The organism is Pseudomonas sp. B21_DOA (assembly GCA_030544685.1).
Lineage (GTDB): Bacteria > Pseudomonadota > Gammaproteobacteria > Pseudomonadales > Pseudomonadaceae > Aquipseudomonas > Aquipseudomonas fluorescens_AO.
Window position 1 is genome coordinate 5,698,630 of sequence record CP086683.1, and the last position, 57,671, is coordinate 5,756,300.

General features: G+C 60.5%; 35 protein-coding genes and 13 pseudogenes (2 of these 48 only partly in view). 15 read left to right on the forward strand and 33 right to left on the reverse strand.

Going from position 1 to position 57,671, the window contains the following annotated elements:
• Both LJU32_26375 and LJU32_26380 read left to right on the forward strand, forming a co-directional pair.
• On the forward strand, window positions 1–1,197 hold the end of the coding sequence (locus LJU32_26375) for a hypothetical protein (protein WKV88802.1). Its footprint begins 2,271 nt before the window's first position; the window shows 1,197 of its 3,468 coding nt (coding positions 2,272–3,468); its start codon lies beyond the left edge, outside the window; the stop codon is at window positions 1,195–1,197.
• Window positions 1,194–2,119 (forward strand): annotated as a pseudogene (locus LJU32_26380) (NEL domain-containing protein). The gene LJU32_26375 and the pseudogene LJU32_26380 overlap by 4 nt, the downstream one beginning before the upstream one ends.
• 56 nt (window positions 2,120–2,175) lie before the next feature.
• Here LJU32_26380 and LJU32_26385 read toward each other — a convergent pair.
• The 6 genes and pseudogenes from LJU32_26385 to LJU32_26410 form a co-directional block, all read right to left on the reverse strand.
• Window positions 2,176–3,393 carry a hypothetical protein gene (locus tag LJU32_26385; protein WKV91209.1) on the reverse strand — a complete coding sequence of 406 codons (1,218 nt, stop codon included), beginning with the start codon at window positions 3,391–3,393 and terminating at the stop codon, window positions 2,176–2,178.
• Between the two features lie 44 nt (window positions 3,394–3,437).
• A pseudogene (locus tag LJU32_26390) lies at window positions 3,438–3,931 on the reverse strand (fimbrial protein).
• A 33-nt stretch (window positions 3,932–3,964) separates the two neighbouring features.
• A complete protein-coding gene (locus LJU32_26395) occupies window positions 3,965–4,708 on the reverse strand; it encodes a molecular chaperone (GenBank protein ID WKV88803.1) in 744 nt (247 codons plus the stop codon).
• Between the two features lie 44 nt (window positions 4,709–4,752).
• Window positions 4,753–5,963, reverse strand: a pseudogene (locus LJU32_26400) (hypothetical protein).
• A gap of 4 nt (window positions 5,964–5,967) precedes the next feature.
• Window positions 5,968–8,489: pseudogene (locus tag LJU32_26405) on the reverse strand (CS1-pili formation C-terminal domain-containing protein).
• Window positions 8,490–8,601: 112 nt separating this feature from the next.
• Window positions 8,602–9,093: a CS1 type fimbrial major subunit gene (locus LJU32_26410; GenBank protein WKV88804.1), complete on the reverse strand. Its 492-nt coding sequence runs from the start codon at window positions 9,091–9,093 to the stop codon at window positions 8,602–8,604.
• Between the two features lie 498 nt (window positions 9,094–9,591).
• Here LJU32_26410 and LJU32_26415 point away from each other — a divergent pair.
• Together LJU32_26415 and LJU32_26420 are read left to right on the forward strand one after the other, a co-directional pair.
• Window positions 9,592–10,166: pseudogene (locus LJU32_26415) on the forward strand (PadR family transcriptional regulator).
• Window positions 10,163–10,948 (forward strand): siderophore-interacting protein, encoded by a 786-nt coding sequence (locus LJU32_26420; protein WKV88805.1) that lies wholly within the window; start codon window positions 10,163–10,165, stop codon window positions 10,946–10,948. The pseudogene LJU32_26415 and the gene LJU32_26420 overlap by 4 nt, the downstream one beginning before the upstream one ends.
• Window positions 10,949–11,068: 120 nt before the next feature.
• On the opposite strand, the pseudogene LJU32_26425 reads toward LJU32_26420, so the two are convergent.
• Window positions 11,069–11,706: pseudogene (locus LJU32_26425) on the reverse strand (Pr6Pr family membrane protein).
• Window position 11,707: 1 nt separating this feature from the next.
• Complete coding sequence (locus LJU32_26430; GenBank protein ID WKV91210.1) at window positions 11,708–11,926, reverse strand: VF530 family protein; 219 nt, start codon at window positions 11,924–11,926, stop codon at window positions 11,708–11,710.
• A 311-nt stretch (window positions 11,927–12,237) separates the two neighbouring features.
• On the opposite strand from LJU32_26430, the gene LJU32_26435 reads away from it, so the two are divergent.
• The 6 genes and pseudogenes from LJU32_26435 to cmoB all read left to right on the forward strand — a co-directional run bounded on the left by LJU32_26435 (window position 12,238) and on the right by cmoB (window position 21,790).
• Entirely contained in the window at window positions 12,238–13,599 is a 1,362-nt protein-coding gene (locus tag LJU32_26435; GenBank protein WKV88806.1) for a carbohydrate porin, read from the forward strand.
• A gap of 219 nt (window positions 13,600–13,818) precedes the next feature.
• Window positions 13,819–16,225 (forward strand): annotated as a pseudogene (locus LJU32_26440) (glucose/quinate/shikimate family membrane-bound PQQ-dependent dehydrogenase).
• 669 nt (window positions 16,226–16,894) lie between these two features.
• Window positions 16,895–19,308, forward strand: a pseudogene (gene lon, locus LJU32_26445) (endopeptidase La).
• 187 nt (window positions 19,309–19,495) lie between these two features.
• On the forward strand, window positions 19,496–19,888 hold the full coding sequence (locus LJU32_26450; GenBank protein WKV88807.1) for a protease inhibitor I42 family protein: 393 nt from the start codon (window positions 19,496–19,498) through the stop codon (window positions 19,886–19,888).
• Between the two features lie 207 nt (window positions 19,889–20,095).
• Complete coding sequence (cmoA, locus tag LJU32_26455; GenBank protein WKV88808.1) at window positions 20,096–20,839, forward strand: carboxy-S-adenosyl-L-methionine synthase CmoA; 744 nt, start codon at window positions 20,096–20,098, stop codon at window positions 20,837–20,839.
• A pseudogene (gene cmoB, locus LJU32_26460) lies at window positions 20,826–21,790 on the forward strand (tRNA 5-methoxyuridine(34)/uridine 5-oxyacetic acid(34) synthase CmoB). Before cmoA ends, cmoB begins: the two are co-directional and overlap by 14 nt.
• A 189-nt stretch (window positions 21,791–21,979) precedes the next feature.
• Here the strand turns inward: cmoB and tadA are convergent.
• The 7 genes and pseudogenes from tadA to treP form a co-directional block, all read right to left on the reverse strand.
• Window positions 21,980–22,477, reverse strand: coding sequence for a tRNA adenosine(34) deaminase TadA (tadA, locus tag LJU32_26465; protein WKV88809.1), 498 nt, complete (start codon window positions 22,475–22,477; stop codon window positions 21,980–21,982).
• Window positions 22,477–23,852 (reverse strand): annotated as a pseudogene (locus tag LJU32_26470) (multicopper oxidase family protein). The gene tadA and the pseudogene LJU32_26470 overlap by 1 nt, the downstream one beginning before the upstream one ends.
• Window positions 23,853–23,980: 128 nt before the next feature.
• A pseudogene (locus LJU32_26475) lies at window positions 23,981–24,259 on the reverse strand (PTS transporter subunit EIIB).
• 2 nt (window positions 24,260–24,261) lie between these two features.
• Window positions 24,262–26,789 (reverse strand): annotated as a pseudogene (gene ptsP / locus LJU32_26480) (phosphoenolpyruvate--protein phosphotransferase).
• Between the two features lie 50 nt (window positions 26,790–26,839).
• A complete protein-coding gene (locus LJU32_26485) occupies window positions 26,840–28,063 on the reverse strand; it encodes a carbohydrate porin (protein ID WKV88810.1) in 1,224 nt (407 codons plus the stop codon).
• A gap of 103 nt (window positions 28,064–28,166) precedes the next feature.
• Complete coding sequence (gene treC / locus LJU32_26490) at window positions 28,167–29,813, reverse strand: alpha,alpha-phosphotrehalase (protein WKV88811.1); 1,647 nt, start codon at window positions 29,811–29,813, stop codon at window positions 28,167–28,169.
• 21 nt (window positions 29,814–29,834) lie between these two features.
• Window positions 29,835–31,277, reverse strand: a complete 1,443-nt coding sequence (gene treP / locus LJU32_26495; protein ID WKV88812.1) for a PTS system trehalose-specific EIIBC component — start codon at window positions 31,275–31,277, stop codon at window positions 29,835–29,837.
• Window positions 31,278–31,512: 235 nt separating this feature from the next.
• Between treP and treR the strand changes: the two genes are divergently transcribed.
• The gene (gene treR, locus LJU32_26500; GenBank protein WKV88813.1) at window positions 31,513–32,217 is read left to right on the forward strand and encodes a trehalose operon repressor; all 705 of its coding nucleotides are present in this window, start codon (window positions 31,513–31,515) and stop codon (window positions 32,215–32,217) included.
• An 83-nt stretch (window positions 32,218–32,300) separates the two neighbouring features.
• Window positions 32,301–34,511 (forward strand): TerD family protein, encoded by a 2,211-nt coding sequence (locus LJU32_26505; protein ID WKV91211.1) that lies wholly within the window; start codon window positions 32,301–32,303, stop codon window positions 34,509–34,511.
• A 168-nt stretch (window positions 34,512–34,679) separates the two neighbouring features.
• Here the strand turns inward: LJU32_26505 and guaA are convergent, their stop codons facing one another.
• From guaA to LJU32_26525, 4 genes are all read right to left on the reverse strand, one after another.
• A complete protein-coding gene (gene guaA / locus LJU32_26510) occupies window positions 34,680–36,257 on the reverse strand; it encodes a glutamine-hydrolyzing GMP synthase (GenBank protein WKV88814.1) in 1,578 nt (525 codons plus the stop codon).
• Between the two features lie 80 nt (window positions 36,258–36,337).
• Window positions 36,338–37,807 (reverse strand): IMP dehydrogenase, encoded by a 1,470-nt coding sequence (gene guaB, locus LJU32_26515; GenBank protein WKV88815.1) that lies wholly within the window; start codon window positions 37,805–37,807, stop codon window positions 36,338–36,340.
• A 105-nt stretch (window positions 37,808–37,912) separates the two neighbouring features.
• Window positions 37,913–38,461, reverse strand: a complete 549-nt coding sequence (locus tag LJU32_26520) for a sugar ABC transporter ATPase (GenBank protein WKV88816.1) — start codon at window positions 38,459–38,461, stop codon at window positions 37,913–37,915.
• A 184-nt stretch (window positions 38,462–38,645) separates the two neighbouring features.
• Complete coding sequence (locus LJU32_26525) at window positions 38,646–39,413, reverse strand: sulfite exporter TauE/SafE family protein (protein WKV88817.1); 768 nt, start codon at window positions 39,411–39,413, stop codon at window positions 38,646–38,648.
• A 220-nt stretch (window positions 39,414–39,633) separates the two neighbouring features.
• On the opposite strand from LJU32_26525, the gene xseA reads away from it, so the two are divergent.
• From xseA to leuA, 3 genes are all read left to right on the forward strand, one after another.
• Window positions 39,634–41,013, forward strand: a complete 1,380-nt coding sequence (gene xseA, locus LJU32_26530) for an exodeoxyribonuclease VII large subunit (protein ID WKV88818.1) — start codon at window positions 39,634–39,636, stop codon at window positions 41,011–41,013.
• Between the two features lie 3 nt (window positions 41,014–41,016).
• On the forward strand, window positions 41,017–41,838 hold the full coding sequence (locus LJU32_26535; protein ID WKV88819.1) for a peptidoglycan DD-metalloendopeptidase family protein: 822 nt from the start codon (window positions 41,017–41,019) through the stop codon (window positions 41,836–41,838).
• A gap of 477 nt (window positions 41,839–42,315) precedes the next feature.
• Window positions 42,316–43,995, forward strand: a complete 1,680-nt coding sequence (gene leuA, locus LJU32_26540) for a 2-isopropylmalate synthase (GenBank protein WKV88820.1) — start codon at window positions 42,316–42,318, stop codon at window positions 43,993–43,995.
• A 177-nt stretch (window positions 43,996–44,172) separates the two neighbouring features.
• Here leuA and LJU32_26545 read toward each other — a convergent pair.
• From LJU32_26545 to hscA, 14 genes and pseudogenes are all read right to left on the reverse strand, one after another.
• Window positions 44,173–44,963 (reverse strand): annotated as a pseudogene (locus LJU32_26545) (amidohydrolase).
• On the reverse strand, window positions 44,951–46,099 hold the full coding sequence (locus LJU32_26550; GenBank protein ID WKV88821.1) for a pyridoxal phosphate-dependent aminotransferase: 1,149 nt from the start codon (window positions 46,097–46,099) through the stop codon (window positions 44,951–44,953). Before LJU32_26550 ends, LJU32_26545 begins: the two are co-directional and overlap by 13 nt.
• Before the next feature lie 164 nt (window positions 46,100–46,263).
• Window positions 46,264–47,736: a ribosome biogenesis GTPase Der gene (gene der / locus LJU32_26555; GenBank protein WKV88822.1), complete on the reverse strand. Its 1,473-nt coding sequence runs from the start codon at window positions 47,734–47,736 to the stop codon at window positions 46,264–46,266.
• Window positions 47,737–47,870: 134 nt separating this feature from the next.
• Window positions 47,871–49,022, reverse strand: a complete 1,152-nt coding sequence (bamB, locus tag LJU32_26560; GenBank protein ID WKV88823.1) for an outer membrane protein assembly factor BamB — start codon at window positions 49,020–49,022, stop codon at window positions 47,871–47,873.
• Window positions 49,015–49,656 carry a tetratricopeptide repeat protein gene (locus LJU32_26565; GenBank protein WKV88824.1) on the reverse strand — a complete coding sequence of 214 codons (642 nt, stop codon included), beginning with the start codon at window positions 49,654–49,656 and terminating at the stop codon, window positions 49,015–49,017. The genes bamB and LJU32_26565 overlap by 8 nt, the downstream gene beginning before the upstream one ends.
• 41 nt (window positions 49,657–49,697) lie before the next feature.
• On the reverse strand, window positions 49,698–50,987 hold the full coding sequence (hisS, locus tag LJU32_26570) for a histidine--tRNA ligase (GenBank protein WKV88825.1): 1,290 nt from the start codon (window positions 50,985–50,987) through the stop codon (window positions 49,698–49,700).
• Window positions 50,988–51,009: 22 nt separating this feature from the next.
• On the reverse strand, window positions 51,010–52,119 hold the full coding sequence (gene ispG, locus LJU32_26575; GenBank protein WKV88826.1) for a flavodoxin-dependent (E)-4-hydroxy-3-methylbut-2-enyl-diphosphate synthase: 1,110 nt from the start codon (window positions 52,117–52,119) through the stop codon (window positions 51,010–51,012).
• A gap of 3 nt (window positions 52,120–52,122) precedes the next feature.
• Entirely contained in the window at window positions 52,123–53,142 is a 1,020-nt protein-coding gene (locus LJU32_26580; protein WKV88827.1) for a helix-turn-helix domain-containing protein, read from the reverse strand.
• Window positions 53,142–53,900 (reverse strand): type IV pilus biogenesis/stability protein PilW, encoded by a 759-nt coding sequence (gene pilW, locus LJU32_26585; GenBank protein WKV88828.1) that lies wholly within the window; start codon window positions 53,898–53,900, stop codon window positions 53,142–53,144. The genes LJU32_26580 and pilW overlap by 1 nt, the downstream gene beginning before the upstream one ends.
• 12 nt (window positions 53,901–53,912) lie before the next feature.
• On the reverse strand, window positions 53,913–55,061 hold the full coding sequence (rlmN, locus tag LJU32_26590) for a 23S rRNA (adenine(2503)-C(2))-methyltransferase RlmN (GenBank protein ID WKV88829.1): 1,149 nt from the start codon (window positions 55,059–55,061) through the stop codon (window positions 53,913–53,915).
• 28 nt (window positions 55,062–55,089) lie between these two features.
• The gene (ndk, locus tag LJU32_26595; protein ID WKV88830.1) at window positions 55,090–55,515 is read right to left on the reverse strand and encodes a nucleoside-diphosphate kinase; all 426 of its coding nucleotides are present in this window, start codon (window positions 55,513–55,515) and stop codon (window positions 55,090–55,092) included.
• Between the two features lie 87 nt (window positions 55,516–55,602).
• On the reverse strand, window positions 55,603–55,803 hold the full coding sequence (gene iscX, locus LJU32_26600) for a Fe-S cluster assembly protein IscX (GenBank protein WKV88831.1): 201 nt from the start codon (window positions 55,801–55,803) through the stop codon (window positions 55,603–55,605).
• Window positions 55,804–55,817: 14 nt separating this feature from the next.
• A complete protein-coding gene (fdx, locus tag LJU32_26605) occupies window positions 55,818–56,159 on the reverse strand; it encodes an ISC system 2Fe-2S type ferredoxin (GenBank protein WKV88832.1) in 342 nt (113 codons plus the stop codon).
• Window positions 56,159–57,671 carry the 3' portion of a Fe-S protein assembly chaperone HscA gene (hscA, locus tag LJU32_26610; protein WKV88833.1) on the reverse strand. Its footprint extends 353 nt past the window's final position, so the window shows 1,513 of its 1,866 coding nt (coding positions 354–1,866); its start codon lies off the right edge, out of view; the stop codon is at window positions 56,159–56,161. The genes fdx and hscA overlap by 1 nt, the downstream gene beginning before the upstream one ends.

Below are 57,671 nucleotides of genomic sequence, written 5' to 3' on the forward strand. Positions count from 1 at the left end.
GCCGACCGCCGCACGGCATTGGCCGAACCGCCGATTCAGCGAGCCGTGAGCATCGAAACCGAAACACTGGTGCGCGGCTGGCCCCGCCTTTTTCGGCGCTCGACACCTGAAGAAAGGATCAAGGACCTCTATCCGAAGATGAGCCCCCGGGAAGTCAGCGCATTTGTTGAGGCACTCAAGCGCAAGGGCGAACCGGTCGAGGCCATCGCGAGCCTTGAAAACGACCGAACGCAGTTGCACAACGAATTGCAGCGCTGGCGGGAAAGCTACCCTGCCGGCGTGGATGCCAACGGTGAACCCATTTACGGCGCTTCTGCGGATTTCATGCAAAAAGGCGGGCGGCACATCGAGGAGCGCCTGATCGAATGTTTTGATCGCCAGGGTGAAATCTTCGGCGAACGCAGCGTGCATCCCGACCAGGGTTACACGCTGGATTTATCTTCGACCATCGCCCGCCCGGAACTGGAACGCTGGTGGCAAACGCTGTACCAACGCCCCGGGATGAAAAAGTATTTCGATCGCATCACGGCGTTGAATCTCGACCGGGCGCGCCTGTCGCCGGACCCCAGCGTGCTGCTGAGCCACTTCCCCAACCTGCGCCAACTGAGCGCTCGCCAATGCGATTTGCGCGAACTGCCGTCCGTAACCGGACTGATGGCCAACCTGGAGGAGCTGGATCTGGCCGACAACCGCATCACGCTGAATGCCGAAGCCAACCGGCAATTGGGCCGATTGACCCGACTGCGCACCCTGAACCTCAACGGCAACCCACTGGACCTGCCGCCCGATGTCAGCGCGATGAATCACTTGGCGCGCCTGCACCTGGCCAATTCGCGTATCCAGACCTGGCCCGAAGGTCTGTTCACTGTCGACTCAGTGGCCAAACCACGCCCGCGCAGCCTGATGCTGGATTTGCGTGGCGCGCCCCTCGACACCTTGCCGACGGTCAGAGCCGGGTCTGATCAGGCCTTTGTGCTCAGTCGGGCTCGCTTCGATCAGACACGGCTGAGCAACGAAGACCGGGTGCGCTTAGGCGAGTACCGGACCTCTACCGGCCTGTCTTTTGTACAGGATTATTCCCCGCGGCGGACGACGAACTCAGCTACTGGAGCCGTTTTCCCAAGGACGCCCCCGGTACGGGACCGGGTCCGTCAGGCGCGCTCAGCACCTGGCGCAAGGAGTCCTGGTATGACCTGATCGCAGAGCCCGATTCCGCCGGTTTTTTCAGCGTGATTCGCAAACAGCGCGAGAGTGCCGACTACCGCACCGATGCAGGTCGCCGGCGACTGACCCGGCGGGTCTGGGAAATGGTCGATGCCGTTGCCGTCGATTCGAAGCTGCGCGAAACGTTGTTCAAGCAGATTGTCTCCCCGAAGATTGCGGCGATCTCGGCGCGCAATTGTTCAACTCGCTGGGCATGAAAGTATTGGTATCCAAGGCCTACACAGAGTCGACTTCACCCGCAGTGCTGGAAGACCGTCTCGTGCGTCTGGCGCGCGGTGCGGCACGCCTGAATCGCGTCAGCGATGAAGCGGCGTTCGAGTACAAGACCCAGGAGGCGCTCAATAAGAGCGACCCGAGCATCCCGGCGCCGGATGAAGTTGAAGTCCATCTGGCCTACGAGACCGGTCTGGCTGAGCGCCTGCAACTGCCCTGGCAAACCGACGACATGCTGTACCGCAAGCGCTCGGGGGTGACGCATGAAAAACTCGACGCTGCCTACGCCACGATCACCGAGGGTGAAGCCGGCGATGGCCTGGTCAACGGAATGATCAGCCTGGGGTCGGATAATTTCTGGGAAAACCATTTGCTGAAAACGTACCCGGAGCAATACGCAGAAAATAATCGGCTATATGATCGCCAGGGCGAGCAACTCGATGAGCTCAAGGACGCTAAGGCCGAGTGGGCCAATCCGACCGCACGGACGAACATGCACGCACTGACTCGCCGCATCCAGACCCTGGCAGAAGCACTGGGCATCCCTGCCGACGGCGACCTGTTCGACGACGCACCGCTGAGCGAGGAACGCTATCTGGAGTTGTATGACGGCATCGCGTACAAACGCCGCGAACTGTCCCGGCGCCTGACGCGTGAGGCGATGGTCAAAGCCGGCCTGTGATTGTTTTCTGACGCGATTCGGCCAGCGCCGCTCGAGGTCTGGCCGATGGTTGTGGCCTAGTGCACTTCGGAATCCCAGATCACCGTGATGTTGCCCTTGTAGGGTTTGTCACCGGCGTTATCGATGAGCCAGTTGGTGTATTGCTCCGCCACTTCGAAGTGCAACGTGCCCGGTTTGCGGTCAACGTAAATGCCAGGCTGAAAGGGTGCGGTCGCCGTGCGGCCCAACGGCACGTTACGCACCGGGCGTCCGGCGCTGTCGGTCAATCCGTGGGGCAGGCTGACGCTGACGTCGACCGCGCCGGCATAGCCCGTCTCGCGGTTCATGATGGCGCAGCCATCGCCGAATCCAAGATCATGCTCGCACTCGAGTTTCATGGTGAATTTCGACGAAGCCGAGATGTTGAATGTCTGGTCGCGATACAGCCGCGTCGGCCGCCGTCCGCTCTCCAGCCAGCCCTGCCAGCCACCTCGAGGTTCCAGCAAGACATGGTTGCCGCCGGGCGGGATATCGACTTTGAGGGTGTGTTGCACGTCGAGGACAAAATCCAGAGTGATGCTGCCGTCGTCGGGCCTCATCATTGATCCCAGCTGGAAATCGCCGGTAGGCCCGACGGTGTAGGCGATTGATCCGGTATACAGCCCGCTCGACATACCCAACGGATTGGGCGTTCTCAGCTCATAGGCAAAATCGAGTTTTTCGAAATACATCGCGGGAATGCGGAACGCGGCAGTCTTGGTACAGGAAGCCAGCACCGGCGTATGCCAGAAAAAACGGTAGCTCGTGTCGCTATATCCTGCCAGACCACTTCCGCCGCAGGGTGCCGGGGCATACAGCCAGCCGGTTTGGGAGGTCCAGAGCCGGTCATGCGCCTGCGCGGCGTTGGCGATACCGGTCAGATCCTGCACTCTATGACTCAGGACGAATCTTGAGCCAATGCCAGTAATACGCACCTCGACGATTTCCGTTTCCTGTGTGTCCTCATTGGTCACCGTCAACCGGCGCCAGTCAGCGGGCGCTCGCAGCGAAACATCATCACCGGACACAAGCGCACGATCTGAATCGTGACGCACAGGCAATTCGATGCTGAACATATTATTGGCTGCGCACTTGTCCGGAAAGGAGACACAGTAGCCTCCGTTGGGCGTCTGATTGATAAACAGATTTTTACCCGGCTGCGACGGATCCGGTTGAAACATCGCACGAATCTCCTGATTGACCGCATGCGCTTGAGTCATGCCCAACGCCATCAGTACGCCTACCGCGCTGATCATTTTCTTCAAAGGCTGAGCGGCCCGCCCGTTCGTAGTCATGATTGTCATCCCGCACTCGGTGTGCCGGCGTTGAACATCAGCAACACGTTGCCGTAGTAGTCACCGGGTCGATAGCCTCCGGCCGGTTCGATCGGTTCGATCTTCAGCGCAACACGTTTGCCGGCGGCGGCTTCTTCCCGGGACACCACTTGTCGCGCGATGGCATGTGAACTCAGCTCGACGCCGTTGAAGGTCACGCGCAGTTCGATGATCTCTCCCGGCCGGCCGTTTTCCAGATAAGGATCGAGCAGCAAACGGGCCTCGATCGCACTGCTGTCATGGCGCACATCGAAGTTTTTCTCCACGTTACCCAGCGTTGACGTGGGGTAATCCCAATTCAGGCGCTGGGGCCGGTGAATCCAGTCCGGCTCCGCCGGGATGACGTAAAGGGTCGGCTGGGGATGGTCAGCGACACTTCGAAAGTGTGCTCCTCCCGCGCGCCCCAGGCCTCGGTGCCGGCAACTGCCAGCAGCACGAGGGCGATGCATTGCTTGATCATGTCGGGTACCCGATGCGTCAGTGGTAAAGCGTGTCAGCGGCTGGCGACTTTCAGGGCTTTTCTGTCGGCGCCCTCGATCAGGAAAAAGCGGTATTCGCGGCCTTTCTCCTTGTCGAAGGCGAACGTCTTGCCGGCCAGCACATGGTGTTTGGTGGTCGCGCCGCAGTCGCTTTCCTTGCTCAGCGAACAGCTCTTGAATTCGTCGATGATGAGCACCGTGTTGCCGTTGTTGCGCAATTCATAGCGCGTATCGGTTTCATTGATCGCCGTGTCGAAACGCGCATTTTTCGGGCGCACGAAGAAGATCGTGCCGAACCCGGTCATCACGTTGACCCCCGCCGAGAGCGATTTTTTGTAGTCATCGCGTTCTTCATTGCTGACGACGAAATTGTCCTCCTGCTCCGGCACGACCGGCACGAACCGCACGCGGAAATAGCGCTCGCGATCCCGTTCGCCCATGTACAGCAGGCGCGTGCCCTGCATGCCTTGCGCCGGTACGATCAGCCGCGCCGGGCTGGCCATCAGGCCATTGCGCGAGGCACCGTCGGCGGCATTGACCACGGCAATTTCCTTTGACGTTCCATCCGCCTCGTAGACGATCTCCAGCACGTTGACCTTGACGAACGCCGTGGCGTCACCGCTGTTGAATACCCGTTTGAGGTAGGTACTTTTATCGGCATCCAGGTAGTCGTATACCGTGCCCACATTGATCTGTGGCCCGGCCTGCGCCGTCAGGCAAAACACGCTGAGCAGGCTCAGCAGCAATCCTCGGTTCATCGTTTTCAACTCCACGAATTTGGCAAATGTCCTGACTGCAGCGCTCATACGTCCGAATCCCAGATGATGGTCACATTGCCGCGCAACCTGCCGCTGGCACCGGGTCCGAGCAGGAAGTCGATCGCAGAAGGTGTCATGTCGAAATGCAAGGTGCCGGGCTTGCGATCGACGTACAGGCCTGGCTGGAACGGGCCGGTCCAGCGGTTGAATTGCAACGAATGGCGGTTGACCGACCCGCCCGGGCCGGTGATGCCGGACGGCAGGCTTATGGAAACCAGAACTTCAGTGCTGTTGCCCTCCGGATTGCCCAGCTTGCAGACGTTTCCTCCATAGGAATGGCACAGCAACATGACCTTGAAGCGCGACGACGCCGAGATATAGAACAACTGATCGCGAAAGATCCGCGTCGGCTTGCGCCCGCTTTCCACCCACCGCGCCCAACCGCCCTCGGGTTCAAGGGTGACGTTGTTGCCGCCCGGTGGCAGGTCGACCTTGAGGGTGTGCTGGACGTCGAGGACGAAGTCCAGGGTCAGGCTGCTGTCGTCCGGTCGCATCAACGGCCCGAAATCGAAATCACCCGCCGATCCGATGGTGTAAGTCATGGAGCCGGTATATAGCCCCGAAGACATACCCAATGGATTGGGGGTACGAAGCTCGTAGGCAAAATCGAGCGTATCGTACTCAATGGAAGGGATGTCGAACGCCGCGTATTTCGTGCATGGCGCCTCGACTGGTGTTTTCCAGAAAAAACGATAATGCTCGGGTCCGTACGGCGCATTGCCGCTGAACTGGCAAGGGGCGGTGCATAGACCCAACTCATGTTTGACCAAAGTCTTCGGTGACCTTCAAGTTCGTCGCTCACCCCCGCCAGAACGTAAGCCGGATGGCTGAGGACATACTTGGTCCCGACCCCTGTGATGCGCACTTCAACGATTTCCGATTCCTGAGTATCCGCGTTGATAACTGTCAGTTGGCGCCAGTTGGCCGGTGCCTTCAGCGCAAGGCCATCACCGGGGCGCATACTTCTGGCCGATACGAAACGAGCCGGCAGCTGGATACTGAACATATTGGCTGGCACGCACTGGTCCGGATAACTCGCGCAGTAACCACTGATGGGCGTCTGGTTGAGGAACACGTTCTTGCTCGGCTGAGATGGGTCCGGGCGAAACACCGCACGGATCTCCTGATTGACCGCATGCGCCGCAAACGCCGCTAGCATCAGCGCGAGAGCGCAGCCACCTGTGATGATCTTCATGGCTTCAACCCGCCTTCTGTTCGGTGGTAGTGACATCGGCCAGCGTGTCCGGCGTGCAACGCAGATCACCGATCATCAACACGTTGTTTTCGCTGCGATGGTCGGCCTCGTTGAGGCGGAACTGACACAGCAACTGATTGCCCTGACGTACTTCCAGGGTCGGTGAGCCGGCGTTCATTTCCATCGAGAAGAACCCGTCGACTTCGGTCACGCCACGGCTGGCGTGGTTGATCACGTGATGGCCCTTGAGCGGCTGGCCGCGACCGTCAACCAGACGGCCGAGCACGGTCAGGGTTTTCATCACGCGGATCTGGCGGTACTCAACGCCACCCTTGTTCAAGTGATAACGGGTGCGCGCCGGCTCAATGGTGGCGGCCGGCACGGCGTTGCCTTCGAAATCGAAACTCACCGAGCTGTTCTGATACGCCGTGATCGGAATGAAATTGCGCCCCGGCTTCAACGCAGCACCGCCGCCGCTGTAGTCGTCGGCGCGCAGGACGATGTCCTCGATGTCTGACTCGACGTCGACAATCATCCCGGCACCGCGCACTTCGCTCTGGCTGGTCAGGAGCATTTTCTCGCCGCCGACCACCAGCGTGCTGTCGAGGTTGAGCCCGCCCGTGAAGTTGCCGTTGTAGGAGGAACGCTGGACAAACGCGTCGCCGCTGAGCGCATCGGTGCGGAAATTGGTCAGGCTGGACATGCCCAGGCCGTACGTGTCGGTGAGCGCCGTCACCGAGACGCTTTGCAGCACGTGGTCCTTGAAGTCCCTGCGCCAGCCGAGCGAGGCATTGTTGTCGCGTTTGCCGTCACGGGCGGTGCGCGAGCCAATGCTGCCGGTGAGCTGCTGGCCAGGTGCGCCAAGGGCCAGGTTGATGCTCAGATCAACACCGCGATTGCGCGCATCGCCGCTGCTGAAACTGCCCGGCCGATCAAACAGCGACAGCCGCCAACTGGCATCGCTGCCCAACAGCACGGTGCGCTGGGTCCAGCCCAGATCCACGCCCATGCCTTCGACATTGCCTTCGCTGTGCGACAGCCGCGCGTTCACCGAACTCTTGCTGCTCAGGCGATGGTTGAGTGCCAGCGAGGAGTTACTGGTCTGCCCGACAAACACGTTGCGCGGCCGAATGCGCGTGCCATCGGGCAACGTGTCGTAGGTATTGGTGGTGTCGAGCCAACTGCGGTTGTGGCTGACCACGATACTGCCGGCGCCGTAGTTATAGAGGCTCTGCAGATCGAGACCGGTGCCGTAATCCTCAGTCTTGTAGACGTTGGCGTACAACGTGATGTGATTGGCCAGCGTCCAGTCGATGGAGGTGCCGTACTGCAGTTTTTCGCGGATCTGCCGCGCCGAGGCACCGACAATCACCCGTGGGTGCAGCAGGTAGTTCACCGACGCGCCGGCGGTGGGACTGCCGCTCGATTGCGTGTCCCAGTTGCTCAGCAGCTTGCTCTCCTCGCCGGCGAATACGTTGTAGCGCCAGCGCTCGTCGAGGTTGCGCCAGTTGTTGGGCTTGTACACCAGCTCCTGAGTCGTCGAAGTGATCTGGCCGTCTTCGATCAGGCGCACTTCCACCTCATAGATACCGCCGGGTAGCGGGCGGGTATCGAGGGTCTGCAGGCCGGCCGGTACCGATTGCGTATTGATCAACAAACCGTCGCGCCAGATCTCCACCGAACCCTGCCGGTTGGCGGTGACGTAGATGGGGTAAACGCTGGGCATCGGACTGTTGATTGCCAGGCTGTCGGAGCTGCCGTACATGACGCCGACCGCCGTATCGGGGCTGGTGCCGAACGTACGCGGCTGGCGCGTCAGTCCTTCGGAATTGGGGTGAAATAGCCCAGGCGAAAGAAACTGCCTTGCAGTTCGCGCTGGGTGTGCAGTTCATGTACCGCGTGATAAAGCTTGTCGTCGGGGCCGCCGAGCCGGGCCATTTGCAGATTGAGCGTCTGGCTCCAGTTGCCGAGGCTGGCGCTGGCCTCCAGACCGAAGCGTCCGCCGAGGTCCTGGTCCTGACCACCGTTGAGGTTGAGCTGATTGCGCACCATCAGGCCGCTACTGCCACCGCTCGGTTGCTCGTAATAACGTTTGGCCTCGACATCGCGTTCGGCATCTTGCGTGGCGATCGAAACCAATGAGTTTTCCAGGTTGTAATGCACCGCCAGAAAACCATCCGGGCAAGATCCCGTGCATGCGCCCAGAGGCACGCCGGGCTTGAGAAAGCTCGCCCATTTTTCCCGTTCCGCAGGACCGAAGCGGTTTTCGCTGGTGTCGGTGAATTCGAGGAGTGTGAGGCGATCATCGCGCGACAGCACCACCATGGCCTCGCCGAGCGGCTGTTGGTCGACCTCGACCCGCACCGCCAGCGGCACATCAAAGAAATGCTCCTCGAAATCCGCCGGCAAGCCTTTGGCCTGGGCCAGCAGACTGCGTGGCGTCGTACCGGCGGCGCTGGCGGCCATGGCTGTGCTGGCACACAACAACAGCGCAAGCGCAGCCGCGATGGGTGTCATCGGGAACATGAACTTGTACTCTGATTGACTGACAATGAAAGTCCGTCGGGGCCTACATGACTGTCTGCCCCGGCGGTTGACGCCACTCGTGAAAAGCGAGCGTATTGAGCTGATCAGTTGATCAGTTGCCGCCAATCGGTGGCACGGCGTCAAAGATCATTGCCACGGAACCGGTGTAGTCACCCGGCTGGAAGTTGCTGCCCTTGGCGGAGATTTTCAGCGGTGCGCGATAGTTGACGTCGGACTCGGCTTCACCGACGACCATTTGCGGAGTGGTGGTCAGTTCCTTGTTGTTGAGCATCACTTGCAGGTCGATCGAAGTGCTGCCAGCGACCAGTTTTGGCAGACTTTCCAGGCTGGCGTGTACCGAACCGTTGTTGTTGCGCACATCGAAGAAACCGTTGACTTCGGCCATCTTGCCGGTCGTCGGCTGATAGCTCATGTCCTGATCCTTGTTGACCAGGTCAGGATCGGTTGGCACCACGTAGAAACCATTGGTCGGCACGTGAGCGACGAGGCTGATGGAATGCGACGCTTCGCCCGCAGCGAAGGCACCGGTGGAGGTGATTGCCAGAAGAGCCAGGGGAGCAGCGATTGCGAATTTCTTGAACATCGTTCAGTACCTGTTTGCTTTATATAAGAGAGGTGTCATTAAAAGTTCATAAACCCATTGCTTAAGCAGCAGCGGATCAACTTGAACTTTCAACGGTGGGCATCATCGACTGTTGCCTCTGGAATGTAAGCAGGCAACTTCCGACAAACGCGTAGTTAAACCACCCTGCACCCCGCCAGAAAAAAGAACAAAAAACAGATACTTGCGACATTCGCTGTAAGTTTCGCCTTACATACAGTTATCCGAAAAAAACCATACAGCAACTTTGCCGCTTTAGATCAGCAACTTTGGAGGTATTAGAATATATACTCAAGAGCAACTAGAGCGATAACTTTAACTTCGAGGTCACGGCATCGTTCAATCACCCAAATATATTTTTTCCGCCCGAAGGGTGCTGGTGACCGCTCGTCCGTCGAAACGCGCTTGAGGAAAAAACGTCTTGCGCCACCGTTAAGATATATCTTAAGTTGTATCTAAATACGACGTGAGAGAAGCGAAATGAGAGACCACCATCCCCCCACCGCGAGCACGGCGACGGCCGCGACGGCTTCGAGAAGCGCCCGGGTCGCGAACGCGGCGGCCGCGGCCCTCGAGTGTTCGCCCCCGGTGATCTGAAATTGCTGTTGCTGGCGCTGATTGCCGAACAGCCATGCCACGGCTACGACCTGATCCGCCAGATCGAAGGCATGTTCGACGGCGCCTACAGCCCGAGCCCCGGGGTGATATACCCGACCTTGACCTTTCTGGAAGAGAGCGACCTGATCGCCGGCGATGCCGAGGCCGGCAAAAAACGTTACAGCGTGACCGACGCCGGTCGTCTGTCTTTGAGTGAGCAGGCCGTAGCGCTTGATGGCGTACGCATGCGCATCGACGTCAGCAAGCGCTCACTGCGCGGCCATGATCGCCCGGCGGAAATCCACGAAGCGGTGCACAACCTGCGCCATGCCTTGCAGCTGCACCACGGTCGCTGGAGCGCCGAAGAAATCCTGCGCGTGCGCGACCTGCTCAACGACACCGCCAAAGCCATCGTCGACGGCCCTGCCGTTCAACCTGCCCAGGAGACAGCCGAATGACTGCAGTCGATACTCAAACCATTCACCGCGTCATGCATGAAATCAAACGACGCAAGCTTGAAGTATTGCGCGTCACCGACCTGACCCCGCGCATGCGCCGCATCACCCTCGGCGGGCCCGAACTGGCCGGATTCATCAGCCTGGGCACGGACGATCACGTCAAACTGCTGTTCCCGCAGAACGCCGAACAGGCAGCAGCGCTGGAGACAATGAAGCTCGGCGCCGGCAAGGACAACGGCCCGATGCCAGAGATGCGCGACTACACGCCGCGTCGCTACGATCTGGAAAAAATGGAGCTGGACATCGATTTCGTCCTGCATGGCGATGGCCCTGCCTCGACCTGGGCGGAACAGGCGCAACCGGGGCAGTTTCTGCACATCGGCGGGCCGCGCGGGTCGATGATCGTGCCGGACATCTTCGACAGCTACCTGCTGATCGGCGACGAAACCGCCCTCCCCGCCATCGCCCGCCGCCTCGAAGGTCTGGCGGCAAATCGCAAGGCGCTGGTGGTGATTGAAGTGGAAAACGGCGCCGAGCAGCAAGTGCTGGAAAGCGCTGCGCAGTTCAATGTCATCTGGGTACTGCGCGAAGGCGGCAAGGACAACCTGCTGACGACGGTCAAACAGCTGCAAGTGCCCAAGGGCAATCTGTACGCGTGGGTGGCGACCGAGACCAAGGTCTCACGGCAGATTCGTCGGGTGCTGATCGATGAGCATGGGCTCGATGAACAGTTCATCAAGGCGGCCGGATACTGGCGCGCCGAGGGCACTGACGAGGAGTGATTTTCTCCTGACCACAATTCCCGTGTGGGAGCGAGCTTGCTCGCGAAAGCGGTGTGTCAGTCAACATCCATGCAAACTGATACACCGCATTCGCGAGCAGGCTCGCTCCCACATTGAATATCAACTTCGTGCGGACAATCTGCGGTCGAGGCCGATCACCAGCAACCCCACCAACACAAACCCCACCAGTATCCCCCGGCATTCGCCAGCACCTGTGGATAACCCAACACCGCGACATCTATGAACGGGTACGCATACGCGCCAAGCAGATGCCCGCGCAGCAAGGCGTAGATGAAATACACCAGCGGATAGATCAGCCACAGCGGCAGGTGCCACAGGCGCAACGTGCCTTTGGGAACGCAGCGCCACCAATAGCCGAGAAACAGCAATGGCATGACGTCATGGAGCAATTCATCGGCGACAAACTGCCAGCCTTGGGGATGCCACAAGTGCCGCAACAAAATGCTGTAGGCCAGACCGACCACGGCGATGCTTACCGCAATGCCACTGCTGACCCACGGTTGCAGGAACCAGCGCCGCGCGGCACATTCGCGCTCGGTGACCGCGCAGGTCAGCACCGTCGCCACCAGGGTGTTGGTCAATATCGTGAAGTAACTGAAGAAACTCACCAGCCCGCCCAACAGGCTGGCGCCGATGCTCAATCGTGCGAAGAGAATCAGGTACAGCTGAATTGCCAGCCCTGCCCAGCCCAACACGGCCAGGCCGGTGATCAGGCGTCGCCGCCTCGCGCTGTCCATCTCAGAGCGGTCGCTTGGTGCGCATCAGCTTGACGTAAAGGCGTTCGACCTTCTCCCGCGCCCACGGCGTCTTGCGCAGGAAGGTCAGACTCGACTTGATGCTCGGATCGCTCTTGAAGCAACGGATGTCGATACGCTCGGCCAGCCCCGACCACTCGTAGTGAGTCACCAGCGCATTGAGGATCTGTTCGAGGGTCACGCCGTGCAGCGGATCGGGGATTGTTCGTTCATGCCGGCCTCTGGGCGAAGTGGAAATGCGTAAAGCCGCGCACCTTAGCCGAGGGGCTGAGCGGGTGGAAGGCCTTCCTGCAAATGTAGGCCAACCCGGGAAGATCGCAGGCTGTGGCCCGGCTCACAATGCGCCCGTTTGCCGCACTGTTACCGAATCCGAAACGCTGCATGTCTGCAAAAGCCCTTTCTCAATTTGTTACAGATCATTATCCTGCCGCCCTTCCGCTGAAACGCTTCACTGCCTGCGACAATCTGAAGCGCTCGGCCTGCACCCGTAAAACATCAAAAAAGACTTTATTCATGGCTGATTTTTCCTCCTTCCGAGATAGCGCTACCTTCGCGCTGCGCACCTTCGGCGGCTGCACCGCCCTTGGCCTTGCCACCTGCGTCCAGGCAGCTCCAGCCTTCGACAGTGAGTCACCGTACATGCTCGGTGACTGGAACGGCACGCGCACAGAACTCGCGGAAAAAGGCTACGACTTCAAACTCGATTACACCGGCGAAATGGGCAGCAACCTGCACGGCGGCTATGACCACGATCGCACTGCGCGCTATAGCGACCAGTTCGGCCTCGGCACCCATCTGGATCTGCAGAAGATCCTTGGCTGGAACGACGCCGAGTTCCAACTGACCATTACCAAACGCAGCGGCAACAACATCAGCAATGACCGCATCAACGATCCGCGCGTTGGCGGCTTCACTTCGGCGCAGGAAGTCTGGGGACGTGGCCAGACTACGCGCCTGACGCAAATGTGGTATCAGCAGAAATTCTTCGATCAGAAACTCGACATCAAGGTCGGCCGGTTCGGCGAAGGCGAAGATTTCAACAGCTTCCCCTGCGATTTTCAGAACCTGGCGTTCTGTGGCTCGCAGGTTGGTAACTGGGTCGGCGGCATCTGGTACAACTGGCCGGTCAGCCAATGGGCGCTGCGGGTCAAATATCACCTGACGCCGGAGCTGTACGCACAGGTCGGCGCCTATGAGCAAAACCCGTCGAACCTCGATCGCGGCAACGGTTTCAAACTCAGCGGCAGCGGCACCCAGGGCGCGATCCTGCCGGTCGAACTGGTGTGGACGCCGAAGCTCAACGGCCTGCCGGGCGAATACCGCGCCGGTTATTACTACAGCAACGCCAAAGCGTCTGACGTTTATAAAGATCGCAATGACCAGCCGGCAGCGCTGAGCGGCGAAGCCTACCGCAGCGCGTCGAGCAAGCACGGCGTATGGCTGGGCCTGCAGCAGCAGGTCACCAGTGTCGCCAGCGATAACAGCCGGGGTTTGAGCCTGTTCGCCAACGCGACGATGCACGACAAGAAAACCAACGCCATCGATAACTACGTGCAGGCCGGCCTGACCTACAAAGGCCCGTTCGATGCCCGCGCCAAGGACGACATCGGTTTCGCCCTGGCCCGCGTCCACGTCAACCCGGCCTATCGCAAGAACGCCGAAATGACTAACCGCGCCAACGCCGTCTACGACTACGACAATCCGGCGTTCCTGCCACCGCAGGACACCGAGTACAGCGCCGAGCTGTATTACGGCGTGCACGTGACCAATTGGCTGACCGTGCGCCCGAACCTGCAATACATCCGCCACCCCGGTGGCGTGAACGACGTCGACGACGCCCTGATCGGCGGGATCAAGATCCAGTCGTCGTTCTAGAGATCTACACAAATCCAATGTAGGAGTGAGCCTGCTCGCGATAGCGGTGTTACAGGCGACATCTCCAGAGACTGAAACAGCGCTATCGCGAGCAGGCTCACTCCTACAGGAATGCATTTCGTTAGCCGAACAAGTTTTTATCTGAACCATGCCTGCGCCAAATCGTCATCTAAAGTGACTACAGCGCGGGACTACATAAACGTCACGGAGAATCACACTATGAGCACCGAAAGTGCTTCGAGTCGGGGCCGTCTGCTACCGGGCCTGCTCGGCATTCTGCTTCTACTGATGGGCCTGGCCATGCTGGCCGGGGAGTCAAGCTGAGCATGCTCGGCGGCTCGCTTTACTATCTGCTGGCCGGTATCGGCATCGCATTGACCGGCATCCTGCTGCTGATGCGCCGTCGTGCGGCGCTGGGCCTGTACGCCATCGTGCTGTTCGCCAGCACCGTATGGGCGTTGTGGGAAGTCGGTCTGGACTGGTGGCAACTGGTGCCGCGTCTGGCGATGCTGTTCGCCCTTGGTCTGGTGATGCTGCTGCCGTGGTTCCGTCGCCCGCTGCTGCTCAACGGTCCGGCGCCAATGGGCACCGGCGCCTTGAGCGTAGCGGTGGTACTGGCCGGCCTGACCGCTGTAGCCAGTCAGTTCACCAACCCAGGGAAATCAAAGGCCAGCTGGACCGCGACAGCGTCGACGGTATGACCAACACCGCCCCGGCCATGCCCGACGGTGACTGGAATTCCTACGGCCGCAGCGCCCACGGTGATCGCTACTCGCCACTGGCGCAGATCACCCCGGCCAACGTGAGCAAACTCGTACCGGCGTGGACCTACCGCACCGGCGACATCCCGGGGCCGAACGATCCGGGCGAAACCACCGCTGAAAACACCCCGCTGAAAGTCAACGGCATGCTCTATGTGTGCACGCCGCACAGCCAGGTGATTGCGCTGGATCCGGACAGCGGTAAGGAAATCTGGCGCTTCGATCCGAAGCTGAGTACGCAGAACGCGGCCAACTTCAAAGGCTGGGCGCACATGACCTGCCGTGGCGTGAGCTATCACGACGACGCGGTCTATGCCTCCGAGCAGAGCCCGACCGGTTCGGCCAGCCCGGCCCCGGCCAGCGCCTGCCCGCGTCGCATCTTCCTGCCAACCGCCGACACCCGTCTGATCGCCCTGAACGCCGACACCGGCAAAATGTGCGAAGACTTTGGCGACAAAGGCCAGGTCGACCTGAGCGCCAACATCGGCGGCTTCAACGCCGGCGGCTACTACTCCACTTCGCCACCTGCGGTCACCAAGGACCTGGTGGTGATCGGCGGTCACGTCACCGACAACGTTTCCACCGACGAGCCTAGCGGCGTGATCCGCGCGTTCGACGTGCACACCGGCAAACTGGTGTGGAACTGGGACAGCGGCAACCCGGACGACACCGCGCCGATCGCCGAAGGGAAGACCTATACGCGCAACTCGCCGAACATGTGGTCGATGTTTGCCGTCGATGAAAAACTCGGCATGCTCTACCTGCCGATGGGCAACCAGACCCCGGACCAGTTCGGTGGCATGCGTACGCCTGAATCGGAACTGCACGCCGCTGGCCTGACCGCGCTGGACATCGCCACCGGTAAGGTGCGCTGGAACTTCCAGTTCACCCACCATGACCTGTGGGATATGGACGTCGGCGGTCAACCGACCGTGATGGACATCAAGACCGCTGACGGCGTCAAGCCAGCGGTACTGGCGTCGACCAAGCAGGGCAGCATCTACGTGCTGGATCGCAGCACCGGCAAGGCCATCGTGCCGATCAACGAAATCCCGGTGCCACAAGGCGCGGTGGAAGGCGACCACACTTCGCCGACCCAACCGAAATCCGACCTCAACTTCATGCCGCCGCCACTCAAAGAACGCGACATGTGGGGCGTGACGCCATTCGATCAGATGCTCTGCCGGATCGACTTCAAATCCCTGCGTTATGACGGCCCGTTCACCCCGCCATCGCTGCAAGGTTCGATCGTGTATCCAGGCAACTTCGGCGTGTTCGACTGGGGCGGCATCTCGGTCGATCCGGTGCGCCAGATCGCCTTCGTCAACCCGAGCTACATGGCGTTCCGTTCGAAACTGGTACCGGCTGCAGAAGTTGCCGGCGGCCCGGGTCGCAAGAGCGAAACCGAAGGCGTACAGCCCAACAAGGGCGCGCCATACGGCGTGATCCTCGAGGCGCTGCTGTCGCCAATGGGCTTGCCATGCCAGGCGCCAGCGTGGGGTTATGTCGCAGCGGTCGACCTGACCACCAGCAAAACCATCTGGATGCACAAAAACGGCACCGTGCGCGACAGCTCGCCGGTTCCGATCCCATTGAGCATGGGCGTACCGAGCCTGGGCGGCACCTTCACCACTGCAGGTGGCGTTGCCTTCCTGAGCGGTACCCTCGACCAGTACCTGCGCGCCTATGACGTGAAAAACGGCAAGCAACTGTGGGAAGGCCGCCTGCCAGCCGGCGCGCAAACCACACCGATGACGTACACCGGCAAGGACGGCAAGCAATACGTGCTCGTCGTCGCCGGCGGTCACGGCTCGCTGGGCACCAAGCAAGGTGACTATGTGATTGCGTACAAACTGTCTGAGTAAGCGTTAGCGAGCGGTAAAGAAAAGGCGATGTCCCGTAAGGGACATCGCCTTTTTCATGCATGAAATCTTAAAGCTGTTCACAAGGAGTGAGCCTGCTCGCGTTAGCGGTGTGTCAGACAGCAACTTTGGGGCTGACACACCGCTATCGCGAGCAGGCTCACTCCCACAGAAAGCAAAATCAAGATCAAAAGATCGCAGCCTTCGGCAGCTCCTGCACGATGAGCGTTAGCTCGAGTAACGCTTTTGATCTTGATCCACGGGCGACGTCGGAAGGCTGAGTGGAAGGATTGATCCGGGCGTGGGAGCGCAGCGACCGTCTGGCGCGGCCAGACACAGCGCAAGGAGATGCAGCGAAGCAAACCGGAGCCGCTGCGCCCGGATCAGTCCCGGAGCGAAGGAACCCGAGCCTGCGAGGGCCGAACGCAGGAGCAAGCCTTTTGGTTCCTTTTTGGCGTTTGAAAAAGGGACTCGCCGTAAGGGCGAAACCGTAATCAGCAACACCCGCAGAAACGGATATTCCCACAAACCATCCAGAGCATGGCCGGCCCAAAGGCCGCCAAGGTCAAAAAACTGTCCCCCCTGAACACACAAGCAGAAACACACCCGCCCCATTGAAACCACGCCTCCCCTGCCCCATCTAAGACCCATACCCCATTGCGCAGGTGCCCCATGACCGACCAGCAAGATCGCCCGGACAACCACGACGATTACGAAACCGACCACATCGAACACACCTCCTCCGGCACCGGCCTGGCGCTGCCCGGGCAAAACCTGCCGGACAAGGTTTACATCATCCCGATCCACAACCGTCCGTTCTTCCCGGCCCAGGTCCTGCCGGTCATCGTCAATGAAGAGCCGTGGGCCGAAACCCTCGAACTGGTCAGCAAATCCGAACATCACTCCCTGGCCCTGTTCTTCATGGACACGCCCCAGGAAGACCCGCGCCACTTCGACACCGGCGCCCTCCCCGAATACGGCACGCTGGTCAAGGTTCACCACGCCAGCCGCGAAAACGGCAAACTGCAGTTCGTCGCCCAGGGCCTGAGCCGTGTGCGCATCAAGACCTGGCTCAAGCATCACCGCCCGCCGTATCTGGTCGAAGTCGAATACCCGCACCAGCCCACCGAGCCGACCGACGAGGTCAAGGCCTACGGCATGGCGCTGATCAATGCGATCAAGGAACTGCTGCCGCTCAACCCGCTGTACAGCGAAGAGCTGAAGAACTACCTCAACCGCTTCAGCCCCAACGATCCGTCGCCGCTGACCGACTTCGCCGCCGCCCTGACGTCCGCCACCGGCCCCGAGCTGCAGGAAGTGCTCGATTGCGTGCCGATGCTCAAGCGCATGGAAAAAGTCCTGCCGATGCTGCGCAAGGAAGTCGAAGTCGCGCGCCTGCAAAAGGAGATTTCCGCTGAAGTTAACCGCAAGATCGGCGAGCATCAGCGTGAGTTCTTCCTCAAGGAGCAACTCAAGGTCATCCAGCAGGAACTTGGCCTGACCAAGGACGACCGCAGCGCTGACCTCGAACAGTTCCAGCAGCGCCTCGAAGGCAAAACCCTGCCGGCGCAGGTGCAGAAACGCCTCGAAGAAGAAACCCACAAACTATCGATCCTTGAAACCGGCTCGCCGGAATACGCGGTCACACGTAACTATCTGGACTGGGCGACTTCGGTGCCGTGGGGCGTGTACGGCGAGGACAAACTCGACCTCAAGCACGCACGCAAAGTCCTCGACAAGCACCACGCGGGTCTTGATGACATCAAGGATCGCATTCTCGAATTCCTCGCCGTCGGCGCCTATAAAGGCGAAATCAGCGGTTCGATCGTGTTGCTGGTCGGCCCGCCGGGCGTGGGTAAAACCAGCGTTGGCAAATCCATCGCCGAATCCCTCGGGCGGCCGTTCTACCGCTTCAGCCTCGGCGGCATGCGCGATGAAGCCGAAATCAAGGGCCACCGCCGCACCTACATCGGCGCGCAGCCGGGCAAACTGGTGCAAGCGTTGAAAGACGTCGAGGTGATGAACCCGGTGATCATGCTCGACGAGATCGACAAGATGGGCCAGAGCTACCAGGGCGACCCGGCCTCGGCGCTGCTGGAAACCCTCGATCCTGAGCAGAACGTCGAATTCCTCGACCACTACCTCGACCTGCGCATGGACTTGTCGAAAGTGCTCTTCGTCTGCACCGCCAACACCCTCGACTCGATCCCCGGCCCGTTACTCGACCGGATGGAAGTGATTCGCCTGTCCGGCTACATCACCGAAGAAAAAGTCGCCATCGCCAAGCGGCACCTGTGGCCGAAACTGCTGGAAAAGGCTGGCGTGTCGAAAGGCAGCCTGAGCATCAGCGACACCGCACTCAAAGCCCTGATCGACGGTTACGCCCGTGAAGCCGGCGTGCGCCAGCTGGAAAAGCAGATGGGCAAACTGGTGCGCAAAGCGGTGATGAAGCTGATCGACGATCCGAAAGCAGTGATCAAACTCGGCCCGAAAGACCTCGAAGCCTCGCTGGGCCATCCGGTGTTCCGCAATGAGCAAGTCTTGTCCGGCACCGGCGTGATTACCGGTCTGGCCTGGACCAGCATGGGCGGCGCCACGTTACCGATCGAAGCCACGCGGATTCACACGCTCAACCGTGGGTTCAAACTCACCGGGCAACTGGGCGATGTGATGAAAGAATCGGCAGAGATCGCCTACAGCTACGTCAGCTCGCACCTCAAGCAGTTCGGCGGTGATGCGAAATTCTTCGACGAAGCTTTCGTCCACCTGCATGTGCCTGAAGGCGCGACGCCGAAGGACGGCCCAAGCGCCGGCGTGACCATGGCCAGTGCGTTGCTCTCGCTGGCACGCAATCAGCCGCCGAAAAAGGCGTGGCAATGACGGGTGAGCTGACGCTGACCGGGCATGTACTGCCGATCGGCGGCGTGCGCGAGAAAGTGATCGCGGCGCGGCGGCAGAAGATTTTCGAGTTGATTCTGCCGGAGCCGAACCGGGGTAACTTCGAGGAATTGCCGGATTATCTGAAGGAAGGGATAACCGTGCACTTTGCCAAGAAGTTTGCGGATGTGGCGAAGGTGCTCTTCTGACAGTTTTCAGCGCCTGATATACCGCTATCGCGAGCAGGCTCACTCCTCCATTTGGAATGCGTTCCACTGTAGGAGTGAGCCTGCTCGAGATGGCGTCAGTCGGGTCAACGCGAAACCCGCCTGTCACACTTTGTCTCATCTTCAGTTATGCTCGCCGTTCGTCGTAACCGCCGGAGCTGCTGACCTTATGTCCCCCACTCGCCTGTTTCTCCCCCTCGCCCTTTGCTTGCTGGCCGCCTGCGCCACGCAACCGAAACACAACGTGACCGTGGAAAAACAAAGCGAATGCCCGGTGCGGCTCACGACCGGACAAAACCTGATCATCACCCTGCCGAGCAACCCGACCACGGGTTATCGCTGGGCGATTCAGGATTCGGCTGGCGGCGTGTTGCGTGCGCTCAGCCCGGAGGTCTACAGCAATCCGGAAGATGCCGGCGTGGTCGGCGCAGCGGGTATATCAACCTGGCGCTTCCAGGCATTCGCAGCCGGCACCGGGCGCTTGCGCCTGACTTCGCAACAACCCTGGGCGCCGGAAGTGCTGCCCGTGGAAACCTTTGACTGCGCCGTTTCCGTGAACTGACTGCGGCAAACCGCGCTGGCTTCTTCGCGAGCAGGCTCGCTCCCACAGGACACCGCGATCCCCTGTGGGAGCGAGCCTGCTCGCGAAGCGATATCCCTGACGGCGAAGTTTATCCGCCCGTACTGTGCTTTATCAGACAACCCAAGCATCCCCGCGCCACTTTGGCTAAAATGCCGGCCTTTTCCACCGACACCGCCGGACGCCGCCGTGAGCAAAGAACCCGATCGCCTATTCGCCCAGCCTTTGGCCCAGGTGCCTGACTTCGCCTTCAACGAAGACGTGGTGCGGGTGTTCCCGGACATGATCAAGCGCTCGGTGCCGGGTTACCCGACCATCGTCGAAAACCTCGGCGTGCTCGCCGCGCAATTCGCCCAGCCGAACAGCGTCCTTTATGACCTCGGTTCGTCGCTCGGCGCAGTCACTCAAGCCCTGCGCCGCCATGTGCGCACCGACGGTTGCCGAGTGATCGCTGTGGATAACTCAGCAGCGATGGTCGAGCGTTGCCGCGAATACCTCAACGGTCAGGATTCGATGTTTCAGGAATTGCTGCCGGTCGAGGTGATCGAAGGCGATATCCTCGCGCTGCAATTCCAGCCTGCCTCGGTGGTGGCGCTGAACTTCACCCTGCAATTCATCGCCCCGAACCAGCGCACCGCGTTGCTCTCGCGCATTCGCCAATCGTTGTTGCCCGGCGGCGCGCTGATTCTCTCGGAGAAGCTGCGCTTCAACGATGCCGAAGAGCATGCGCTGCTCACCGATCTGCACGTGGCGTTCAAACGCGCCAACGGCTACAGCGAACTGGAAATCGCCCAGAAGCGCAGCGCCATCGAAAACGTCATGAAGCCCGACAGCCTCGAAGAACACCGCGAACGCTTGCTGGCCGCCGGGTTCTCGAAAGTCGTGCCGTGGTTCCAGTGTCTTAACTTTGCCTCGTTGATTGCCTTGCCATGATTGATCTGTCCCCCTCGCCCGCCGTCTGGCCGGTACTCCGCTGGCCGACTGGGCCAACACGCTGCAAGCGCAACTCGACAAGAAAATGGAGAAAGGCCACGGCGATCTGGAACGCTGGCAAAGTGCGCTGGACGCCTTGCCGAAGATCCAGCCAAGCGAAGTCGATTTGCTCAATGGCTTGAAACTCGACACCGATTGCGACGACGCAACCCGCGCGCAGATGCGCACCGCTTTGATGGGCCTGTCGCCGTGGCGCAAAGGGCCGTTCGATCTGTTCGGTGTGCATGTCGACACCGAATGGCGTTCGGACTGGAAGTGGTCGCGCGTGGCGCCGCACTTGGACCTCAAAGGCAAGCGTATCCTCGATGTCGGCTGCGGCAATGGCTACTACATGTGGCGCATGCTCGGTGCCGGTGCGAACAGCGTAATTGGCGTTGACCCGAACTGGCTGTTCTTCTGCCAGTTCCAGGCCGTGCAACGTTATTTGTCCGAGCCGAATGCCTGGCACCTGCCGTTCCCGTTTGAAGATCTGCCGCCGAATCTGGAAGGCTTCGACACGGTGTTTTCCATGGGCGTGTTCTATCACCGCCGCTCGCCGATCGAGCATTTGCTAGCGCTGAAGGATTGCCTGGTCAAGGGCGGCGAACTGGTGCTGGAAACGTTGGTGGTCGAAGGCGACAAGCATCAGGTGCTGGTCCCGGAAGATCGCTATGCGCAGATGCGCAACGTGTGGTTTTGCCGTCAGTGCCGGCGCTGGAATTGTGGCTGCGGCGGGCCGGGTTCAGAGATATTCGTTGTGTGGATGTCAGCACGACCACGGTTGAGGAACAGCGCGGGACCGAGTGGATGAAGTATCAATCGCTGAGCGATTTTCTGGATCCCGAGGATCGCAGCAAAACTGTCGAGGGACTGCCGGCGCCGATGCGTGCGGTGATTGTCGCGAAGAAATAACCCGATCTCACAGCGCAGATCCCCTGTGGGAGCGGGCTTGCTCGCGAAGGCGGTGTGTCAGACGATAAATGGTTGCCTGAATCACCGTCTTCGCGAGCAAGCCCGCTCCCATATTGCAAGCGCATTTCTGCCGTTGAAATGCCGTCTTTTGAGCAAGTGAACCTGCTCGCTTCTACAATGGGGCGGTATTTATTCAGCGGGTTTTGCGCGTCTGGCGCGAAAAAACTCGGTAAGCACCGCACCACACTCTTCCGCCAACACCCCACCCTCATACAACACTCGATGGTTGAGGAAGCCCTGGGTAAAAAACTGTCCCTGACTCTGCACAATCCCGGCCTTGGGCTCCAGGGCGCCATACACCACCCGCGCCACCCGTGAATGCACGATCAGCCCGGCGCACATGCTGCACGGTTCCAGCGTCACGTACAGCGTGCTGCCCGGCAGGCGATAGTTATCCACTGCCTGCGCGGCGGCGCGGATCGCGACCATTTCCGCATGGGCACTTGGGTCGCTGGTGCTGATCGGGCAATTGAAGCCGCGACCGATGATCACGCCATCGTGCACCAGCACTGCGCCCACCGGCACTTCACCGAGGGCGGCGCCCTGTGCGGCGAGGATCAGGGCTTCGCGCATGAAGTCGCGGTCGCGGCTGCGGTCGATGATCGCCGCCGGGCGGATCTGGCGCATCACTTCACCTCGATCGCGGCCATCAGGCCGGTTTCCATGTGGTCGATGACATGGCAGTGGAACATCCACACCCCGGGTTATCCGCCACCAGCGCCACTTGCGCACGCTCGTTCTTGCCCAGCAGATAGGTGTCGGTGAAATACGGCACGACTTTGTGCCGGTTCGACGCGATCACCTTGAAGCTCATGCCGTGCAGGTGGATCGGGTGCTGGTACTGGGTCATGTTCTTCAGTTCGAAAATATAGCTCTGGCCGAGTTTCAGAGTGGCAATCGGCCGGTCGGCGCAGGTCTTGTCGGTGATGTCCCAGGCCTTGCCGTTGATCTGCCACAGGCTCGGCGGTTTGCCGTTTTCGGTGTTCACCGAGACCGAGCCGACCCATTCGAAATTGAAGTTGAGTTTCTCCGCATTGGCCAGGTCCGGCTCGGCCACCGGGTTGGCTGGCAGCGCTTTTGGCCAGTCCGTTGGCGCATCGGTGTTGGCGACGGAACGCAGCGTGCCCAGACGAACCGGGCCGTTGCGCAGCGACAACTCCTCACCTGCCACCGGCGCCTTGATCGCCAGGCAAATGCGCATGCCAGGGCCGAGCCAGTATTCCTTGCCCAATGGCCGAGGTTCGATCGGATTGCCGTCCAGCGCGTAGATCTTCGCTTCGACACCCGGAATGTTGATGCGATAGGTCAGGGTGTTGTCGAGGTTGAGCAAGCGCACCCGAGTGATCTGCCCGGCCGGTAGATCGATCACCGGCAACGGCACGCCATTGATCGTCGACAGGCGCCCGGCGGTACCGCCACGGGCCGCTTCGCGCGGGATACTGAACTCGACGAACTGGCCTTGCTCATCGACATGCCAGTTCTTCAGGCTGAGGGTTTTCTCGTACTTGAAACCGGTGGGCTCGCGCTCTTCGATGATTAGCGGCCCGACCAGCCCACGACCCAGTTCTTCGCTGCTGCTGACATGCGGGTGATACCAGTAGCTGCCGGCGTCCGGCACGCGGAATTTGTAGTCGAAATATTCGCCCGGCAGCACCGGCAGTTGCGATACGTAGGGCACGCCGTCCATTTCCAGCGGCAGGCGGATACCGTGCCAGTGGATGGTCGTCGCCACGGGCAGGTGATTGATGAAACGCACCCGCAACCATTCTCCCTGACGCACGCGCAACTCGGTGCCCGGCGCCGACGGGCCGAACGCCCAGGCCTCGGTCTTGTGCCCCGGCACCAGCTCGACGTCGAGCGGCGCGGCGATCAGTTCATAGTCGTGGCCGGCCTCGGCGTCGGCCATCTTGCCCAGCCAGTAACGCGACGCGCCTCCCGCGCCTACGCCAACGACAACAAGACCGGCCAGGCCACCGAGAATTTGGCGACGGGTAAAGGACATGAACTCAACTACCTCACGTATCAGCGACAGATCCCGAGGGACCCGCAAAAGGCGAATACGATACACCCGCAGTTGAGAAACAGTAAGGGCGACCTGCGGCCGCACGTCTTGTCAGCCCTGCGCGCGCAGCCGGTGATCAGGTGCAGCACGCCATCACCAATGGGCATGACACCTGCAACGCCGGCGGCACTCAGCGCCTGATGGTCGACCCGCGCCTCGTCCTGCAGCGTCACGCGCACCCGGGTCAGCGCCACCGGCTGCTGCGACTTGATGTTAGCCACACCGCCCAGCGCGGCAATGATCTCGGCGCTCAAACCGGCAACCGGTTCGGCGGCGACTTTAACTTCATCCGGGACCAGATCCGGCGTCAGTGCCTTCCAGAATGCCTGCTGCAATTTGTCGAACATGTTCAATTCTCCATAACCGGCGAGGCATCGACTTTCGCCCCTTGAAACTGCTGCAAGGCTTCGCGCACGTCGGCGGCGCTTTCGAGGTTCGAGACCTGTTCGGCGATGATGCGACAGTCGGCCAGATTCACTTCGCGCACCGCCGACTTGATCGCCGGAATCAACGGCACGCTCACCGACAGCTCATCCACACCCAGCCCCAGCAGCAACGGCACTGCAAGGCGTTCAGACGCCATGGCGCCGCAAACGCCGACCCATTTGCCGTGGGCATGGGCAGCCTTCACCGTCATCGCGATCAGGCGCAGCACCGAAGGGTGAAAGCTGTCCGCCTGGCTGGCCAGACGCGGATGATCGCGGTCCATGGCGAGCGTGTACTGGGTGAGGTCGTTGGTGCCGATGGAGAAAAATCCACGTGCGGCGCCAGCACATCGGCCATCAGCGCGGCGGCCGGCACTTCGATCATGATTCCCAGTTTCGGCAGGTGCGCCAGGCCCAGCATGCGCGCCTCCTGTTCGAGGATCTGCCGTGCCAGACGCAGCTCGGCCAGATTTGTGACCATCGGCAACATGATGTGCAGACGCGTCAGCTCCGAGCAGGCCAGCACGGCGCGAAATTGCTCACGCAACAATTGCGGGCGCTCAAGGCACAGGCGAATACCGCGCAAACCGAGGAAGGGATTGGTTTCGCTGTCCATCGGCACGTAGGCCAGCGGCTTGTCGCCACCGACATCGAGGGTGCGCACCACCAGATTGTGTGCCGGCCCGATAGTGCGGGCGATGGCGCTGTAGGTGGCCACTTGTTCATCGTGGCTCGGCGCTTGCTGGCGACCCAGGTAGAGAAACTCCGAACGCAGCAGTCCAACGCCACTCGCGCCAAGCTCCATGGCCTGGGCGGTTTCTTCCTGCGAGGCAACGTTGGCCGTGACTTCGATGTGCTGACCGTCACGGGTACAAGCCGCCTCGCTGGCCTGCGCCAGTTCCTGCTGATGACGCTGGCGCTGGCGCTCATGCCGCGTGCGCAATTGATCGATGGACTCGGCGTCAGGGTGCAATTGCAGTTCGCCTTTGTCGGCATCGAGCAGGACCCGCGTGCCATTGTCGAGCCCGAGCATTTGCAGCGGCATGCCACAGATCGCTGGCAAGCCACAGGCCCGCGCGAGGATCGCGACATGGCTGGTAGCGCCGCCGCCAACGGTGGCAAACCCCAGCACCTTGCGCGTATCGAGCCCGGCGGTCTGCGAAGGGGTCAGCTGATCGGCGATGAGAATTGTGTCGTCCGGCAACTCCAGCGCTTGCTCGTGCACACCAAGAATCAGCCTCAGCACGCGCTGGCCGACATCATCCAGATCCGCCGCGCGTTCGGCCAACAAGGCATTGCCCAGCGAGCGGAACATTGCCGCCGTTGCATCGGTGCTGGTCTTCCAGGCGAATGCCGCGCTTTTGCCCGCGTCGATCAGCGCCCTGGCCTGATCCAGCAGGCTCGGGTCGGCCAGCAGTTCCTGATGCGCCTTGAAGATTTCCGCCTGCGCCTGGCCGCTGGCGGTGTCGCGCAGATGTTGCAGGGCCATGTCGGCTTCGATCAGGGCCTGGCTCAAGGCCTCCAGTTCGATTGGCGGCGCGGCGCCGAACTCGTTGACCAGTAGCGATGCTTCGACGATCTGCATGACTTGCCCCAACGCCGAACCGGGCGAGGCGCAGACACCGCGCAGGATGTTCGGCATTTCTGCTGCATCGGCTTCGACCGGTGCGGACGCTGTCACCGCTTCGCCGCAGCCTTCGCTCAGCAAGCGGCTCAGCGCTGCGACCGCTGCTTCGGCATCTTCACCTTCGGCGCTGACTTGTACGCTGTCGCCATGGGCCGTCTGCAACGCCATGATTGCCACCAGGGATTTGCCGTTGGCTTGCGCTTGCAGCTTGTGCAGATGGATGGTCGCTGAAAATGCTTTGGCCGCTTGGGCAAATACTGCCGCCGGCCGCGCGTGCAGGCCATTGGGATTGGGCAGGTTGATCGGCTGCGAGAACACCGCGTCTCCCGGCATCGGCGCTGGATGTTCGCCGACGGCTGCGCCGACCAGCACGTCTAGCACCGGCTGGCCCACCTCGACCCACCCGGTAGAGCCGATCAATGAATCGAACGGCTCGCCACTGACCACCAGCATCAAGGTCAACAAACTGCGCGCGTGCAGGGCAATGTAGTCAGCATCGAAGTCGATCAGCGCCTGCCCCGCTTCGACCCGCTGCCCGGCTTCAACGCGGCGGGTAAATCCTTCGCCGGCGAGATTCACCGTGTCCAGGCCGATGTGCATCAACACCTGAACACCCGCATCACTGGTGATGGTGAGCGCATGCCCGCTGGTTTGCACATCGCTGACCACACCGGCCAACGGTGCGCAGAGCGTTGACGAAGTCGGATCGATGCACAAACCGTCGCCGATGATCCGCCCGGCAAACACCGGGTCGGGCACCTGGTCCAGCGCCATCAGCACGCCGGATAAAGGCGCCAGCAGCTGCAATTGTTGGGGTGTGGCCATGACATCACCTGAGCTTGTATTGATTGAATGAGCGGTCGCAGCCGCTTTGCTTATTTCCACCAGTATTCAACCTGCAGCCCGACATTGGCCCCGTGTCGTGCGTTGCCAAAGGCGCCCGTGTCGGAGAGTGCCGAGCCTTTGGCCAACAGGTTGGCGGCACGCTTGGCTGCCTGGTTCCAGCTGGCATAGGTGTAATACAGACGCACTTCGGGCCGCGCCCAGAATTCCGGGCCTTTCGGTGACCACGTCGGCGCAAAGGTGAACTTGCTCAGCTTGCGCGTGCCGTCCGCCGCCTCGACCTGGTCGTGACCCAGTTCGGTCACCAGTTTGAACTGCTCGCTCAGCGCATAAGCCGGGCGTACGCCGAGTGACAACCAGTTCTGGTCGCCGCCGCCCTGACGAATATCCTTTTGATACACCGCCTGGAATTGTCCGCCAAAACGTGGCGTCAGTTGCCAGTCGAAGAATTCGACGATGCGATAGCTCTTGTTGCGGTCATCGAGCCTGACGTTACCGGTATAGCCCAATCCGGTGCCCGGCCCTTCGCCGTATTGCAGCGCCAGTTTGTTCTTGCCGCCGAAAAAGGCCTGCTGCACGTGCTGAGTAGTGATCGCCCAGCCACGGTGCGCGTCGCGGCTGTCGGGCTTGTCGATGTAACTCAGGCCGAACTCCAGTTCACCGCCCGGGTTACTGTTGAAACCGCCGACGTTGAAGTCATGGCGATTGATGTAATCCTTCTGGTAAAGATTGTCCTTGCGCGAGAACGCGTAACTGTATTTCAAGCCACCGAGCAACACGTCTTCAATACCTGCCCCGGTGGCGCTCTGATTCCAGTAATAGAAATCGGAAATATGGATGTCGTTACGTTTGTAGTAACGCCGACCCGCCCATAGCGAGCCGCCGTTAAGCGCGGGCATCGCCGACCATTGCGCATAAGCCTGTGGCAGGCGAATCGAGCCGTTGTCCTCTTTGAACGTCAGGCTGCGATCGTAGCGGTTGTACAACGACGCCATGCCATCGACGCTCAACACCGAGCCGTCGTCGAGGGTGTACAGATCCTGGCGCAGCTCGAGCTCACCGTACTGCTCGCACTCGTTTCCGAGGCGATATTTGGTCTGTGCGCCGGGCAACTGGAAACACGACTGACTGCCGCTGTTGACCGAAGTGCCGACACCGCTGCGCAGATAGCCGCCAAACTCCAGCGCCTGAGAAGATGTAGGCATTGCCAGACAAAATCCGGCGACTGCCAAGCTGTAATTCATGGTTGTTTTCATATGCCACCCGTTGTTTTTATTGTGTGGTTGCAGGAATTCAGCGCGCACAAATCCCCGCGCAGCGTTCTGCGTGTTTTTTCAAAGGTTGTTATTCAGTTAAAAATCAGGGGTCGGTCAGGTGCAGCACGAAGGATTCGTAAGGTCGCAACTGCAGCAATCGCGAGCGTTGCGGGCAGTCCGGGTAGTTGCTGATCAACAGGCGCTGCTCCTGGGCTTCGTCGATCAGTGCCGGTAGCTCGACCTCACATGCGGTGCCATAGAAATTGTTCACCACTAACAAGCGTTCTCCCGTCCCCTCGCGCAGGTACGCCCAGACCTGTGGATGCTCCGGCAACAACTGGCGATAGATGCCATCGGAGATCAACGCTTCAGTGCGGCGTAAAGCGATCAGGCGCCGATAGTGATGCAGCACCGATTCCGGGTCGTGCAGCTGATGCGCGACGTTGATCTGCACAGCATTGGCCGGCACGCCAATCCAGGGTTCACCACTTGTGAAACCGGCGTTGTGCCCGGCGTGCCAGTGCATCGGCGTGCGCCCGTTGTCGCGGGACTTCTGCATGATCGCCGCCAGGTTGTCGAGGTCGCTGGTGCCGGCTTCACGCTTGAGGCGAAAGATGTTCAGGGTCTCGACATCGCGGTACTGCTCGATGCTCTCGAACCCCGGATTGGTCATTCCCAATTCTTCGCCCTGATAGACGAAGGGCGTGCCCTGCAGAAAGTGCAGCGCCGTGCCGAGCATCTTCGCCGACAGCTCGCGGTATTCGCCGTCATTGCCGAACCGCGAGACCACGCGTGGCTGATCGTGGTTACACCAGAACAGCGCATTCCAGCCGCCACCCGCCTGCATGCCGGTCTGCCAGTCGGACAGGATCTGCTTGAGCTGAAGGAAATCGAAATCGGCGCGCACCCATTTTTGCAGGTTGGGGTAGTCGACCTTCAAGTGATGAAAGTTGAAGGTCATCGACAGCTCTTTCGACTGCGGATTGGAGTAACGAATGCAGTGTTCGAGGCGGGTCGAAGACATTTCCCCGACGTTGATCAGCTCATGCCCTTCAAAGACCTCGCGGTGCATTTCCTGCAAGTACGCATGCACGTTAGGCCCATCGGTGTAGAAGCGCCGACCATCGCTGTCGTCCTCGGGGAAGTCCGCCGGTTTCGAGATCAGGTTGATCACGTCCAGACGAAAGCCACCGACACCCTTGTCGCGCCAGAAACGCATCATCTTGAACACTTCGTCGCGGACCTTGGGGTTGTCCCAATTGAGATCCGCCTGGGTGTGGTCGAACAGGTGCAGATAATATTGGCCGGTCTGCGCTTCGTATTCCCAGGCCGAACCGCCGAACTTGGATTCCCAGTTGTTCGGCTGGTCGCGCCAGATGTAGAAGTCACGGTAAGGGTTGTCGAGGCTGCTGCGGGCCTGCTGGAACCAGACGTGCTCGATCGAGGTGTGGTTGACCACGATGTCGAGCATCAACTTGATCCCGCGTTTGCCCGCTTCGGCGATCAGCAGTTCACAGTCGGCCATGCTGCCGTAGCTAGGATCGACCGCGTAGTAGTCGCTGATGTCGTAGCCGTTGTCGCGCTGCGGAGAGCGCAGGAACGGCGTGATCCACAGGTAATCGACCCCTAGCCATTGCAGGTAATCGAGCTTGGCGACGATGCCGAGCAGATCGCCAGTGGCGTTGCCCGCATGGCTGTGAAAGCTCTTCGGGTAGATCTGGTAGATCACCGAACGTTGCCAGTCTTGCATGGCGCGACTCCTTTATTGATTTCAGGCAACCCGGTAACCCGGACGGACGATCTTCATGCTCAGCACGCAGGTCAGGGCAAACGGCACGAGCATGGCGATCAGCATCCCGATGACGAACATCGGGATGAACTGCGGAACGATCGAGATGAAACCGGGCAAGCCACCGACGCCGATGGCCGAGGCCTGGATCTTGTTCAGCGAGAGGAACATGCAACCCAGCGCCGAACCGGCCAGCGCGGCGTAAAACGGAAACTTGTAGCGCAGGTTGACGCCGAACATCGCCGGCTCGGTGATGCCGAAATACGCAGAAATCGCCGAGGTCGAGGCCATGCTCTTGTCCCGCGCATTGCGCGTCATCCAGAACACCGCCAGTGCCGCACTGCCCTGCGCCAGATTGGACATGACGATCATCGGCCAGATGAAAGTGCCGCCCTGGCTGGAGATCAGTTGCAGGTCCACGGCGAGGAACATGTGGTGCATCCCGGTGATCACCAGCGGCGCATACAACAGGCCGAAAATCAGACCGCCCACCAGCGGCGCCAGATCGAACAGCATCACCAGCCCTTCGGTGATGTAAATGCCGATATGCCGGGTCACCGGGCCGATAATCGCCAACGCCAGCACGCCGGTGACAACGATGGTGGTGATCGGCACCACCAGCAACTGCACGGCGTTGGGCACGCGTGCGCGCAGCCATTTTTCGATCACGCTCATTACGTAGGCTGCCAGCAGGATCGGCAGGATCTGCCCTTGGTAACCGACCTTTTCCACCTGGAACAGGCCGAGGATGTCGAAGTACGGCAACTGCTGCCCATCCAGCCCGGCAACGGCCTTGCCGTAATTCCAGGCATTGAGCAGATCCGGATGCACCAGCATCAGACCGAGGACGATGCCGAGGATCTCGCTGCCGCCGAAGCGCTTGGCCGCCGACCAGCCGACCAGCGCCGGCAGGAACACGAACGAGGTGTTGGCCATCAGGTTGATCAGGCTCCACAACCCGTCGAGGTTGGGATAGGCATCGAGCAGGGTCTGGCCCTCGATGAACATGCCCTTGGCGCCGAGCAGGTTGTTGATGCCCATCAACAGGCCGGCAATGATCAGCGCCGGCAGGATCGGCATGAACACATCGGAAAACACCCGCACCAGCCGCTGCATGGCGTTTATCTTCTCGGCGCTTTTCTGTTTAACGTCGGCGATGGTCGATGCCGCAAGACCTGTCTGCTGGCGCAGTTCGGCATAAACCTTTTCCACATCACCCGGGCCGATGACCACTTGATACAACCCGCCGGTGAAGAACGAACCCTTGACCAGATCGACGCCATTGAGCGCGGCCACATTCACCAGCGCGGGGTTCTTCAGCGCCAGGCGCAAACGCGTGACGCAATGCGCCGCCTGCTCGATGTTGTCGCGGCCACCGAGGCTTTCCAGCAGCTCTCGGGCGATGTTCGGGTAGTCATGGCTCATGCTTGTTTTTCCGTCGTGGATTGTTGTTATTGGCAGCACGCCGAGAGGAAAAATACTCGTCTGTACGAGTTAATGCAACAACTCGTCTGTACGAGTTTGCATCCGTGGATGAACGTCAGAAACACGCGGATTCTTCCTACTCTGACCTAAGATGTTTTCCTTCGTCCGCATGGACAAACCCCTACCCTGCCCTTAAGGTTCGGGGTTTTGAGCACCGTCGGCACAGAGTCCAGCCATGAGCAAATACAACCAGATCTACAGCGATTTGCTTGCCAGTATCACCACCCAGCGCTTGGAGCGCGGCGCCCGGCTGCCTTCCGAAACCGAACTGATGGACACCTATCAGGCCAGCCGGGGCACGGTGCGCAAAGCCATCGACCAGTTGCAGGAGCGCGGTTTCGCTCAGAAGATTCACGGCAAAGGCGCGTTCGTGCTGTCGACCAACCCGATCGAATTCCAGCTCGGCGGCATCGTCAGTTTTCAAGAGACCCACCCGCGACTGGGCAACGACGTCAGCACCGAAGTGGTCGAGATGTGTCAGGTGCCGCTTGAAGGTGCATTGCTTGAACATATCAATGCCGAACCCGGCAGCCCGATCACCCGGATCAAGCGGGTACGGCGCATCGACGGCAAACGCGTCATCCTCGACATCAACCACTTCGTCAGCGACGTGATCCCCGACCTGTCAGCAGACATTGCCGAACATTCGATCTACGCCCACATCGAACAGACCCTGCAACTGCAGATCGCCTACGCCCAGCGCACCATCGAAGCCGTGCCGTCCAGCAAAGACGACCAACAACACCTGGACCTCGACGGCCAGAGCCATGTCATCGTGGTCAGCAACCAGACCTTCCTGCAGGACGGCCGCCAGTTCGAATACACCGAATCACGGCATACGCTGGACAAGTTCTATTTTTCGGATGTGGCGCGGCGGTAATGTCCGCTGGCAAGCGAGCCCGTTTCAAAATATGTGGTTGGCTGACAAGCCGCGATGACCTCCGGTAGTATGCCGCCGTGGCTATGGAACACCTTCCTTCTATCCTCCATGAACTAGGGGTTCCGCTCTCCACACCGCGCCTGCTTATTGCAGGCGTTTTCGTATCGATTGCACAGGTGAGCTTCAGCTCACTGGAAACGGCGACCAAGGAAGAAATCATGATTAATCAGGAGCTGTTCCTGCGGCGCCGTACAAAACTGCACGTTCCTGCGGGCTCTGGCGGAGCCACACGCGCGCAGGTCGCATCAGCTGTCAAAGAAGTTACGGCGTTTCGATGCGTTCTCTCCGAGCCGCTGATCGAGCGAATCGGCACGCTCTCTGCGGTCGAACTCAAGAACTGGCTGCGTGAAGTCATTCGAGTCCTGCGGCGGCGCAGCGGTGCTCATGTACATCACCGACCGTTTTATCCTGACTTCCCCAATCAAGTCCTCGAAGCGACAGAGGCGGAGTTGTATCTCAACGCCGTCATTCACTACCACACACTTCGGCGCCTGCCACCCAGCGAACAGGTTCGGCCAGCCATGCTTGAAGGCAACTTCATCCATTGGGTCATCGAACCGGGAAGTGTCAGCGAGTTCGAGGCATTGCTCGAGCCGCTGGTCTCATCACGCACCTCGCTGTCCGAAGAGGAAGCTGCGGATGTCGGCTGGTTTATCCGAACGTACAAAAACGATGTGTTCCGCCTGCTGCCAGAGACCATCCCGTTCCGCGAGATTCGCGCGCTGGTTGGTGCCGCGCTGATCCTGCATATCGGTGACGATGCCCGGGTCGAGGCCTTCCTTGAGCAAAATGTCGAAACGGCAACGGACGTGCTGCGCGTGGCGATCGCACTGCATGGTGGAGACGTGTCGCTGGCAACAGCGCAGACGCGCTTTGGCAAAATGAAACGCTCGATGCGGCGCAAGCTGTTGCGCCTGCTCGACCGCACGCCCAACGCTACGGAAGATGTGATGCGCCAGGCCGAACGCTGGAAACGCCTGGCCGAAGTCCTGCATCCAGGCGATTACGCTGAGAAGTATCCGCGAGCATTCGCGGCCATCACCGCAGCGCGACGCAACGATCCGCCGCCCTCGTTCGGGTCGCGTGTCGAAACGATGCTTGCCCAACGCCAGATCGCCGCGCTTACGCCGGTGCTGCAGGATCGTCCCGGAGAATTCGCGCGCCGTCTGGACGTGATGTTACGGCGTGCCACAGAACCGGACGCGGTGCTCGACGCCTTTGCGGCTGTTGCGGCGCAAGTGTCCTCACCTGTGTTGCTGCAATTGCTGGCCCAGGTAAATGCCCCGCGTCCCCTGCCCTTGAGGGCGTTCACACCAAAAGGAGCGCTGGCGAAAGTCTTCGGCACTGCTGATCGTCGAGAGTCGATCGCACCGCAGGTATTGGCACGTGCCGCACAGATTTGCGAGAACGCCCTGATCGCGCGTTTCACGTTGCTGCCACCACTGGGACGTTGTTTCATCGACCCGGCATTGCGCGACTACCGAGTGCCACTGGCACAGCGCGCCGCAGCGAAGTCGTTGCGCACGCTGGTACGCGGCAGTCGGTTGCCAATGCCCGATACGCGATTCATTCGCCTGTTTCTATGGTGGAAGAATGGCCGTGACCGCACGGACATCGACCTGTCCGCCGCGTTCTTCGACAGCGACTTCGTCTTCAAGGAAGCAGTCGCCTATTACAACCTCAAAGGCTATGGCGGTTACCACAGCGGCGATATCGTCGACGCGCCTGAAGGCGCTTCCGAGTTCATCGACCTCGACCTTGATGTTCTTGCCGAGAAGGGTATCCGTTATGTCGTCACGTCCCTCAACTCGTTTACCTGGCAGCCATATTGCGACCTTCCGGAATGCTTTGCGGGTTGGATGGCCCGCGCCGACACGGCATCTGGCGAAGTATTCGAGCCGCGCACCGTAGTCGACCGCGTCGATATCGCCTCAGACACCGGTATCTGTCTACCCTTCGTGATGGACCTACAGGAGCGACGCATGATCTGGGCCGATCTGGGGCTGACTTCATCGCCCCGTTGGAACAACGTCGACAACAACCTCAGCGGGGTTTCGTTGATGCTGCGCGCCTTGGTGCATACACCACGGCCGGAACTGCACACACTTTTTGATTTGCATGTGCGGGCACGAGGTGAACGAGTGGCCTCTGCGGAGCAGGCGCAGACGGTGTTTGCGCCTGATCAAGGGTTGACGCCGTTCGACACGGATCTGATTCGATCTGAATATCTTTGAGATCTGCGACAGGCTTACTGGCTTCTGAACACATAGCTGCGCCTGAAAGTTTTCGGCGCTATCAATAAAAAATGCCAGTCAGCAAAACTGACTGGCATTTTTCCAGAGCATGGCTAAGCGCTTTTGAAACTGGCGCCTAGCGGAGGCCGGACGAGCCGGCTTCCTCCATCACTCCCACTCAATCGTCGCCGGCGGCTTGCTCGACACGTCATACGTAACGCGCGAGATGCCTTCGATTTCGTTGATGATGCGGCCGGAGACGGTTTCCAGCAGTTCGTAAGGCAGGTGTGCCCAACGCGCGGTCATGAAGTCGATGGTTTCCACGGCACGCAGGGCCACGACCCAGGCGTAACGACGGCCATCGCCGACCACGCCGACCGATTTGACTGGCTGGAACACCACGAACGCCTGGCTGACCTTGTGGTACCAGTCGGCCTTGCGCAGTTCTTCGATGAAGATGTGGTCGGCGCGACGCAGCAGGTCGGCGTATTCCTTCTTCACTTCACCGAGGATGCGCACGCCCAGGCCCGGGCCTGGGAACGGGTGACGGTAGACCATGTCGTACGGCAGGCCCAGCTCCAGGCCAAGGCGACGGACTTCGTCTTTGAAGAGTTCGCGCAGTGGTTCGACCAGTTTCAGGTTCATTTCTTCCGGCAGGCCGCCCACGTTGTGGTGCGACTTGATCACGTGGGCCTTGCCGCTTTTCGCGCCAGCCGACTCGATCACGTCCGGGTAGATGGTGCCCTGAGCGAGGTACTTGATGTTGTCCAGCTTGCAGGATTCGGCATCGAACACGTCGATGAAGGTGCGGCCGATGATCTTGCGCTTCTTCTCCGGGTCGGCTTCGCCGGCCAGGTTGTTGAGGAACTGCTCCTCAGCGTTGGCGCGGATCACCTTGACGCCCATGTTCTCGGCGAACATGGCCATCACTTGCTCGCCTTCGTGCAGACGCAGCAGACCGTTGTCGACGAAGACGCAGGTCAGTTGATCGCCAATGGCTTTGTGCAGCAGTGCGGCAACCACCGAGGAGTCAACGCCACCGGACAGGCCCAGCAGCACGTTGTCGGTGCCGACCTGGGCGCGGATGTTGGCGATGGCGTCTTCAGCGATCTTCGACGGCGTCCACAGGGCTTCACAGCCGCAGATGTCGAGCACGAAGCGCGACAGGATGCGACCGCCCTGCTTGGTGTGGGTCACTTCCGGGTGGAACTGCACGCCGTAGTAAGCGCGGTCGTCGTTGAACATACCGGCGATCGGGCAGCTCGGGGTGCTGGCGAGGATGTGGAAGTCTTCCGGCATCTTGGTGACTTTGTCACCGTGGCTCATCCACACGTCGAGGCCGAACAGGCCGTCGGCATCGATGTGGTCTTCGATGCCGTCGAGCAGGCGGCTCTTGCCGACCACGTCAACGCGGGCGTAACCGAACTCACGCAGTTCGGAACCTTCCACCTTGCCGCCCAGTTGCTCGGCCATGGTCTGCATGCCGTAGCAGATGCCGAAGACCGGAACGCCGAGGTCGAACACCGCCTGCGGGCAGCGGGGGCTGTTGGCTTCGTGCACGGACTCGGGGCCGCCGGCGAGGATGACGCCTTTAGGGGCGAATTCGCGGATCGCATCTTCGTCCATGTCGAACGGGTGCAGTTCGCAGTACACGCCGATCTCGCGCACGCGGCGGGCAATCAGCTGGGTGTATTGCGAACCGAAGTCGAGGATCAGGATGCGGTGAGCGTGAATGTCGAGGGCCATGACTCATTCTCATGTAGTGAATCAGAAACAACTCGGGGCTGAATGAACAGCCCCGGTGATTTAACGTTTTGCTGGAAGCCTCAACCTACGCGGTAGTTCGGCGCTTCCTTGGTGATCTGCACGTCGTGAACGTGGGACTCGGCCATGCCGGCACCGGTGATCCGCACGAACTCGGGCTTGGTACGCATTTCTTCGATGTTGGCGCTGCCGGTGTAACCCATCGAAGAGCGCAGGCCGCCCATCAACTGGTGAATGATCGCGCTCAGGGTGCCTTTGTACGGCACACGGCCTTCGATGCCTTCCGGAACCAGTTTCTCGGCGCCTGCCGAGGAGTCCTGGAAGTAACGGTCGGACGAGCCCTGGGCCTGGGACATGGCGCCCAGCGAACCCATACCGCGATAAGCCTTGTACGAACGGCCCTGGAACAGTTCGATCTCGCCCGGCGCTTCTTCGGTACCGGCGAACATCGAGCCCATCATCACGCAGGACGCACCGGCCACGATGGCCTTGGACAGGTCACCGGAGAAACGGATACCGCCGTCGGCGATCAACGGCACGCCGGTGCCTTCAAGGGCGGCGGCGACGTTGGCGATGGCGCTGATTTGCGGCACGCCGACACCGGCGACGATACGGGTGGTGCAGATCGAGCCAGGGCCGATACCGACCTTGACTGCGTCGGCGCCCGCTTCGGCCAGCGCCTTGGCGGCAGCGCCGGTGGCGATGTTGCCGCCGATCACCTGCACTTCAGGGAAGTTCTCCTTGACCCAGCGTACGCGGTCGATCACGCCTTTGGAGTGACCGTGTGCGGTGTCGACCACCACCACGTCCACGCCGGCATTGACCAGTGCAGTCACGCGATCGCCGGTGTCTTTACCGGTGCCGACCGCAGCGCCAACGCGCAGACGACCTTGATCGTCCTTGCTGGCCAGCGGGTAGGCTTTGGCTTTTTCGATGTCGTTGACAGTCATCATGCCTTTGAGAGCGAATTTGTCGTCGACGATCAGCACGCGCTCGATGCGGTGCTTGTGCAGCAGTTCACGGACGTCGTTCTTGTCGGCGCCTTCCTTGACCGTGACCAGACGCTCTTTAGGCGTCATCACTTCGCGGACAGTGGCTTCCAGACGGTTTTCGAAACGTACGTCGCGGGAGGTGACGATGCCGACCAGGTCGCCATCGTGCAGTACCGGAACGCCGGAAATGTTGTGCAGACGGGTCAGTTCGAACAGATCACGTACCGTGGCATCGGCCTCGATGGTGATGGGATCCTTGACCACACCGGCTTCGAACTTCTTGACCTTGCGCACTTCGGCAGCTTGCTGCTCGATGGTCATGTTCTTGTGGATAATGCCGATGCCACCTTCCTGAGCCATGGCAATCGCCAGACGGGCTTCAGTAACGGTATCCATGGCGGCAGAAACCAGAGGAATATTCAGTTCGATGCCACGGGTAAGACGGGTCTTGAGACTGACTTCGTTGGGAAGCACCTCGGAATAACCGGGCACTAGGAGAATGTCGTCGAATGTCAGAGCTTCTTGGCTGATACGCAGCATCGCGGGGGCTCCCGAGCGGGAAAATGGAAGCGCGCCATTATAGTCAGACACCCCCTGCTGTTCAATGTAAAACTCAGCCTAATTGATAGATGGGAAAGCCCGGCCCTACAGCTCCACCTTGACCCAGGAGACAGGTTGATCGAGCCAATCGGCGAACTCGTCGATAAAGCTCTGCTTGAACCCCGCCTCCAGCCAATTATTGAAAATGAAGCCGAGATTGGAAAACGCGCATTCCTGCAAAAACAGGAAGCCGTTGATGTCGTCCTCGTGCCCGCACTCCGGGCAGGTGAAATTGTCGGTGCGCTCTGGAAACCAGTCTTCAAGACTTTCGAACAGCGCCTCGCCCACTTCGCGGCGACACTCGGCACAACCGGCTTCTTCGAGAAAGCCCTTGGCCGGGGTGTAGATGCAGCGTTTGGTGACGATCTCCAGGCCGTTGATCGGCTCGCCGAACGGCAGCGCCTCGGGATGCAACACCACCGCGCGCGCGCCGTCAGCGATCGCGTGAGCCATGCGATTGCCGGTGCGCCCGCAAGTGGTCAATTGCTCTTCGACGATGTTCTTGCGCACCAGCCAGCGCACGATCGCCCGCGCCCGGGGTTCGTGCACCGGAAGGGTGGAGATTTTCGGGACGATGATGCTTTGCGAGTTCATGGTGGAGCCTGCGACGTCAAATGGAAGTTCTGCGGTGCTCACTCCGCCGTCTTCGCGGGCAAGCCCGCTCCCACAGGGATCTCGGTCGATCACAAAGGTTGTGTACACCAGAGAAACCTGTGGGAGCGGGCTTGCCCGCGATGGCGTCAGTGCGGCCGGCAGCTTAATCCCTGAAGAAATCCGGTCAAGTGCTGAAATAGCGCACGATCAACGCGATCCCGCTGGCCAGCACCAGCCACGTCACCAGCCGCACAAATGCCTCGCGGGACAATCTCAGGGTCAGCCGCCGACCGATCCACAAGCCCAGCGCCATCGCCGGCAACAGACACAGCGCCAACATCAACAAGGGTAGCTCGGCATATACACCGGCGATGACAAACAGGCTCAAGCGCACCACGGTGCTGCAACTGATCAACGCACTTTGCGTGGCCCGCGCCGCTTCCTTGGGCAGGCGGCTGTTCAGATAGATCGCATAAAGAAAGCCGCCACTGCCAAACAACGCGCCGAACAACCCGCCCACCGTGCCCATCGGCAGCGCCCACGCCGCCGACAACTGCGCCGGCCGCGCTTTTACCCACAGGCTGTAAACCGCGTAGGCGCTGATGAACAAGCCCATCAACAGCAGCAACAGATCGGATTTCAGATTGAGCAGGAAGATCACCCCCAGCGTGCAGCCGATCGCCATGCACGGCAACAGCCTGAGCAGTTCCGGTTTGGCGACTTCGCGCCGCGAGGGCAGCAGATTGCCGAATGCCGCGACGAAATCCAGCAGCACCAGCAGCGGTACGATCTTCGACAGTGGCATGAACAGAATCAGAATCGGCCCCGCGACCAGCGCCGTGCCGAAACCGGCGATGCCGAAGACAATGTAGGCCAGGGCGATGGCCACCGCGATGACCGCCCAACCGCCCGCGCCCCACGACCACGCCCCCAATAGCTCCATCATGCTCATCGTCCGCATCCTTTATAAGACCGCGCTGACTGTAGCCAGTAGCGGGCGGCACGACCAGATATCAAATTGATCCCATGTAGGAGCGAGCCTGCTCGCGAAGGCGGAGTGTCATCCCCGTTGTTGTCCGCTGACACAATGCTTTCGCGAGCAGGCTCGCTCCCACAGGGTTTTGTGTGGGTGTCATGGTGATTGGCGGGCAAATGCCTTTAAACTGCGCCCCATGATTAAAGATCCCTTTGCAAGACTTGGCCTGGACCGTGAAGTCCTGACCGTCAGCCAGCTCAACGGCCGCGCGCGGGTGTTGCTGGAAGACGTGTTCAGCAATATCTGGGTCGAAGGCGAAATCTCCAACCTCGCGCGCCCGGCGTCCGGCCACGTCTACTTCACCCTCAAGGACAGCGGCGCGCAGGTGCGTTGCGCATTGTTCCGGCAGAACGCCGCCCGCGTGCGCCAAGCGTTGAAGGACGGTCTGGCGGTCAAGGTGCGCGGCAAGGTTTCGCTGTTCGAAGGCCGTGGCGACTATCAGCTGATACTCGACACCGTGGAGCCGGCCGGTGACGGCGCGCTGCGTCTGGCCTTCGATGCGCTGAAGGAAAAGCTCAGCGCCGAAGGCCTGTTCAGTGCCGAGCGCAAAGTGCCGCTGCCCGCGCATCCGCAGCGCATCGGCATCATCAGTTCGCCGACCGGCGCCGTGATTCGCGACATCATCAGCGTGTTCCGCCGCCGTGCGCCGCAGGTGCAACTGACCCTGATACCGACTGCCGTACAAGGCCGCGAAGCCACTGCGCAAATCGTCCGCGCGCTGAAAATGGCCGATGCCCGCGGCTTCGACGCACTGATCCTCGCCCGTGGCGGCGGCTCGCTGGAAGACCTCTGGTGCTTCAACGAAGAAGCCGTGGCGCGCGCGGTCGATGCCTGCGTGACGCCGATCGTCAGTGCCGTCGGCCATGAAACCGATGTGTCGATCAGCGACTTTGTTGCCGACGTCCGCGCACCGACGCCCTCGGCCGCCGCTGAACTGCTCGCCCCGGATTCCAGCCATCTGATCCGTCAGGTCGAAAGCCTGCACCGGCGTCTGGTGATGCGCATGCGTGATCGCTTGATGCGTGATCGCCTGCGTCTGGAAGGCATGGCCCGGCGGCTGCGGCATCCTGGTGAGCGTCTGCGCCAGCAGGCGCAACGTCTGGATGATCTGGACATGCGCATGCGCCGGGCCTTCGAACGCAGCCTCAATACCCGCCGCGAACGCCTGATCCGTCTGGAAACCCGTCTCGCCGGGCAACATCCGGGGCGCCAACTGGCCATGCTTCGCCAGCGCCTCGACAGCCTCGCCGAGCGCCTGCCCCGGGCCATGCGCGATGCTCTGAAACAGCGTTGGCAGCAATTGCACAGTCAGATGCAGACCCTGCACGTGGTCAGCCCGTTGGCGACTCTCGGTCGTGGTTACAGCATCCTGCTCGACGAGCGCGGCCACGCGATTCGCAATGCTGCGCAGACCCACACCGGCCAGCGTCTGAGAGCCAAACTCGGCGAAGGCGAACTGCAAGTGCGCGTCGAGGACAATCACCTGACGCCCGTCACCCTCTCTTTACTGGACTGATCCATGCCGCGTTTTCTCGCTTCGCTGCTGTTGCTCTGCCTGACCTTCAACGCCCACGCCGACAGTTACATCACCCGGCTGCTGAACAAACCGGTGCCGGGCGGCGTCGCCGTGGTGGATCTGGGCACGGCCGCGCAGGCGCCGAAAGCCACTTATCAGGGCAAACCGGTGCTGGTGGTCAAAGAGCAGAACAACTGGCTGGCGATCGTTGGCGTGCCGCTGACGGTAAAGCCTGGCGCGCAGCAGATCAGCAGTGGCGGGCGCAATCTGGCCTTCACCGTGGGCAGCAAGAAATATCCGGAACAGCACATCACCCTGAAGAACAAACAGCAGGTCAATCCGAACGCCGAGAACCTCAAGCGCATCGAGGGTGAACTGGCGGAACAGATCGCGGCTTACCGCACTTTCAGCCCGAACACGCCGAGCAATCTGCTGCTGGACAAGCCTGTAAACGGGCCGCTTTCGAGCAAGTTCGGTGTGCGTCGCTTCTTCAATGGCGAAGAGCGTAATCCTCATGCCGGTCTCGATTTCGCAGTGCCCGCGGGCACGCCAATCAAGACCCCGGCGGCGGGCAAGGTGATTCTGATCGGCAATTACTTCTTCAACGGCAACACGGTGTTTGTTGACCATGGCCAGGGCTTTATCAGCATGTTCTGCCATATGTCGAAGATCGACGTGAAGAAAGGCCAGCAACTGGCGCGCGGCGCGGTGGTCGGCAAGGTTGGCGCCACAGGGCGGGCAACCGGGCCGCATATGCATTGGAACGTCAGCCTGAATGACGCGCGGGTGGATCCGGCGATATTCATTGGTGCGTTTCAACCGTAATCGTTGTGTCGAGGCTGCTGGCCTCTTCGCGGGCAAGCCCGCTCCCACAGTGTCCGTGTCGTACTAAAATCTCATGTACACCCGAATAACCTGTGGGAGTGGGCTTGCCCGCGAATGCGCCCTGACCAACACCACAAGGCACCATGACACACCGCCGGCTCGATTGCGCCCCTACCAAGCCCCACGCAAAAATAACGATACTCGAGTGAATCAGGCGCAATAAAATCGCGCAAAATCGCGACTTTCGGGTATTCCTCTCAATTTTTTCCGACTGCTTGCCATCCTTTCCCTCGCGGTTAGGGTTGAAGCCATGAAAACCTCTCACACCCTCATTCAGCTTCGCCAGCACCGCAGCCTGTGCCTCGTCAGTGCACGACTGCCAGGCTGAATCGCTGCGCCTCGTCCCACGCTTTTCCAAGAACATTCGTTCAACCGGCAGGCCGCCTCTTTTCGGCCCAGACAACAAGGAATTTCCCGATGAGCATGCTCAAAGACCCGTCTTCGAAATACCGCGCGTTTCCCGTCATCAACCTGCCGGATCGCACCTGGCCGTCGAAGACCATCGACGCCGCGCCGATCTGGTGCAGCTCCGACCTGCGTGACGGCAACCAGTCGCTGATCGAGCCAATGGACGCGGCGAAGAAGCTGCGCTTCTGGAAAACCCTGGTGCAAGTCGGTGTGAAGGAAATCGAAGCGTCGTTCCCCGCCGCGTCGCAAACCGACTTCGACTTCGTGCGTACCCTGATCGAAGAAGGCCACATCCCCGACGACACCACCATTCAGGTGCTGACCCAGGGCCGTGAAGACCTGATCGAGCGCACTTTTGAATCCCTGCGCGGGGCGAAGAAAGCCATCGTTCACCTGTACAACGCCACCTCGCCTTCTTTCCGTCGCATCGTCTTCAACCAGGACAAGGACGGCATCAAGGCCATCGCGGTCAACGCCGCCAAGCTGTTCGTCAAATATGCGGCCATGCAGCCGGAAACCGAGTGGACCTTCGAATACTCGCCCGAAACCTTCAGCGCTACCGAGCTGGAATTCGCCAAAGAAGTCTGCGACGCCGTTATCGAGGTGTGGAACCCGACGCCTGAACACAAGATGATTCTCAACCTGCCGGCCACCGTTGAATGCGCGACGCCGAACGTTTACGCCGACCAGATCGAATGGTTCGGCCGCAACATCAACCGTCGTGACAGCGTGATCATCAGCCTGCACACCCACAACGACCGTGGCACCGGCGTCGCGGCCACAGAGCTGGGCCTGATGGCCGGCGCCGATCGCGTCGAAGGCTGCCTGTTCGGCAACGGCGAACGCACCGGTAACGTCGACCTCGTCACTGTCGCGCTGAACATGTACACCCAGGGCGTCGACCCTGAGCTGGATTTCTCCGACATCGACGGCGTGCGCAAGGTCGTCGAAGAGTGCAACCAGATCCAGGTGCACCCGCGTCACCCGTATGTGGGCGACCTGGTGCACACCGCATTCTCCGGCTCGCACCAGGACGCAATCCGCAAGGGCTTCGCCCAGCAGAAACCAGACACCTTGTGGGAGGTGCCGTACCTGCCGATCGACCCGGCCGACATCGGTCGCAGCTACGAAGCGGTGATCCGCGTCAACAGCCAGTCGGGCAAGGGCGGCATCGCTTACTTGCTGGAGCAGGAATACGGCATCAGCCTGCCACGGCGCATGCAGATCGAGTTCAGCCAGGTTGTGCAGCGTGAAACCGATCGCCTGGGCCTGGAGATGACCGCCAAGCAGATTCACTCGCTGTTGATCAGCGAATATCTGCAGGCCAACACTCCGTATGCGCTGGTCAGCCATCGTTTGCAGGAAGAGAACGGCAACAGCGCCGTCGAAGTCGAAGTGGCCAGCAAAGGTCAGGGCGAAACCAACCTGCACTGGCGCGGCAAGGGCAACGGCGCGCTGGAAGCCCTGGTCGCCGGCCTGCCGATTCCGGTGGAAATCATGGACTACAACGAACACGCAATCGGCGCGGGCACCAATGCCAAAGCAGCGGCCTATATCGAACTGCGAGTGAACGGTGAACGTGCAGTGCACGGCGTGGGTATCGATGAAAACATCACCACCGCCAGCTTCAAGGCATTGTTCAGCGCACTGAACCGCTCGCTGAGCCAGCCAGAGGCAAAAGCAGCGTAATCGACCGCTGAAATGCGAAAGGCCCCGGAGTGTGAGCTCCGGGGCCTTTTTTGTAGATCAAAGGATGCGATCGTTCCCATGCTCCGCGTGGGAATGCCTCAAGGGACGCTCCGCGTCCAGTGACGCGGAGCGTCACGGGCTGCATTACCACGCAGAGCGTGGGAACGATCGGCTGCGTTAGGTGAACTCGAAAGTGTCGGCATCCAGGTTCGCCGGAAAGCGCTCGCGATACGCCGCCAACGGCGCAGCTTCCAGCACCACCTTGAACACGCCATCCGCCTCCCCGCCGCCAGCAACGTCTCGCCCTGGAAATCCAGCACCTGACTGTCGCCGGTATAGGCGAAGCCTTTGCCATCGCTGCCCACCCGATTGACCGCTGCCACGTAGCAGAGATTTTCAATCGCTCGTGCCGGCAGCAGGCGGTTCCAGTGCTGACGCCGTGCGCCCGGCCAATTGGCGGTGTACAGCAGCAGATCGGTGTCCTGCGCGTCCCTGCTCCACACCGGGAAGCGCAGGTCGTAGCAGATCAGCGGACGAATCCGCCAACCCTTGAGCTCGAACTGCACCTGCCGCTCGCCGGGCGTGTAATGGTTGTGCTCGCCGGCCATGCGGAACAGGTGACGCTTGTCGTAATGCAGCACTTCACCGTCCGGCCGCGCCCAGAGCAAGCGGTTGCGATGGCTGCCGTCAGCCGCCTGAATGATCACGCTGCCAGTGATGACCGCATTGAACTTCGCCGCCTGCGCCCGCAGCCATTTGCTGGTCGGGCCGTTTTCGGCTTCGGCGAGGGTTTCCGATTCCATGGAAAAACCGGTGGTGAACATCTCCGGGAGGATGATCAGATCGGCGCCCCGGGCCTGCTCCAGTAGCAGCTCGAAATGCTCAAGGTTGGCCTGCCGGTCGTGCCAGGCCAGGCTGGTCTGGATCAGCGCCAGGGTCAGGTCTGGCAATGCACTCAGATCACGCATAGTTTCGCCGCCGCTTCACGCAGCGTCTCCTCGCGTTTGGCAAAGCACAGGCGTATCAGGCGCTGGCCTTGCGGTGGATGCTGGTAAAACACCGACACCGGAATGCTCGCGACACCGTGCTCGCGAGTCATCCACATGGCCATGTCGACATCATTGAGATCCGGACGGATCTGCGAATAATCGACCAGTTGGAAATAGGTGCCGGTGACTCGGGTAAAACTGAAGCGCGAAGGCGCGAGCAGATCGCAGAACAGATCGCGCTTGGCCTGATAGAAACCCGGCAATTCTTCAACGTGCTCCGGGTGCTCAGCCATGTAATCGGCCAGCGCGTATTGCAGCGGCGTGACGCCACAGAAACTGACGTACTGATGCACCTTGCGCAATTCGGCGGTCAGCGCTGGCGGGGCGACGACGTAGCCGGTTTTCCAGCCAGTGACGTGGTACGTCTTGCCGAAGGAACTGACCACGAACGCGCGCTGATACAGCTCTTCATGGGCCAGCACGCTGACATGCGGGACGCCGTCGAAAACCAGATGCTCGTAGACTTCGTCGCTGATCAGATAGATGTCGCGATCGCGGATCAACGCCGCCAGTTGATCGAGTTCGGCGCGGCTGATCAAGGCGCCGCTGGGGTTATGCGGGGTGTTGATGACGATCATTCTCGTGCGCGGGCTCAGCGCCGCAGCGAGCTGATCGAAATCAATGGAGAAATCGTCCGGATTCAGTTGCACATGCACGCAACGACCACCGGCCAATTCCGTCGCCGGTGCGTAGCTGTCGTAGCACGGATCAAAGACGATGACTTCGTCGCCGCTGTGGATAACGGCCTGAATTGCGCAGAAGATCGCCTGGGTCGCGCCGGGCGTTACCGTCACTTCATGATCGGCATCGACAGTCACGCCGTAGCTGCGGGCGATCTTGGCCGCGATCTGCTGACGCAACGCCGGCAAACCGGTCATCGGTGAATACTGGTTGTGGCCACTGGCGATATGCCGCCCGACCGCATCACGCAACGACTGCGGGCCGTCGAAATCCGGAAAACCCTGGGACAGGTTGATCGCGCCGGTCTGCGCCGCGAGCTGAGACATCTGCGTGAAAATAGTGATGCCGACATTCGGCAGCTTGCTGGTGATCATCGGGAGCCCCTTGCAGGTAAGCTGCAAGTTTCAAGCGACAAGCTGCAAGTTTCAAGCGGCAAGCTAAATCCGCCGCCCACAAAAAGGGCTTCATACGAAGCCCTCTCTGCTTTACCGCTTTTACTTGAAGCTTGCAGCTTGCAGCTTGAAACTCGCAGCTGCTTCTATTTCTTGTCGCGGCGCTTCTTGCTGGCTTTCTTGTTGTGCGACATCAAGCGACGCTTTTTGTTGACCTGGCGGTCGGTCAGCGTGTTCTTGTTGCCTTCGTACGGGTTCTCGCCGCCCTTGAACTCGATGCGGATCGGTGTACCGACCAGCTTCAGTACACGACGGTAAGTGTTTTCCAGATAGCGCACGTACGACTTCGGCACTTTCTCGATCTGGTTACCGTGGATCACGATGATCGGCGGGTTCGCACCACCCAAGTGAGCGTAACGCAGCTTGATCCGGCGGTTGTTGACCATCGGTGGCGCGTGCTCGCCCACCGCATCCTCGAGAATCTGGGTGAGGCGGTTGGTCGGCCAGCGGGTAACCGCGGACTTGAACGAGTTCTGCACCGAAGCGTAGAGGTTGCCCACGCCCGTGCCGTGCAACGCCGAGATGAAGTGAATGTCGGCGTAGTCGACGAAGAACAGTCGACGTTGCAGCTCGACTTTGACGAAGTCGCGCTCGCTCGGCGTCATGCCGTCCCACTTGTTGATCGCGATGACCAGCGCACGACCGGATTCGATCGCGAAGCCCAGCAGGTTCAAGTCGTGATCGACCACACCCTCGCGGGCGTCCATCACGAAGATCACCACGTTGGCGTCTTTGATCGCCTGCAGGGTTTTGACCACGGAGAATTTTTCGACTTCTTCGTGGATCTTGCCGCGCTTGCGCACACCGGCGGTGTCGATCAGCGTGTACTTCTCTTCATTGCGCTCGAACGGAATGTAGATGCTGTCACGGGTGGTGCCCGGCTGGTCATACACGATGACGCGGTCTTCACCGAGCATGCGGTTGACCAGGGTCGACTTGCCGACGTTCGGACGGCCGATGATGGCGATCTTGATCCCGTCTTTTTCGCTCGGGCCAGGAATGCGCTTGGCTTCCTCGCCTTCGGCAACGACTTCTTCCTCTTCGCCTTCAGCCGGCTCGTCATCATCGCGCGGGAATTCGCTCAGGGCGGCTTCCAGCAATTGCGTGATGCCACGGCCGTGGGCGCCGGCGATCGGGATCGCGTGGCCCATGCCCAGCGGGGCGAACTCGGCGCGAGCCATTTCCGGGTCGATGTTGTCGACCTTGTTGGCCACCACGTGGGAGCGCTTGTTACGTTTGCGCAAATGCTCGGCGATCATCTGGTCGGCAGCGGTAAAACCGGCCTTGGCATCTACCAGAAACAGCACCACATCGGCTTCTTCGATGGCCAGCAGCGACTGCTCGGCCATTTTTTCGTCCATACCATGTTCGTCACCGGAGATACCGCCGGTGTCGATCAGAATGTAGGAACGCCCTTGCCACTTGGCCTCACCGTACTGGCGATCACGGGTCAGACCGGACAGGTCGCCGACGATGGCGTCACGAGTCCTGGTCAGGCGGTTGAACAAGGTGGACTTGCCGACGTTCGGTCGGCCCACCAGGGCGATTACGGGAACCATGCGGCTCTCCACTGCGTTATTTCAGAAAATACAAAAGCCGCTGCGAGGCAGCGGCTGGTGCTCGGGGCAACACCCGGGGCGCTGCGAACCCTGCTGATGCAGGGCCGCTTGGGGATGAACCCCAAGCATAGTTGTTACTTGATGGTCAGGGCTTCCAGTTTGCCGCTGTTGCCATACACATAAATCGTGTCGCCCACCACCAGCGGACGGGCACGCAGGCCGTCGCTGTCGATGCGCTCACGGCCGACGAAACGACCGTCGACCTGACTCAGCAGATGCAGATAACCTTCCAGGTCACCCACAGCTACGTAGCTGGAGAACACTTCCGGTGCCGACAGTTGACGGCGAGCCAGCGAGTCGTTGCTCCACAGTGCGGTGGTGGAACGCTCGTCGACGCCTTCAACGGTGCCCGAAGACAGGCTCACGTAGACGCTGCCGAAACCTTGAGCGATACCGGCATAGCTCGACGCATCGCGCTGCCACAGTTGACGACCGCTTTCCAGGTCCAGTGCCGCAACGCGACCCTGATAACTGGCCACATACAGCGTGCCGCCGGACAGCAGCAGACCGCCGTCGATGTCGACCACGCGCTCCAGTTCCGAACGACCCTGTGGAATGGCAATGCGTTGTTCCCACACCGGCACGCCGTTGGAGATGTCCAGCGCGACCACTTTACCGGTCGACAGGCCAGCCACCGCCAGGCGGTTGGTCACCAGCGGAGCACTGGTGCCACGCAGGGTCAGGACCGCCGGGGTGCTGTCATACACCCAGCGCTGGTTGCCGGTGGCAGCGTCCAGACCGATCAGACGATCGTCCTGGGTCTGCACAACGACCACGTCGCCATTGTTGGCCGGTGGCGCAAGGACTTCACTGTTGACGCGGGCACGCCACTTCTCTTCACCGTTGCTGGTGTCCAGAGCGACGACTTCGCCACGCAGGGTACCGATCAGTACCAGACCGTAACCCACGCCAACGGCGCCGGAGACAGGCAGTTCCAGATCCTGGTCCCACTTGACGTCGCCATTGCTGCGATCCAGCGCCATCACTACGCCGGTCACATCGGCGGCGTAGATGGTGTCACCGTCGATCGCCGGCACCAGCATGTTGTAGGTTTCGCCCTGACCGTCACCGATCGAGCGGCTCCACTGCTTGTGCAGAACCACTTCTTCTTTGAAGTCGGTCAGTTCGGCCGGTGGCAATTCTTTCTTGCTGTTGCTGCTGCAACCCGCGGCCAGAAGGGCCAGAGCCAGCAATGCTGCATGCTTCCAACGGATCACGTCACGCATCCCCTTTGGCCAGGTCGTCGAGCTTGATTTGAAGGCCACCGACCGCCGCTTCATCCGACAGTGCCGCCTTGGCTTTTTGATACGCCTTGTTCGCGTCATCGGTACGGCCCAAGCGCACCAGCAGGTCGCCCTTGAGTTCTTCGCGAGTGGCCAGGAACGCTTTGTCGGCATCGCCGTCGAGCAGTTTCAAGGCGTCTTCGGCTTTGTCCTGCGCGCCCAGTACCTGCGCCAGACGCTGACGGGCGATTTCGCCCAGCGCCGGGTTGGCCGGCTTGTCGACAATGGCTTTGAGTTCGGTTGCCGCGTCGTCCAGCTTGCCGCTATCAACCGCTACTTTGGCGACGAACAGGCTGCCGTATTGCGCGTAGGCAGAACCGCCGTATTCGCTGTTGAGCTTGCCGGCCAGATCCGCAACGCGCGCGGCATCGGGCTTGCCGTCAGGCGTCAGGGTGGTTTCCAGCAATTGCTGATAGAGCACCGAGGCGCCTTGCGACTGGTTGCTCTGGTATTTGTGATAAGCCTGCCAGCCGAACACGATGACCAGCGCCAACAGGCCGCCGGTGACCAGAGGTTTGCCGTTGCGTGTCCACCAGTCCTTCAAATCCGCCAACTGTTCGTCTTCGGTACTCGACACCCCAATACTCCTTAATCGCTAAATCGGCTGTTAAGACAGCTTCAACCCTGCACGACGCAGGTGGCCAGGTGAGCGGCGAGCGCATCCCAGGCAATGCTTTGTTGTTCGCCCTGGCCACGCAGGGGTTTGAAACCTACCACTTGCTGGGCCATTTCGTCGTCACCGAGGATCAATGCGTACAGCGCACCGCTCTTGTCGGCCTTCTTGAACTGGCTTTTGAAACTGCCGGCGCCGGCATTGACTTGCAGGCGCAGGTTTGGAAGTTCATCGCGTACCCGTTCGGCCAGGGCCAGACCGGCCAGCTCGGCCTCTTCACCGAAGGCGCAGAGGTAGACGTCGACCTGACGGGAAATCTCTTCCGGGATCTGCTCGAGGGTTTCTAGCATCAACACCAGACGCTCGATGCCCATGGCGAAACCGACGCCCGGGGTTGGCTTGCCGCCCATCTGCTCGACCAGACCGTCGTAACGGCCGCCCGCGCACACGGTGCCCTGGGCGCCGAGCTTGTCGGTGACCCATTCGAAAACGGTTTTGCTGTAGTAATCGAGGCCGCGCACCAGTTTCGGGTTGAGCACATAAGGAATGCCGACGGCATCCAGACGCGCCTTCAGGCCTTCGAAGTGGGCACGGGACTCGTCGTCGAGGTAGTCAGCCATTTTCGGCGCATCGACCAGCACAGCCTGAGTGTCGGCATTTTTCGTGTCGAGCACGCGCAGCGGGTTGGTCTTCAGGCGACGCTGGCTGTCTTCGTCGAGCTTGTCGTGGTGCGCCGAGAGGTACTCGACCAGCGCTTCACGATAGCGACCACGGGACTCGCTGGTGCCGAGGCTGTTGAGTTCGAGCTTGACCGCATCACGGATGCCCAGCTCGCCCCACAGGCGCCAGGTCATGATGATCAGCTCGGCGTCGATGTCCGGACCGTCGAGGTTGAACACTTCCAGACCGATCTGGTGGAACTGGCGATAGCGGCCTTTTTGCGGACGCTCGTGGCGGAACATCGGGCCGATGTACCAGAGTTTCTGCACCTGACCGCCGCCGGTGATGCCGTGCTCGAGCACAGCACGCACGCACGCCGCAGTGCCCTCCGGGCGCAGGGTCAGCGAGTCGCCGTTGCGGTCTTCGAAGGTGTACATCTCTTTTTCGACGATATCGGTGACTTCGCCGATCGAGCGCTTGAACAGCTCGGTGAACTCGACGATCGGCATGCGGATCTGCTTGTAACCGTAGTTATCCAGCAGACGCGCCACAGTGCCTTCGAAATAACGCCACAGCGGGGTCTGTTCGGGCAGGATGTCGTTCATGCCACGAATGGCTTGCAGAGACTTGCTCACAAAATTTCCTTAATTCGTTCGATCAGCCGCGCGCGATAACGGCAGCGTCAGCTTCGACCTTTTCGGCCGCTTTCTGGCGGATCAGCTTTTCCAGCTCGTCCACCAGATTGTCATTCGTCAGCTTCTGCGACGGCTTGCCGTCGATGTAAATCAGGTTGGGCGTGCCGCCGGTCAAGCCGATATGGGCTTCCTTGGCTTCGCCGGGGCCGTTGACCACGCAACCGATGACCGCGACATCCAGCGGCACCAGCAGGTCTTCAAGGCGCCCTTCCAGCTCGTTCATGGTCTTGACCACATCGAAGTTCTGCCGCGAGCAGCTCGGGCAGGCGATGAAGTTGATGCCACGGGAACGCAGATGCAAAGACTTGAGAATGTCGTAACCGACCTTCACTTCCTCGACCGGGTCGGCCGCCAGCGAGATCCGGATAGTATCGCCAATCCCTTCGGCGAGCAGCATACCTAGGCCCACGGCGGATTTCACCGTGCCCGAACGCAAACCACCGGCTTCGGTGATACCCAAGTGCAGCGGCTGCACGATTTCCTTTGCCAGCAAACGGTAGGCTTCGACGGCCATGAACACATCGGAGGCCTTCACGCTGACCTTGAAGTCCTGGAAATTCAGGCGTTCGAGGTGTTCAACGTGGCGCAGCGCGGATTCGACCAGCGCCGCCGGGGTCGGCTCGCCGTATTTCTTCTGCAGGTCTTTTTCCAGGGAACCGGCGTTGACGCCGATGCGGATCGGAATGCCGCGATCACGGGCAGCATCGACCACAGCACGCACACGGTCTTCACGACCGATGTTGCCCGGGTTGATGCGCAGGCAGTCCACACCCAGTTCGGCCACGCGCAAGGCGATCTTGTAGTCGAAGTGGATATCGGCCACCAACGGCACTTTGACCAGTTGCTTGATCTTGCCGAACGCCTCGGCGGCGTCCATGTCCGGCACCGAGACGCGAACGATGTCGACGCCGGCAGCTTCCAGACGATTGATCTGCGCCACGGTCGCAGCGACATCATTGGTATCGCTGTTGGTCATGCTCTGCACAGCGATCGGCGCATCGCCGCCCACCGGTACGTTGCCGACCCAGATCTTGCGCGATTCGCGACGTTTGATTGGAGATTCGCCGTGCATGACTTATTGACCCAACTTCAGGCGAGCAGTCTCGCCACTGGTGAACGGAGCGATGTCGACCGGTTGGCCGTTGTAGCTGACCTGTGCCGCGCGGGCAACGCCCAGACGCACATTGAGCGGCGGCTTGCCGGAGACGGTCACGCTGTCGCCTTTATGCTTCAGACCACTGAAAATCACTTTGCCACGGCCATCGGTCACCTGTGCCCAGCAATCGCCGGTGAACTGCAATTGCACCTGGCCTTCGCCGGCAACCGGAGCAGCTGCTTCAGCGCTTGGCGCTTGAGCAACCGGCGCGGTCGGGGCCGGTGTCGCAGGGACATTCGGCGCTGGAGTGGCCGGAGCCGCCACCACTGGCGCAGGCGTCTGTGCCGGTGCGCTTGGCGCAACTGCCGGGGCAGCCGGCTCGGTTGCTGGCGCGGCAGACTCGGCGCCGGTCGATTCAGCACTGGTTTCCGACTGCGGCAAGGCCAGCGATGTCGAATTGTCTGCCTGATTTTCGGCGACAGCCTGGTCTTCCGGCTCGTCGATCGGGTGGATCTGCGTGGTGCCGTCAGCGCCTTCGACTTCGACGTGTTCCGGCGCGAGGCTGGTCAGATCGCGGGTGCGCTGGGAGGTCTGATCCTGCCACCAGACGAAACCGCCGCCGATGACCGCGATCAGCAGCAACAGGCTGACGATACGCAAAATGGTGTGGGAAACGCGCACCGGCTCTTCGATACGACCGAGGGCGTGAACGTTGCTGCCCTGGGAGTCGGTGCCGGTGGACTGGTCGAACTGCTGAACCAGAACGGTCTGGTCCATACCGAGCAATTTGGCATAGGCGCGAATGTAACCGCGAGCGAAGGTATGCCCCGGCAGCTTGTCGAAAGCGCCGGCTTCAAGATTGCTCAGGGATGTCACGGTGAGGTTGAGCTTGAGGGCCACTTCGGCCAGCGACCAGCCATTGCTTTCGCGGGCCTGGCGCAGGGTCTCACCGGGATTAACGCGATTCGCTGCTACAACTTCGGGATGCGCCGCTTTCATCATTGCTCCGACAGGTATTGCTGATATTCCGGCGTACCGGGATAGAGTCGTTTTAATTGCAGACCGTAACTGGCTGCCTTGTCGCGATCTTCAAACACTTTTGCCAGCCGAACGCCGAGCAATAGACTACGTGCATTTTGTTCGGTCAGCTGGCTGAAACGGTCGTAATAGTCACGCGCGGGCACATAATGCCTGTCTTCGAAGGACAACTCAGCCATTTCCAGCAATGCGCGCGGTTGTTGGCGGTTCAGGCGCAGGGCTTTTTCCAGCTGTTGCTGGGCCAGATCACGCTGGCCAAGCTTGGCGGCGGTCATGCCGAGGTTTTCGAAGACCCGCGAACGCTCAGGATACAGGGTATCGGCGGCCGCTTGTTCAAAACGCTCGTAGGCTTCCTTGTAGCGCTGTTCTTCGTAGAGAAAACTGCCGTAGTTGTTGAGGATGCGTGCATCGGCGGGACGTGAGGACAAGGCCTTGCGGAAATGCTCGTCGGCCAGTGCCGACTCCATTTCAGCCTGAAACACCAGACCGAGCGCGGCATTGGCGTCGGGGTCGGAACCGTCCAGCTCCAGCGCTTTCTTCAAGGGCACCTTGGCGCGCTCGGTCATGCCCTGCTGCAGGTAGCCCAGACCCAGCTGCACGTAGGCAGCCCGCGCTTCATCGCGGCCCTTGCTGGTCTTCATCGGGTTGTAGTCACCCGACAGGACACAACCAGCGCACAGACTGGCCAACAGCAACAGCAGCGCAAAGCGCAGGGACATAGAGATCCTCTCTTAGTTAGTGTTCGCGGCGTTCTGTGCCAGATCGCTGTCGGCGCTCAACTCGCGCACGGCGATATAACGTTCGCTGCGACGGGTGCGATCCAGCACCTGCCCTACCAATTGACCACATGCGGCGTCGATGTCTTCACCACGGGTGGTGCGCACAGTGACGTTGAAACCGGCCTGATGCAACTGATCCTGGAAGCGGCGGATGGCATTGTTGCTCGGCCGCTCGTACCCGGAGTGCGGGAACGGGTTGAAGGGGATCAGGTTGATCTTGCACGGGATGTCTTTAAGCAGCTCGATCATTTCCACAGCATGCTCAAGCTTGTCGTTGACGTCCTTGAGCAAGGTGTACTCGATGGTCAGCACACGTTTCTCGCCAAGGGCGGACATGTAGCGCTGGCACGACTCGAGCAGCATCTTAAGCGGATATTTCTTGTTGATCGGCACCAATTGGTTACGCAATGCGTCGTTCGGTGCGTGCAGGGACAACGCCAGGGACACGTCGATGTGCTTGGCCAGCTCATCGATCATCGGCACCACGCCCGAAGTGGACAGGGTCACGCGGCGCTTGGAGATCCCGTAGCCGAGGTCATCCATCATCAGATGCATGGCGGCGACGACGTTATCGAAGTTCAGCAACGGCTCGCCCATGCCCATCATCACCACGTTGGTGATGGCGCGGTCGACGGTGGCCGGGACGCTGCCGAAAGATTTGTTGGCAATCCACACCTGACCGATGACTTCGGCGGCGGTGAGGTTGCTGTTGAAGCCTTGCTTGCCGGTGGAGCAGAAACTGCAGTCCAGGGCACAGCCTGCCTGGGACGAAACGCACAGAGTGCCGCGTTTGCCCTGGGGAATGTACACGGTCTCGACGCAGCTGCCGGACGCCACGCGCACCACCCATTTACGGGTGCCGTCGCTGGAGATGTCCTCGCTGACCACTTCCGGACCACGCACTTCAGCAATGGCCTTGAGCTTGTCGCGCAAGGCTTTGCTGACGTTCGTCATGGCGTCGAAATCATCGACGCCAAAGTGGTGAATCCATTTCATTACCTGACCGGCACGGAAACGCTTCTCCCCGATTGAGTCGAAGAATTTTTCCATTTCCGGCTGGGTCAGACCCAGCAGGTTTGTTTTAACAGTCGATGTAGTCATGGATTCACCTTCACTCTGCAAGCAATGCTTAGCGAGTGGTTACTTCAGTAGCTGCGAAGAAGTAAGCGATTTCGCGAGCGGCAGCAGCTTCGGAGTCCGAACCGTGAACGGCGTTGGCGTCGATCGATTCAGCGAAGTCAGCACGGATGGTGCCTGGAGCAGCTTCTTTAGGGTTGGTAGCGCCCATCAGCTCACGGTTGCGAGCGATAGCGTTTTCGCCTTCCAGAACCTGAACGACAACCGGACCGGAAGTCATGAAAGCAACCAGGTCACCGAAGAAACCGCGCTCGCTGTGCTCAGCGTAGAAGCCTTCGGCTTCGGCTTTGGACAGTTGCTTCAGTTTCGAAGCTACAACGCGCAGGCCAGCGTCTTCGAAGCGAGTGGTGATCTTGCCGATCACGTTTTTAGCAACGGCGTCAGGCTTGATGATGGAGAAAGTACGTTGAACAGCCATGGTGTAACTCCAGAAACGGTAATTTGCGAAAAATTAAACCCGCGAATTATACGCGGGTTCTTGGGTATTGCCTAACCTGCGAGACGATCAGTCCAATTCTGCGGCCCAGAGCTCCTGAACCGCTTCAAGCACCTTCTCGCCGACCCGGCCAGAAGTCGCATCGAAGTCCGGCAGTTCAAGAATCATCTGCTGCAAACGGACAAAACCTACAGAATACGGGTCGAGTCCCTCATGGGCCTCGGCCAGCTCTTCTGCAATGCGTTGAACATCATTCCAACCGTAGCTCATGACAGTCTTACCAGTCAGTGCGGCGCTTCGGCCGCATGGTTAAGCGAATATTTCGGAATCTCGACGGTGAGGTCTTCCTCACCGACGATGGCCTGGCAAGCGAGACGCGATTGCGCCTCAAGGCCCCAGGCACGGTCGAGGAAGTCTTCTTCCAGCTCATCGGCCTCTTCCAGCGAGTCGAAACCCTCGCGGATGATGCAATGGCAAGTAGTGCAGGCGCAGACGCCGCCGCACGCGCTTTCCATCTCGATATGGTGTTCGTGGGCCAGTTCGAGAATCGATGTGCCGGGCGCAGCCTCGACCACCATGCCTTCAGGGCAGAACTTCTCGTGGGGCAGAAAAATGACCTGCGGCATCAGATATCCTCGATTTCATTCAGGTTGCGCCCCGACAGAGCGGCTTTCACCGTCAGGTCCATGCGGCGGGCAGCAAAAGCATCGGTCACCTGCGACAGACGCTTGGTCTGCTGCTCGATGGCGTAACCATCGGTACCTTTCATCAGTTCGGCCAGTTCCTGCATTTGCAGTTCGATGACCATGCGCTCTTCGGCGTCGAGCAAACGCTCGCCATCGGCCTCCAGCGCGCCCTGCACCGCTTCGAGCAGGCGTTGGGCATCGACTTGCTGCTCACGCAGAACACGGGCGACCTTGTCGTCATTGGCGTGCTGGAACGAGTCTTTGAGCATTTTGGCGATTTCGCCGTCGGTCAGGCCGTAGGACGGCTTGACCTGAATGCTCGCTTCAACGCCCGAGCCCGATTCACGGGCAGACACGCTGAGCAGACCGTCGGCGTCGACCTGGAAGGTCACGCGAATCTTCGCCGCACCCGCCACCATCGCCGGAATGCCGCGCAATTCGAAACGCGCCAGAGAGCGGCAGTCGCTGATCAGCTCGCGCTCGCCCTGCAACACGTGGATGGCCATGGCCGACTGGCCGTCTTTATAGGTGGTGAAATCCTGGGCGCGGGCGACGGGGATCGTGGTGTTGCGCGGAATCACCTTCTCCATCAGACCGCCCATGGTTTCCAGCCCCAAGGACAACGGAATCACGTCGAGCAGCAGCAATTCGCCGCCATCGCGCTTGTTGCCAGCCAAGGTATCGGCCTGGATCGCGGCCCCGATGGCCACCACTTGATCCGGGTCGATTTCCGTCAGTGGCTGACGACCGAAGGCTTCGGCAACGGCTTCACGCACACGTGGCACGCGGGTCGAACCGCCGACCATGACCACGGCGTGGACGTCTTCCAGTTCGATACCGGAATCGCGAACGGCGCGGCGGCAGGCTTTCAGACTGCGCGCGACCATTGGCTCGATCAGCGCATCGAAGGCTTCACGGGTCAGTTGTGCTTTCCAGTCGCCGTAAGCCACTTCCACACTGGCCGCATCGGTCAAAGCTTCTTTGGCCGCACAGGCGGTTTGCAGCAGATTGCGCTGTGCGCCCGGATCGAGATCGGCGGACAGGCCAGCGCTCTCAATGATCCAGCCGGCAATCGCGTGATCGAAGTCATCGCCGCCCAGCGCGCTGTCGCCGCCAGTGGCCAGAACTTCGAAAACGCCGCCAGTCAGACGCAGAATCGAAATGTCGAAGGTACCGCCACCAAGGTCATAAATCGCAACCAGGCCTTCAGCGTGTTGATCCAGACCATACGCCACAGCAGCAGCGGTCGGCTCGTTGAGCAGACGCAACACGTTCAGACCGGCGAGCTTGGCCGCATCTTTAGTGGCCTGACGCTGCGCATCATCGAAGTAGGCAGGAACGGTGATCACCGCACCAACCAGTTCGCCACCCAAGGTCGCCTCAGCACGCTGACGCAGGACTTTGAGGATATCGGCGGAGACTTCAACCGGGCTTTTCGGGCCTTGCACGGTG

What these genes read in the sequence shown, in the direction of transcription:
- LJU32_26385 (WKV91209.1), bottom strand. Translation starts at nt 3,393, where the DNA reads ATGATCAGCGCGGTAGGCGTACTGATGGCGTTGGGCATGACTCAAGCG.
- LJU32_26395 (WKV88803.1), bottom strand. Translation starts at nt 4,708, where the DNA reads ATGAACCGAGGATTGCTGCTGAGCCTGCTCAGCGTGTTTTGCCTGACG.
- LJU32_26410 (WKV88804.1), bottom strand. Translation starts at nt 9,093, where the DNA reads ATGTTCAAGAAATTCGCAATCGCTGCTCCCCTGGCTCTTCTGGCAATC.
- LJU32_26420 (WKV88805.1), top strand. Translation starts at nt 10,163, where the DNA reads ATGACTGCAGTCGATACTCAAACCATTCACCGCGTCATGCATGAAATC.
- LJU32_26435 (WKV88806.1), top strand. Translation starts at nt 12,238, where the DNA reads ATGGCTGATTTTTCCTCCTTCCGAGATAGCGCTACCTTCGCGCTGCGC.
- LJU32_26450 (WKV88807.1), top strand. Translation starts at nt 19,496, where the DNA reads ATGTCCCCCACTCGCCTGTTTCTCCCCCTCGCCCTTTGCTTGCTGGCC.
- tadA (WKV88809.1), bottom strand. Translation starts at nt 22,477, where the DNA reads ATGCGCCAGATCCGCCCGGCGGCGATCATCGACCGCAGCCGCGACCGC.
- LJU32_26485 (WKV88810.1), bottom strand. Translation starts at nt 28,063, where the DNA reads ATGAAAACAACCATGAATTACAGCTTGGCAGTCGCCGGATTTTGTCTG.
- treC (WKV88811.1), bottom strand. Translation starts at nt 29,813, where the DNA reads ATGCAAGACTGGCAACGTTCGGTGATCTACCAGATCTACCCGAAGAGC.
- treP (WKV88812.1), bottom strand. Translation starts at nt 31,277, where the DNA reads ATGAGCCATGACTACCCGAACATCGCCCGAGAGCTGCTGGAAAGCCTC.
- treR (WKV88813.1), top strand. Translation starts at nt 31,513, where the DNA reads ATGAGCAAATACAACCAGATCTACAGCGATTTGCTTGCCAGTATCACC.
- LJU32_26505 (WKV91211.1), top strand. Translation starts at nt 32,301, where the DNA reads ATGGAACACCTTCCTTCTATCCTCCATGAACTAGGGGTTCCGCTCTCC.
- guaA (WKV88814.1), bottom strand. Translation starts at nt 36,257, where the DNA reads ATGGCCCTCGACATTCACGCTCACCGCATCCTGATCCTCGACTTCGGT.
- guaB (WKV88815.1), bottom strand. Translation starts at nt 37,807, where the DNA reads ATGCTGCGTATCAGCCAAGAAGCTCTGACATTCGACGACATTCTCCTA.
- LJU32_26520 (WKV88816.1), bottom strand. Translation starts at nt 38,461, where the DNA reads ATGAACTCGCAAAGCATCATCGTCCCGAAAATCTCCACCCTTCCGGTG.
- LJU32_26525 (WKV88817.1), bottom strand. Translation starts at nt 39,413, where the DNA reads ATGAGCATGATGGAGCTATTGGGGGCGTGGTCGTGGGGCGCGGGCGGT.
- xseA (WKV88818.1), top strand. Translation starts at nt 39,634, where the DNA reads ATGATTAAAGATCCCTTTGCAAGACTTGGCCTGGACCGTGAAGTCCTG.
- LJU32_26535 (WKV88819.1), top strand. Translation starts at nt 41,017, where the DNA reads ATGCCGCGTTTTCTCGCTTCGCTGCTGTTGCTCTGCCTGACCTTCAAC.
- leuA (WKV88820.1), top strand. Translation starts at nt 42,316, where the DNA reads ATGAGCATGCTCAAAGACCCGTCTTCGAAATACCGCGCGTTTCCCGTC.
- LJU32_26550 (WKV88821.1), bottom strand. Translation starts at nt 46,099, where the DNA reads ATGATCACCAGCAAGCTGCCGAATGTCGGCATCACTATTTTCACGCAG.
- der (WKV88822.1), bottom strand. Translation starts at nt 47,736, where the DNA reads ATGGTTCCCGTAATCGCCCTGGTGGGCCGACCGAACGTCGGCAAGTCC.
- bamB (WKV88823.1), bottom strand. Translation starts at nt 49,022, where the DNA reads ATGCGTGACGTGATCCGTTGGAAGCATGCAGCATTGCTGGCTCTGGCC.
- ispG (WKV88826.1), bottom strand. Translation starts at nt 52,119, where the DNA reads ATGCACGGCGAATCTCCAATCAAACGTCGCGAATCGCGCAAGATCTGG.
- LJU32_26580 (WKV88827.1), bottom strand. Translation starts at nt 53,142, where the DNA reads ATGAAAGCGGCGCATCCCGAAGTTGTAGCAGCGAATCGCGTTAATCCC.
- pilW (WKV88828.1), bottom strand. Translation starts at nt 53,900, where the DNA reads ATGTCCCTGCGCTTTGCGCTGCTGTTGCTGTTGGCCAGTCTGTGCGCT.
- rlmN (WKV88829.1), bottom strand. Translation starts at nt 55,061, where the DNA reads ATGACTACATCGACTGTTAAAACAAACCTGCTGGGTCTGACCCAGCCG.
- ndk (WKV88830.1), bottom strand. Translation starts at nt 55,515, where the DNA reads ATGGCTGTTCAACGTACTTTCTCCATCATCAAGCCTGACGCCGTTGCT.
- iscX (WKV88831.1), bottom strand. Translation starts at nt 55,803, where the DNA reads ATGAGCTACGGTTGGAATGATGTTCAACGCATTGCAGAAGAGCTGGCC.
- fdx (WKV88832.1), bottom strand. Translation starts at nt 56,159, where the DNA reads ATGCCGCAGGTCATTTTTCTGCCCCACGAGAAGTTCTGCCCTGAAGGC.